Genomic DNA, 57,671 nt, shown 5'->3' with positions numbered 1-57,671 from the left:
CCTTATTGAGGATATTTGATTTGCTCAGTAATTTAATTAAAGTATCTAATTTTTCTTTAGTAGAAGATAATTCTTTCTTGGTAGAAAGAAGCTCCTCATAAATAGCTTGTGTTGCTGAAATGTTTAATGTAGTAAGACCATCGTAATCTACTGATCGCATGTCGTCTACTTCTTTTCCATAAACAAAAACCTTATTTTTAGAATCTAAAACTTCTTCTATTAAAAACGTATTAGAATCTATAACAGCTTTCACTTTTACCTCTTTGCTCCCTTCACTTTCTATTATAATCTTAACAAGATCTCCAACAGAAAAATTGTGAACCTTGTCTGTTTTAATAGCACTTCCTTCATTTGAAATGCTCATTGATTTAGCTAATTCATACACATTAGGGATAATACCTTTATTTATATCTATAACTTCTGGAACTATATTTTCTATTTGCTGAGCTATTACTTTTTTAAACGGTTTAACCCCGCTTTCTATACTGTCTATCATAGTATAATCTGTAATCTCTATATCTAAGAGCTTTTTTAAATCTTCTCTTCTATCTGAGATGCCCTTTATACTCTTTACACGTTTATCTGATGTAGCTACAAATTTTTCTTCTGTTAGAATACTCCCTTTAGAATGTAAAGAAATATTAGCTTTTGATCCACTTTTTATAGAAAAAGGATTAAAGTGGTCCTCGTAGGGTAAATCAAACATATTGTTTCCAAAATATATTCCAGATATATTCTGGGCACTATATTCCTCTAGAACAACTGTACCTCTTAAATATGTTTTCATAGTATTGTTATTTCCCAATACTACTGTATTAGACCCTTTGCCTTGAGCTTCACTCCCTATAACTATCTCATTATTACTTTTATCTGCTAACGCTTTAGCAAAAGCTCCTATAAAAATAGAATTATTTGATTCCGTGAGATTTGAATAATTTAATTGAGATCCAGCAACACATCCTATAGCTATATTTTTATCTCCTTTAACTATCCTATTTAAAGAATATGAACCTACCGAAACATTATTGGAGCCAGTAGTATTTTTTGTGAGAGAACTCGTGCCAACTGAAACATTACCTTCGCCAGTAGTATTTTCTGTGAGAGAACTCGTGCCAACTGAAACATTATTGTGGCCAATAGTGTTATGTCTGAGAGAACTCTGGCCAACTGAAACATTTTCTTTGCCAGTAGTATTTGTTGTGAGGGAACTCGTGCCAACAGAAGTATTATTCTTTCCCTCAGTATTATTTTCGAGAGAACCATAGCCAACTGAAGTATTATTAATTCCCCTAGTATTCTCTTTGAGAGAACTGAAGCCAACTGAAGTATTCCAGGAGCCTTGATTATTTTTGAGAGAACTGAAGCCAACTGAAGTATTACTCTCTCCTGAAATATTATTTTGGAGAGAACTATTGCCAACCGAAACATTTCCTATGCCAGTAGTGTTATTTTTGAGAGAATTCGTGCCAACTGAAGTGTTGTTATCTCCAGAGGTGACAGCTTTTAGGGATCGATAACCAACAGCTATGTTATCATTTGTACTAATTACTGCGTTACCAGATTCTATGCCTAAAAAAATATTTCTTTCACCAGTACCTCCACTAGTTCCATCACTACCCTTACCAGACCATTTAGTTATAATATTATTGCCAGTATCTGTTTTATAAGCGTATGTGCTTCTTTTATTTTTTTATCCAAAACCTTACCTTGCCTAGCTGATAAGGCACTTGTCGCATCATTAGAGATTAAATCATCTTTAATTTTATTTGGCCCTGGAGGACCTTGTTTTCCTTCTGCCCCTGGGGCTCCTTGGGGTCCTGTGTCACCTTTTGCTCCTGTTGGGCCTGGTTCACCTTTGTCACCAGGTATACCTGCCTCACCTCGCTCTCCTCTAGGGCCTGTTAGACCTTGTGGTCCTGGTAAACCTGGTTCACCTTTGTCACCTGGTTTGCCAGGTGGTCCTTGTTCTCCTTTTGGCCCTTCTGGGCCTATTTGACCAGGTATACCTGCCTCACCTCGCTCTCCTCTAGGGCCTGTTAGACCTTGTGGTCCTGGTAACCCTGGTTCACCATTCTTGCCATCTACACCATCTTTACCTGGATTACCTTGAGGACCTACTAGCCCTGTTAACCCTGTTGGTCCTGCTGCTCCTGCAGCACCATCTTTACCTGCTGGGCCTTCTGGGCCCATATCACCTCTGTCTCCTTTTTCCCCTTTAGGCCCTTGAATCCCTGGAGCACCATCTTCGCCCTTTTCGCCTTTGGCACCTTGATCACCTTTTGCTCCTGGCGTACCTGACTTACCTTCAAGCCCTTGAGGACCTACTGGCCCTGTGTCTCCTTTTTCCCCTCGAGGCCCTTGATCTCCTTGCGCTCCTGTTTCACCCTTTGCTCCTGCTGGTCCTATTGGACCTTGTAGTCCTTGCGCTCCATCTTTACCAGTAGGACCATCTGGCCCTGCTTCACCTTTTTCTCCTGCTGGACCTGTTAAGCCTCTTTCACCTTTTGGTCCTGCTGGACCTGCTGGGCCTTGCTCTCCTCTGTCTCCTTTTTCCCCTTTAAGCCCTGTTGGCCCTTGTATTCCAACTTCTCCTTGAAGGCCAGCAGGTCCTACTTCTCCTTTTTCACCTTTAGGCCCTGCTACACCTGCTGGCCCTTGAGACCCTGCTGGACCTGTTTCACCCCGAAGCCCTGTTGGCCCTGGTGGGCCTTGTTTTCCTTCTTTACCTGCTGCTCCATCTGCTCCATCTCTACCAGCAGGACCTTGTTTACCAGGATCACCTTTTTCACCTGGCGCCCCTTTTGGACCTGCTGCACCTGTTTCACCTCTTTCTCCTGTTGGACCCGCTGGTCCTTGTAACCCTTGTTCACCATCCTTGCCATTTACACCATCTTTACCTGCAGGCCCGACGGGTCCTTCTGCTCCTCTTTCACCTTGGTCTCCTTTAGCTCCAGGGGTTCCTGCTGGTCCTTGAAGACCTTGGATGCCGTCTTTCCCGTTAATGCCAGCTTTACCAGTAGGACCAGCAGGTCCAGCTGGTCCTACTGCCCCTGTAGCGCCCCGGGGGCCCGCCGGGCCGGTTTTCCCTGCTACTCCATCTCTACCTGGTGCTCCATCTTCACCTTTTAGCCCTTGAGGCCCTGTATTACCTTGAGCACCAGTGTCTCCTCTTGGTCCTGCTACCCCTGTGTCACCTTTGTCCCCTTTGTCCCCTTTAGGACCTGCTTCACCTGCTGGTCCTGGATCTCCCTTATCACCTGCTAGACCTGGCTTGCCATCTACACCATCTTTACCTGGGTTACCTTGAGGACCTACTGGCCCTGTGTCTCCTTTTTCCCCTCGAGGCCCTTGATCTCCTTGCGCTCCTGTTTCACCCTTTGCTCCTGCTGGTCCTATTGGACCTTGTAGTCCTTGCGCTCCATCTTTACCAGTAGGACCATCTGGCCCTGCTTCACCTTTTTCCCCTGCTGGACCTGTTAAGCCTCTTTCACCTTTTGGTCCTGCTAGATCTGCTGGGCCTTGCTCTCCTCTGTCTCCTTTTTCCCCTTTAAGCCCTGTTGGCCCTTGTATTCCAACTTCTCCTTGTGGTCCTGCTGGACCTATTTCTGCTTTTTTTTCTATCATCTTCTTAAGCTCATATCCTTGATGCGCTGATAAAACTTTTTTTTCATCATGAGCTGAAACGTCTAGTTCGTCTACAACTTCTAGTTTCCCATCCTCTAACGTTTTAATTTTTGTTTCATGGGTTCCTAATTTAGTGCCCTGTTCAGTTATCTTAGCCCCTAAAGTAGTCTTCTCTGTATCTATCTTATCTTCTAAAGCTGTCTTCTGATTTTCTATATCTTTTTTTAGCTCTTCCTTTTGATTTTCTATTTTTTCTGTTAGCTCTTTCTTCTGTTGAGTTAACTTTTTCTCTTGTTTGTCTATTTTTTCACTTTGAATCTTTACCCCCTCTTTCTGAGCGGTTAACTCCTTTTCCTGTTTTTCTATCTTGGTTTCAGATTTATTTACTCTTTCATAAAGTTCTTTCCCCTTATTAGCTGATAAAACTTCACCAACCTCTCCATGAAAATTATCAGCAATATTTATTTTATCTAATTTGTTCTCTTCTAAAACCCTTCCTTGATTAGCAGATAAAGCAGCTGATACAACTCTAGAACTCAAATTATCTATAACATTTGTTTTTGGGCTATTTGCAGCATAAAATGCGTAAGGAACACTAAGTATTTCACTCTTTTTTACAAGAGCTTTTTCATAATTGTTTCTGCCATCCAAATCAATCTCTGATTTGATGTAATAAGAGTTTTTTGACCATTCTAAATCAGATAATTTTGACACAACAAAATTTCCATATTTAATCCCTTCTCCTATATTTAGAGTAGCTAAGCCATTTTTATCTGTTTTAATGTTCCAATGAACTTCAGAATACGCAATACTCTCTCCTTTTTGTTTATCTAGGAGGTATAAAGAAATACGAATACTAACTGTAGATTCTTTTAAGAGTTTATTGTCCTTCCTAATTACTAACTGATAACTCAATTTATTAGGAAAGTTTTTAGAAATAGAATCTATACTCAGAAACAGCAGAAATATAAATGCAAAATAAAGGACGAGTCTTCTTTTCATATGATCTAAAAATATTGACATATAGCTAAATAACTATGGTAACAAAATTACAAAATCCTAACGCTTATACTAACAGTATAGTAGCTATAAATAATAGCAGTTTGAAGTAAAAAAATCAGATTGAGATATATTTGCTAAAAAATAAACGATTTAAGTGAGATAAGGTACTGATAAATCAGTCTTTTATATAAATAAGGTTCAAGACAACTTAAGGGGATTTTTTCTTATCCATTTTAACATACAAAAATACAAATTTTCATTTCGATAATTAAACCTCAATTCACACTCTTTTAGATGATAATAAAACTTGTGCTTATGGACTCCTCTAAACCTGGATAATCGAACTTTACATAGTCCCCAAAAATTCTCAATTCCATTAATGTGATTTGCTCCTTTAGCAAATTCATTTTCACTATGTTTTACTCTATAATGCCTCTTATAACCATAGTTTACCAAGCCGTCATAAGACTTAAACCCATCAGTATAAATTGTACTTTCTTTACTTGCTCTGCTCTCTATAATAGGCATTATTACTGATGATGAGCAGTTTTTTACAATTTGTGTATAAACTTTACCCTCTCTCTTTAACATATCAAATACTGGAACTTTTCCTCCTGATCCTCGTCCCCTTTTTCCCCTAACTCGTTTAGTTCCAAAATAACTCTCATCTAATTCTATCTCCCCTTGATTAAAGGGACTTTCTTCTTCGCATTTTTGAGCAATTAACAAACGTAATTTGTCAAAAATTTTGTTGATAGTATAACGACTTACATTAGTCAATTTACTAACTTTTTTCGCTTCAATATCTAGGCAAAATAACCGCAAAATAGACCTGAATTCTGCCTCAGAAATTCTTGAACGAATTATATACTTGTTTTTCATAGATAACATAAGGGGTTACACGCATGTAAATTTACCTTAAGTTGTCTTGAACCTAAATAATTATTGAGCTCGGATTAGCAAAAGATAGCTTAAAAAGCTTGTTTACTCTATAGTATTGTTGTCGGCTATTTAATTCTAGTGCTTAAATTATTTAAAATTTTTACCCGCTTTTTTTCTAGGACACTATCCTGAAAAGTGTGCAAATAACACATAACATATTTTTTTTGTTTTTATTCATAGTCGAACTCTTTTGTAAAAAATAGTTAAGAATTGATTCAAAATTATTCCTCAATTTCAGTATCAGTTGGGACTATTTTTTTGTAGCCTCACTCAGAGCTAAAAAACCTGAGTTCGATTAATAAACCGAATTAATACGGGCATTACCGACGGTTGGGCATTTAATAGAGGTTTTTTTTAGGCGAAAAGCTGTAAGCGATAAGTCCAGAAATAATATTGTTAGAAAATTAGCAAAACTTCTATGTCTAGAATGTTCTATCTGACAAATGTTTTTAAGCTGATCATTGATGGTTTCTATGATTGATCTCTTTCTGAGTAATAGTTTATCAATCATTGGCATGAGGGCATTTTTCATATTATTTTTAACTGAGGCAATCAATTCTACACCTTTTTCAAAGAGATTTTTTCTTAAATCTTTGCTTATGTACCCTTTGTCTCCAAAGAGTTTTCCAAATATTTTAGTCAAAAAAACGCTCATTTTTTAATGGCGTTCTATCATCTTCATTAGCTCTTGTGATGCAAAAATTTAGTATTTCTCCTCGGTCGTTTGTGACGATATGAAGTTTAAATCCATAAAACCATCCCATCGTTGATTTCCCTACATTAGCAATGCCTTAGAATACCTTATTTCTACTTATTCTTTTATGTTTACAAACACGAATTGGAGTGGAATCTATAAATGAAATTTCAGTACATTTTCCTAAACAGAATGTCTTTAAAAACAAGGTAAGAGGCAATAAATTTTGTTGCATTAATTCCACAAATCTGTTGTATGATACGGTTTTAGGGAATTCTTTAGTCATATGTTTTTGTAAATAATTCAAATAAAAATGCTTGAAATTTCTCATGCTACTGTGTTGAAGAATAATCATTATGGTTATTATTTCGCTAGAGCTCATTCTGCATGGGCGTTTTGATTTATTCCCCAAAAGGGCTTTATCAATAACTTGAGAATATTTTTTACAGAATTCATCAACTAAACAAAATATTTCTGTGATTTTGGAGCAAGTTATCATACCTGTTTTTTTAGAATTAAAACGTTGAATTTTAGAGCGTTAAATTAATCTAATTCCATTGTTTTTATTGACTATTTCACACCTAATTATTAATCGAACTCAGGTTTGGAAATCAGGAAAATTATTTACACGACCAACTTGATTGAAACCCTCAATGGAAAAATCAGGAAGTATACCAAAAACAAATTGTCATTCCCAACAGATGATGCTGTTATGAAATCTACTTTTTAGCTCTGAGGAAGGCTACAAAAAAATGGTCCAACCCCATGCCAAATTGGGGAATAATCCTGAATCAATTTTTAACTATTTTTGACGAAAGAGTTCGACTATGAATAAAAACAAAAAAATATGTCATTTTTTATTTACACACTTTAAGGGATAGTGTCAAAATATCTTATGCCGTTTGTCTTTTCATTTGGAAAATTCTTCAATTGAGGCAGAGGTATCTCCGTTAGAGCTATGAAATATTCTATTTCCACATACACTCTGTATTTTATTAGAGCTTCTTCGGAAGAATATTTTCTTAGTTTTTTGGTCTTTAATCTGTAGCGACCATCTATAGGGGAGATAGCGTTAAAGGCTGTTAAATCCATTAGAATACAGGTAATGGTTAAACACCGAAAAATGACAAAATTAAAAAAAAATATATCTCCAAGGTGATTTAACGTTATTTTTTGAGTTTCTTCTCTGTAGTGTTGTATAAATATTAATACCTTAGCTCCCTTGTTTCAAATCCCTACATACCATTGTAAAAGCTGATGAATAATCATAAAAGATGTAACTTATTAGAAGCATTTATTCCTTTAATAGTACTTATAGGTTCTCTATTTTACAATATCGTAGCTTATGATGGTGATATCTCTGGAGGGGCAAGTCAACTTTCACTACTCATGGCTACAGCTGTGGGGGTAGCTATAGGATTCAGACATGAGATAAGTTTGGATAAGATAATTTCAGATATAGAAAAAAGTATATCCTCTGTCTCTAGTACCATCATAATTTTATTTATCATAGGTTCTCTTTCTGCAACTTGGATGATAAGTGGAATAGTTCCTACTATGATTTATTACGGTCTAAAGATTATAAACACCCAATTGTTTTTGGTGACCTCTGTCATTATGTGTTCATTGGTATCGGTATTCGTAGGGAGTTCATGGACTACTGTTTCCACTATTGGGTTGGCTATGTTAGGAATAGGGAAAGTCCTAAATTTCCCAGAAGAAATAACCGCTGGAGCTATAGTATCTGGAGCTTATTTTGGCGATAAGATGTCTCCCTTTTCAGAGACTACAAATTTAGCTTCTGCTGTAACTAAGACAGACCTATTTTCTCATATAAGATATATGATGTATACATCTGTTCCCTCTATTGCGATTACTATTGTATTATTTTTGATAATCGGATATTGTTATGGTGATTACGTACCTGCAAATACACAAGACTTTATAGAGGCTTTAGATAGTGCATTTAACATATCGCCCATGTTACTCATAATACCTTTAATAATTTTGATTTTTTTAGTAAAAAAAGAGCACGCTATAAAAGCCTTATTTATAGGGATGATATTAGGGGTAATAGCTATGATTGTATTTCAAAGTGATGTAATAGAAAAAATTTCAGGTAAAAATATATTGACATTTGCTGATTACTATACAATTATAATAAATGTGATAACTAGCGAAACTGTTATAAATACCAATAATGAAGTATTAAACGAATTGCTTTCAACTAGCGGAATGAAGGGGATGTTAAATACAGTATGGTTAATAATAATGGCCATGTCATTTGGAGGAATGATGGAGAGCATAGGAGCATTGGATGCCATAACTAATGCTATCTTAAGAAGAATTAAAAATACTCCATCTCTTTTTGCAGCTACGACGGGGACTTGTCTTTTTTTAAATACCACAGTGTCAGATCAGTATTTATCTATATTGATATCTGGCAAGATGTATAACAATTCTTTCAGAGAAAGAGGATTAGCCCCTCAAAATTTGAGTCGTACCATAGAAGACAGTGCTACGGTTACCTCTCCACTCATCCCTTGGAATACTTGTGGAGTAACTCAGTCTTCTGTATTAGGAGTGAGCGCTATGGATTATCTGCCATATGCTTTTTTTAATTATATGAGTCCTATTCTAACATTGATATTTGGCTTTTTAGGGATCAAAATAAAAAGGATAAAAAATAAAATCTCTTCTACTAAGGGGTAATAGTATAACCATTTAATACAATTTTCATGTCATTATCAATACAAAATGATTTTATAAAAGTCACTACTAATTCATTGAGAAAGATGAAAGATGCTAAACAGAAAATATCTATGCTCACAGCCTATGATTACTCCATGGCAAAAATAGTAGATAGAGCAGGTGTGGATGTAATTTTAGTGGGTGATTCGGCATCTAATGTGATGGCTGGGCACGAAACTACATTGCCTATTACACTAGATCAGATGATATATCACGCTTGCTCTGTGGTGAGAGCCTGTAAAAGAGCCTTAATAGTGGTGGATTTACCTTTTGGATCTTATCAAGGAAATTCCAAAGAAGCCCTTAATTCAGCTATAAGAATTATGAAAGAGACAGGGGCACATTCCATAAAATTAGAAGGAGGTAAAGACATCTTAGAATCTGTAAATAGAATAGTAACCGCAGGGATTCCTGTGATGGGACACCTAGGTTTAACTCCTCAATCTATATATAAATTCGGAACATATAAAGTGAGGGCAAAAGAATTAGAGGAAGCTAAACAGCTCATAGAAGATGCTAAAGAACTCGAGAAAGTTGGATGTTTTGCAATAGTTTTAGAAAAAATTCCATCGGAACTGGCAAAAAAAGTAGCCGAGCAAATCAGTATTCCTGTAATAGGCATAGGAGCAGGCAAACACGTAGATGGTCAGGTTTTGGTAATCCACGATATGTTAGGAATAAACAATAAGTTCAATCCAAGATTTTTAAAAAAATACCTATCTCTATACGAAGAGATGAGCAATGCAATATCCACTTATGTAACAGAGGTAAAAGAAGGTGTTTTCCCAAGTGAAGAAGAATCTTACTGAACAATATTATCATTTTAGCCAATACTATCCCTTAAAGTGCGCAAATAAGGGATAGCATATTTTTTGTTAGTAATAATTGGGCTCTATTTCCAAAAATAATTAAAAACCTGAGTTCGATTAATAATTACTTAGGGTAGAGATGTGTCTGATATATTTTAAAAATTCATCTTTTAAAAAATCTTCTTTTTTCGTTTTCTGTATAAAGTTTTAACCCAGATTATTCATAGTTATATTAAAATAGATTAGACGTGATATTTTTTTTCTTAACTTTTTTGTTAATCGAAAATAATCCTTCTTCTTTGTCGTTTTTCTTGCACCATTTTTTAGCACGACAATGATCTTTTTTAGTGTTTTTACATGTTTTTTTAACGACAGAACGTAACTATCCCAAGGTTGTTCATTTCACAAATAAACAACCGCTACTGGGTAATAATTTCCCGAAATAAACCCTTGTAAACAAAAGATTTAGATAATTGGTAATAGATTCACCTTTTGGTAATTTTAATCGTTACTCCTACCTTCAAAAGATAAGTTCTAATTGAACTGATTAACCATTTTTTAGCTACTTCAAATCTTGTTTTCTTTATCTTTTGTTTGAGTAATAAAAACATTTCATAGGCAAGACTACTTATTATAAGTCAAAAAAAATTAGCAAAAAAAACTATGATTTGACAAACGATCAGAAAAACACATATTTTTAACTTCTTTAACCCGCATTATTCATAGTCATACTAAAATAGATTAGACGTGATATTTTTTCCTTAACTTTTTTACTAATCGAAGAGAACTCATCTTCTTTGTCGTTTTTTTGCACCTTTTTTTAGGATGACAATGCTCTTTTTTAGTGTTTTTACATGGTTTTTTAACGACAAGGCGTAACTATCCCAAGGTTGTTCATTTCACAAATAAACAACCGTTACNGGGTAATAATTTCCCGAAATAAACCCTTGTAAACAAAAGATTTAGATAGCTGATAATAGATTCGCCTTTTGGTAATTTTAATCGTTGCTCCTACCTTGAGAAGATAGGTTCTAATCGAACTGATTAACCATTTTTTTGCTACTTCAAATCTTGTTTTCTTTATCTTCTGTTTCAGTAATAAAAACATTTCATAGGCAAGACTACTCATCATAAGTCGAAAAAAATTAGCAAGAAAACTATGATTTGACAAACGATCAGAAAAACACATATTTTTAACTTCTTTTATTCTATTTTCACTTGAATCACCTCTTTTCACATAAAAGTCAAAGTAAATTTCTCTAGCATCCTTTTGGGGAAGATTACTANAAAAATGCCTTATGTTCATCCCTAATCCTGTACTCTCAACTTTAGAATATCACTGTTGAGGCTTGTGCCAACTCTTGGCTTTGTACGTAAAACTCATAAAATGTTGGTGCTTCTCTCCCTGATCTAAATACATTTTTTTTACAGCATTTTTTGACCAAGATACCTTTCTTTTTAAAACTTCATTGCTCGCTATGCCTGTCACATATAGTAAATCAAAATCATCTACTAATTGGTAAAAAGGAGCGCAACTAAAGCCGCTATCACTTCTAATAATTATTTCCATCTCTGGGTGACTCTCACGTATTTTGATAATTATTCGCTTTAAAATACTCACATACCATTTATTAGAATGACTATTTCCTGGGCGGAGTACAGGAAGGATAATCTGTTCTGTATTTCCATCATGAAAAAATAGTTCATTGTACATGAATTGACCATAATAACCGTTAAACATTGACAATTGTTGACTGCCATGAGTTGGATCATCAGTTGAATCTACGTCAATAACTATTCTCTTGCGATCAGATAAACTTNAAACATATTTGTATAACCACGCATNACAAAACTTAAAAACAGCTTGTTTGTNNAAGCTATTCTCAAATCTTGATATAGTGGGTTGAGAGGNCCAAATTACCNTGAAGAACATCTTNGAATAAAAGGATCATTCTGTAAATGATTAACATCATTGGCGTCTTGATAGCCTAACATGATCATATAAACCCTTTGCTTTAACTGATACCTTCTGCTATAAGTAATAAATCTAGAGTCTCGAGTATCAAGTAAAAACTTACTGTAATAATGAATCAATCTATGATCTGGTTCTAGTTTTTCAAGCATGATTAAAGATCCATCAGAACTAATTTCTGATGATGAAAAAGTTAATTCAACAGAAGTCTTCCCTCTATAAAATAATGTGTTTTTATTCCTCATTTTTGGGCCTTATATAAAGTCGTTGTTTTTTAGTTAACCCTACTAAAATTAACACTTTATACCCAATATTGAAATATAACCATGAATAATCCAGGTTAAGTAAGGGTAATCAAAAAGAAGTTGTAATCACAGCGGATATGATGTGGAATCCCAAAGTATTAGTTTTAGATGAACCGTTTGCTAATCTAGATCCTATTAACCTGAGTTTGATTAATAAAATCACTTGAATACTTTAAATTTATTGGGGTTTAAGAGGTTACTAACGTAGTTATTGGAATCCTTTTGTATACTTATGAGACGAATTAATGACATTTTGACACTTGTTTGCACAAAAACATTCAATTTATCACAAATATGAGTCTCTTTAATCCTAGTTAATTCAAGACTTTAAAGCGTTTTTAGCAAACAAATTATTAATCGAACTCAGGTTATTAGGGATAAAAATCTGGAGTGACTTTAGGTAGAAGCATAATTAGTCTGTAGTTCTAAATTTAGGATGCTGTGGCTGGTTTTCTTAGCCATCACTGAGCAGTAAATATGCTAGCTATATCTAGAGCTACATTTTACTTTCCTTTTAAAAGGGAGTTCCTTTTTATGCTACCTTTTTTCGAAGATTATGTGCAAAAGTATGTAATTCAACAAAAAAAAGCTGTCTCGGTTTTGAGACAGCTTCGACAAGGTTTTAAATAAGATTAAAAGGTTAAATTACTTGTTACCAATACCATTCTCTATCATTATCAGCACAACCAGCACAATCATCGTAATTACTAGAACTAAACTTATTCTTAAATATCAACTTATAGAACTTTTGGTTTTTTCCATTCTGAGCTACTACTTTAAAGATTATACCATTATCTATATGAGGCACTGGATTATATACCACAAATCCTCTATTATACGGATTTTTTGGACAGATTGATAGTCCATACAAAACATCGCAATTGGTTCCTATAAGGCCTTCAATACTAAAAAACGCCCCATCAGGGAGCGCAGCTCCATCAGCTATAAACACACAATCTGGCATTGTAAACTTTGGTTTTTCTCCAGTGTTCCCATCAGAATAATCAAGGGCGACATCCGCAATATCAAATGAGTTCTCAGGTTTACTGATAGTAGTCTTGGAGGAATCATAAGATGTATCTGCGTATCCACCAGTCAAAGTCCCTCCCTCAAAATGCATTTCTATAGCTTTTTCTTCTGAACTTCCATCATTTTCACCACTTACTGTTTTAGTAAGCAAAGGAGTAACAACTTTAGAAGTTTTACTTAAATTTTCACACGGTCCATGACCTGTTATGGCATTTTCACACACATAACTATTATTAGCAATAAAAATTTTCCCTAGCCTTTTACTTCTATATGGGTAATCTCTAGTAAAAGAAAGGTTGGTAATTGCTTTGCCTTGTTTTGTACTAGTAGGAAAAAGATCACAGTTAGATGATGCTGATGCTTGTGCATTTGCAGCGTACTTAAAATGAATAGAATACTCCTTTTCAATATCCTTAGTTCCTATTTTCTTAGGAAGTTTTTTTACTATACCTGCACTCATTTTTTCATGAGCAAACTCATTTGCTTCTATACTGATAGGTATATCCAAAGTAGTAGGACTAGTGCCTGGAGCACTAGTACAAGTAATTGTAGTAGTAAGGATACCAGGTTCATCTAAGTTTAACAATGTATTATATGGCATGTTTACTACATAAACACTATCTCCTTCAATAGTAATGGTTGAGTTAAGCGCTATTTGCTCTTCAGTATATGCTGATATTTCTCTCTGAGGAGTCTTTCTAATGAATAAGCTTTTAAAAAAGTCATTAACGTCTTCTTTGCCTTCAACAGTAACCTTGTTCTTATCTGTTAAGAAAGCTATACTTAGAGTCTCCGTTACTTTATTTTCATCATTCTCTTTTGGATTCTCTTTTGTACAAGAGAAAAGAATAAGACCTGATATTAGCATTGCTAACAAATTTCTAAACATTTTTTTTAGATTTAAAATTCAACAATAATTGAGATACTCGTCCGCTACATGAGTAGGCAGCTAAATTAATGTTATTTTTTAACCTGGATTATTCATAGTCATATTAAAATAGATTAGACGTGGTATTTTTTCCTTAACTTTTTTACTAATCGAACAGAATCCTTCTTCTTTGTCGTTTTTCTTGCACCATTTTTTAGCACGACAATGATCTTTTTTAGTGTTTTTACATGTTTTTTTAACGACAGAACGTAACTATCCCAAGGTTGTTCATTTCACAAATAAACAACCGCTACTGGGTAATAATTTCCCGAAATAAACCCTTGTAAACAAAAGATCTAGATAGCTGGTAATAGATTTGCTTTTTGGTAATTTTAATCGTTGCTCCTACCTTGAGAAGATATGTTCTAATTGAACTGATTAACCATTTTTTAGATACTTCAAAACTTGTTTTCTTTATTTTCTGTTTCAGTAATAAAAACATTTCATAACCTGAGATCAATTAATAAAGACACTTGAATCCTTTGATTTTATTCGAATTTAACCCGCATTATTCATAGTCATACTAAAATAGATTAGACGTGATATTTTTTCCTTAACTTTTTTACTAATCGAAGAGAACTCATCTTCTTTGTCGTTTTTTTGCACCTTTTTTTAGGATGACAATGCTCTTTTTTAGTGTTTTTACATGGTTTTTTAACGACAAGGCGTAACTATCCCCAAGGTTGTTCATTTCACAAATAAACAACCGTTACTGGGGTAATAATTTCCCGAAATAAACCCTTGTANNAAAAGATTTAGATAGCTGATAATAGATTCGCCTTTTGGTAATTTTAATCGTTGCTCCTACCTTGAGAAGATAGGTTCTAATCGAACTGATTAACCATTTTTTTGCTACTTCAAATCTTGTTTTCTTTATCTTCTGTTTCAGTAATAAAAACATTTCATAGGCAAGACTACTCATCATAAGTCGAAAAAAATTAGCAAGAAAACTATGATTTGACAAACGATCAGAAAAACACATATTTTTAACTTCTTTTATTCTATTTTCACTTGAATCACCTCTTTTCACATAAAAGTCAAAGTAAATTTCTCTAGCATCCTTTTGGGGAAGATTACTAGAAAAATGCCTTATGTTCATCCCTAATCCTGTACTCTCAACTTTAGAATAGCACTGTTGAGGCTTGTGCCAACTCTTGGCTTTGTACGTAAAACTCATAAAATGTTGGTGCTTCTCTCCCTGATCTAAATACATTTTTTTTACAGCATTTTTTGACCAAGATACCTTTCTTTTTAAAACTTCATTGCTCGCTATGCCTGTCACATATAGTAAATCAAAATCATCTACTAATTGGTAAAAAGGAGCGCAACTAAAGCCGCTATCACTTCTAATAATTATTTCCATCTCTGGGTGACTCTCACGTATTTTGATAATTATTCGCTTTAAAATACTCACATACCATTTATTAGAATGACTATTTCCTGGGCGGAGTACAGGAAGGATAATCTGTCCTGTTTTTCCATCATGAAAAAATAGTTCATTGTACATGAATTGACTATAATAACCGTTAAACATTGACAATTGTTGACTGCCATGAGTTGGATCATCAGTTGAATCTACGTCAATAACTATTCTCTTACGATCAGATAAACTTGAAACATATTTGTATAACCACGCATCACAAAACTTAAAAACAGCTTGTTTGTCAAAGCTATTCTCAAATCTTGATATAGTAGGTTGAGAAGCCAAATCACCTTGAAGAACATCTTTGAATAAAAGGATCGTTATGTAAATGATTAACATCATNGGCGTCTTCATAGCCTAACATGATCATATAAACCCTTTGTTTTAACTGTTGCTTTCTGGTATAAGTAATAAATCTAGAGTCTCGAGTATCAGGCAAAAGTTTACTGTAATAATGAATCAATCTATGATCTCTTTCTAGTTTTTCAAGCATGATTAAAGATCCATCAGAGCTAATTTCTGATGATGAAAAAGTTAACTCAACAGAAGTTTTCCCTCTATAAAATAATGTGTTTTTATTCCTCATTTTTGGGCTATATTAAAGTATGTTTCTTTGGACTTTAATGCCTTAAAATTAACACTTTATGCGCAATATTTAAAGGGTAACTATGAATAATCTGGGTTAAGTAAATACCCCTTACCTTTAGTTTTGGGGTCTTTTATGCTTATGAGGCGATTTAACTCAGATTATTCATGGATATATTTCAATTTTATAGGGTATTTAATAGCGATGGACAGAGCTGATATAGAATCTTTTTTAGTTCAATTTGAAGAATTATCTTAATGGGGAAGTTCTAGGTAGAAAAAAATATTTGAGAGATTTAAGTAAAGGTAATCAAAAGGAAGTTGGAATCACAGCGGATATGATGTGGAATCCCAAAGTATTAGTTTTAGATGAACCGTTTGCTAATCTAGATCCTATTAGGGATAAAAATCTGGAGCAACTTTAGGTAGAGGTACAATTAGTCTGTAGTTCTAAACTTAGGATGCTGTGGCTGGTTTTCTTAGCCATCACTGAGCCAGTAAATATGCTAGCTATATCTAGAGCTACAACAATTATCAAAGAAGAGATAAAATAGATTTTGTGGCCATCTCTCGGAATAAAAAAATGGATCACCAAATTTTGGTAATCCACCTTAATACAGTAGCGGGAGTAGGATTCGAACCTACGACCTTTGGGTTATGAGCCCAACGAGCTACCTCTGCTCCATCCCGCGATAACTTCTGTGCAAAGATAATACATTTTTTTACAAAAAAAGAAAATAATAAACTTATAAGTTACTTTTGTGGGCGTATTTCACATTTTAAAAAAGTAACCATGAAAAAATATCTTTTTTTGACATACCTCTTGTTATCAGGCATAATGGTTTTTGCCGATGAAAAGGAAAGCAAATTCCAAAGAGCTAACTCATTATATGATGAAAAAAAATACACGGAAGCTATAAAAATATATGAATCAATATTAGATGAAGACTTTATATCTGATGCTATATATTTCAATATGGGGAATAGTTATTATAAATTGGGAAACATAGGTAAGGCTATATTGTACTATGAAAGAGCTATAAAATTAAATAGAGATGATTCGGATATCCTATTCAATTTGAAATTATCAAAAAATAAGACCGTAGATAATATAGAAGAATTGCCGATACCTATCACTTCTAAATTATGGGATAGTCTCACGAGTGTGATGCAATATGAAGAGTGGGGATACATATCGGTAATATCTAGTTTTTTATTTGCTGTGCTTTTTTCTTTATTCTATCTAAGAAGTGAACCTAATATAAAAAAAACTGCTTTTATAATATCTATAATGAGTTTAGTTGTTATGGTATTGTCTGTTGCTATTAGTGATTATATAAAGAATAACATGCTTCTAAAAAAACAAGCTATAGTAATGGTGAATAACACTTATATAAAAGGAGCTCCTAGTTCACATGCTAAAGATGTTTTTATGTTACACGAAGGGGCTAAAGTATGTGTGTTGGATGAGATAATAGATTGGAAAAAAATCGAGTTACCAGATGGTAAAACAGGGTGGGCAACATCTAAAGACCTAGAAGATATTTAGAGTGTAAAGAGTGTGAAATTTTAATCCAGATTATTCATTGTTATATTTCAATTTGAACATAAAGTGTTATTTTTAAAGGGTTTCAACCAAAAATAACCATTTTAGATATTCCCCAAAAATGAGGAATAAAAATATACCATTTATAACTCTGAGTTCATCAATGACTATTTATAAATACTGGATAAAGCGATAGATTCTATCTGAAAAATTGATACGACTATGAATAATCCAGGTTAAATCATGTAAAAAAAAAATTGTATACTTGCAAGCTTAAAATTTTCATGTTTCTATACCCGCATCGGCGCATTTCGCATTCAAACATAAGTAGATAACTGGACGGCAAAAATTGTCTAATCTAAAATCCAAAGTTCTATGAAAAGAAATATTTTTTTTATATCATTTTGTTTACTCACAGTAGTTAGCGAATCATTATTCTCTAAGACTTTTCCCGATAGATTGAGTTATCAAATTCTAGTAAGAGATGATAAAGGTAATGTATTGAGGGATAGTTTTATCAAAATACGAATATCATTATTTATTAATGACGCTTCCCTTGGCGAGAAGACTGTATATAGCGAAATCCATAGAGTTAGGACTAGTAGTGACGGCGTAGCGTCTTTAAAGATAGGCGATGGAGATAGAACTCAAGATTATAACGCTCTCAAATTAACAGATTTAGATTGGGAAGTTCCTCATATGATTAAAACAGAATTAGATCTGAATAATAATGGACAATACGATATAAAGAAAAGTGGTGATTTGCTTAGTGTTCCATATGCTATATATGCTAATACTGCTAGAAAAATTATTGTTGTAAATAATCTAAGTTCTCATAGTAGTGCCATTCCTCTATCAGCTAATCAGGGCAGAATATTGTCTGAAAGGATACAAACTAAGATCCATAAGAATAAGATAGTAAATAATTTAAATAGCACTGATGCTACAGAGGTATTATCGGCAGCGCAAGGGAAGAAACTTAAGGTAGAAATAGACAATAAGTTAGATTCCAGTTTCAAAGTAGATGTGTTAGATGAATTAACGTCTACTGATGCGAGTAAAGCCTTATCAGCGAACCAGGGCAGAATATTGTCTGAAAGGATACAAACTAAGATTGATAAGAGTAAGATAGTAAATAATTTAAATAGCACTGATGCTACAGAGGTATTGTCGGCAGCACAAGGCAAAGTTCTTAAGGCAGAAATAGGTACTAAATTAAATATATCTGATATAGCAGATAATTTAACCACTAATAATGCCACTAGGGCCTTATCAGCAAATCAAGGGAAAGTTCTTAAGGCAGAAATAGGCACTAAATTAAATAGATCTGATGTGGTAAATAATTTAACCACTAATGATGCCACTAAGGCCTTATCAGCGGCACAGGGCAAAGTTCTTAAGTTAGAAATAGATACTAAATTAAATATATCTGATATAGCAGATAATTTAACCACTAATAATCCTAATAAGGCTTTATCAGCAGCACAAGGCAAAGTATTGTCAGATGGATTAAAAAACAAGATTGATAAGAGTAAGATAATAAATAATTTAAATAGCACTGATGTTACAGAGGTATTATCAGCAGCACAAGGCAAAGTTCTTAAGACAGAAATAGGCACTAAATTAAATATATCTGATGTAGTAAATAATTTAACCACTAATGATGCCACTAAGGCCTTATCAGCGGCACAAGGCAAAGTTCTTAAGACAGAACTAGGTACTAAATTAAATATATCTGATGTAGTAAATAATTTAACCACTAATGATGCCACTAAGGCCTTATCAGCGGCACAAGGCAAAGTTCTTAAGACAGAACTAGGTACTAAATTAAATATATTTGATATAGTAGATGATTTAGTTACTAATGATCCTGCTAAGGCCTTATCAGCAGCTCAGGGGAAGAAATTAGACGAAAAGATAAATAAAAACAAGATTCTTATAAAAGACCCAAGAGACAATATTATAACTAAATGGTCAGGAAAGGGCAGTAATGGAACTAGTGGAGGTACTGCTGGTACTGCTGCTTATACTGGTAGAGAAAATGTTTTTTTAGGTATAAGCTCTGGTAATGCCATAACCACTGGCTATCAGAATACGGCTTTTGGCTTTGAAAGTTTGAGAGATAATACTATAGGTTATAGAAATACTTCCATTGGCGCATATTCTCTCGCTTTTAACACTAGAGGTTACAGGAATACTTCTATTGGATATGCTTCTTTATACAACTTAGCAGATGGAGGAAAAAATATAGGAATAGGCTCACATCCTTTATATGAAATGACTACAGGGAATAAAAATATAGCTGTAGGGACATCTGCTTTATTTAATGTGACTACAGGTAATAGTAATATAGTTATAGGAAATGATGCTGGTTTTTATATTGCTAACGGATCAACAGTTCTCACTGAATCAACTAATTCTATTTTCATAGGAGATAATGTTAAAGCGCTAGCAGATAACAGTCTTAATGAGATAGTTATAGGTGATGACGCTACAGGAAAAGGAAATAATACGGTAGTCATAGGTAAGGAAGGTAGTATTACATCTACTCATTTAGGAGGTATATTGCACAGTGCAGGTTTTAACAAAAGAAGTAAAATGATGATAGGGTTTACTTATAATGTAGGTGATGTAGTTCTTTACGATTGGGTTTTTTATAAGAGAACTGGATCTTCTGTTACTATCACTAAAACCACCCCTAACCCACCTTCTGATCCTAATTGGGAAGATATTAGTTCTTATAACCTGCTAAAAGTAGGGACTAATAATCTCATAACTAAATGGTCAGGAAAGGGCAGTAATGGAACTAGTGGAGGTGTTGCTGGTGCTGTTTCCGGCACTGGTGAAAAAAATAGTTTTTTAGGTATAAAATCTGGTAATGCCATAACCACTGGCTATCAGAATACGGCTTTTGGCTTTGAAAGTTTGAGAGATAATACTATAGGTTATAGGAATACTTCTATTGGTGCATATTCTCTCGCTTTTAACACTAGTGGTGATCTGAATACTTCAATTGGATACGCTTCTTTATACCGATTAGTAGACGGAGAAAAAAACGTAGGAATAGGCTCACATCCTTTATATGAAATAACTAGAGGGAGTAAAAATATAGCTATAGGGTCATTTACTTTACATAAAATAACTACAGGGAGTGAAAACACAGCTATAGGAGCAAATGCTTTATATGGTGTAACTACAGGGAGTAAAAATATAGCTATAGGAAGTGACGCTGGTTTTTATATTGCTAATGGATCAACAGCTCTCCAGGCGTCAAATAATTCTATTTTTATAGGAGATAATGCTAAAGCGCTAGCAAATAACAGCCTTAATGAGATAGTTATAGGTAATGACGCTACAGGAAAAGGAAATAATACGGTAGTCATAGGTAAGGAAAATAGTATTATATCTACTCATTTAGGAGGTATATTGCACAGTGCAGGTTTTAACAAAAGAAGTAAAATGAGCGGGTTTACTTATAATGTAGGTGATGTAGTTCTTTACGATTGGGTTTTTTATAAGAGAACTGGATCTGCTATCACTATCACTAGCACCACGCCTACCCCACCTTCTGATCCTAATTGGGAAGATATTAGTTCTGATAACCTGCGAAAAGTAGGGACTAATAATCTCATAACTAAATGGTCAGGAAAGGGCAGTAATGGAACTAATGGAGGTACTCCTGGTACTATTACTGGGACTGGTGCTGTTACCGGTACTGGTAAAGAAAATAGTTTTTTAGGTATAAGCTCTGGTAATGCCATAACCTCTGGCGATTTTAATACGGCTTTTGGTTTTGAAAGTTTGAGAAATAATACTGCAGGTCATAGGAATACTTCTATTGGCGCATATTCTCTAGCTGATAACACTATAGGTGATAGGAATACTTCAATTGGATACTCTTCTTTATACAAATTAGCAGATGGAGGAAAAAATGTAGCAATAGGCTCACATCCTTTATATGAAATGACTACGGGGAATAATAATGTAGCTATAGGTCCATATGCTTTATATGAAATAACTACAGGTGATGATAATATAGCTATAGGAAGTGAAGCTGGTTATTATATTGATAACGGAGTAACACCTCTCCAGATATCAAATAAATCTACTTTCATAGGAAATGGTGTTAGAGCTAAAGCAAATAACAGCGTTAACGAAATAGTTATAGGGGCTGGTGCGATAGGAAAAGGGGATAATACTGTAACCATCGGTAATAATAGGATTACTCAAACACACTTAAAAGGAGCAGTTTTTGCAAATACTACACTAATCTCTTCTGATAAACGTCTCAAGAGCATAATAGGCATTTCAGATAAAGAATCAGACCTTAAAAAACTTTTAGATATAGAAATCACGGATTACAGTATGAGAGATACTAATAAACTAGGTAATCAGCATTTTAAGAAGGTAATAGCTCAGCAGATAGAAGGTATAGTTCCAAATATTGTACAAAAGAATAGTGGTGTTATTCCTAGCGTCTATGAATTTTCGAAATCGGTAAAAACTATTGATAATATGACATCAATTACTACAAAGAAATCTCACGGTTTTTCTAAGGGGGACATGGTAAGATTAGTTTTGGATGATGATCAAGATACTTCCGTTGAAGTAAAAGAGATAAAAAGCGATAATACTTTTGTGGTAGATTTAGGAGGTCATTCATCTTTAAATAAAGTATTTGTATATGGTAAGGAGGTAGATGATTTACGATCAGTAGATTACGATGGTCTCACTACATTGAATATCTCAGCCACACAAGCTGTTTACGATCGTATGGTAGAACTAGAAAAAGAGAATGATATTCTTAAGAGGGATAATAGTACTATTAAAGAGGAGCTTTCTACTACTAAAGAAAAAGTGGATGTTTTAATCAAAGCATTAAGTAAATCAGATATTCTCTCTGATGAAGATATTAAGGGTTTGATAGACAATATTTAGTAAAATCCATTTAGGCGGTTTGTTGTCAAACGCTCTGAATATGGTATTGTAGAAATAGGCTTAGAATTTTATATCGTAAGTTAGGCTCCGTATAATGAAAAAAAACATTAAAACTCGGTAGTAGGGGAGAGGTAGAATAAAACTTGATCTTACCTAAGATTATTCCTTAAAGTTTGTAAATGAAGTTGTCTCAAAACCGAGGCAGCTTTTTTTTGGGGTTTATCCATAGTCGAACTCTTTTGTCAAAAATAATTAAAAATTGATTCAGGATTATTTCCCAATTCAGTGTAGGCGTAGACCATTTTTTTTGTAGCCTCCCCAAGAGCTAAAAAAGTAGATTTTATAACAGCATCATCAGTTGGGAATGATAATTTGTTTTTGGTATGCTTTCTGATTTTCCCATTGATATTTTCAATCAAATTTGTGGTGTAAATAATTTTCCTTTAAAAGGAAAGTAAAATCTAGTGCTAAAGATCAAAAATTAAAAAAACTACCTTATTTCATTAATGAGACAGCTGCCTTTATATCTTTCACAGAGACCGACGCTAGTCAACTACTAAAATAGAAAATATTAGGATAAATTATATAAGGTTTATTTCTTACCCTTGTTTTTCTCCATTTCCTTGGAGATGTTTTCTATTCTGGTCTGCCATTTAGATTTTTTTAGAGGTTTCTTTTTATTTTCTTGCATTTTGGCATGTATAGCCTCTTCATCTATAAAAAATTTCTTTATTACAAAAATCTGTAATATGCTAATTACATTGGCAGTCAGATAGTAATAACTCAATCCAGAAGCATAATTGTTGAAAAATAAAATCATCATAAAAGGCATTACATATATCATAACTTTCATATTAGGCATGCCCGGTTGTGTAGGTTGCCCCATGCCTGCTGTACCAGACAGTTTAGTATATAAAAGAGTAGATATAGCCATTAGTATGGCAAACAGACTTATATGATCTCCATACAGAGGAATATAAAAACCAAAATCGAATATGCTGTCGTAAGAAGCTAAATCAGTTGCCCATAAAAAGGATTCGTGTCTGAGCTCAAAGGCTACCGGAAAAAACCTGAACATAGCAAATAATATAGGAATCTGTAATAACATGGGAAGACACCCAGCCATAGGATTCACACCTGCCTTGCGATATAAATTCATGGTTTCCTGTTGCCTTTTCATAGGATCTGCATCTTTGAATTTTCTATTTAATTCATCGATCTCTGGCCTGATGACACGCATCTTAGAACTAGATAAAAAGTTCTTATAACTAATAGGTGAGAGTAATAACTTGACTATTATAGTGAGAAACAAAATAGATAACCCAACACTAAAGCCCATATTTTTGAAAAATAGAAATACGGGATAGATCAACAAGCTATTTACCCAACCAAAAATTCCCCATCCAAGAGGTACTAACTCCCCTAAATGAGTATCGTATTTTTCTAAAACTTCTATTTTATTTGGCCCGAAATACCATTTCAATGATTTATTTATTTCACCATTTTCAGATGGCTTTATAGGCATTTGTGCAGAAAAGAGTTTGGTGTGTTTTAGATCGTCTTCTAATACCTCTGATTTCAGAGATGCCCTCTCAAATTTTTCATCATCTAAGAGTAAAACAGTACTGAAGAAATGTTGCTTAAAGGCTATCCAATTCACTTGGTTTTCTTTTATCTCATCTACACCTCTTGTGGATAGATAATCTATTTGATCATCCTCTTTTTTGTAATACATCTCTGTATGATCATTTTCATAGACTTTATCTTTTTCATGTACGATGGCCTTCATTTTCCAATCTAACTCTATTTCTTTTTGAGGCATTAATACTCTGCCTAGTCCTTTTGATTTGACACTTAAATCTATCGTATAATCATCGGGCTTTATATTGTATACATATTCTATGTATTCGGTTTCAGAGATATGAGATTTCATAAAAAGAGTGTTTTTCTTTAACTCTGGTTCGAAATACATATTCGAGGTTTTTATAATCTCGTTGTCCTTGTCAACAAGGGATATATCAAAATGGCTACTATTGTCTTTTATGAGAAATAGGGGAGTCTTATCGAAAGTGCTGTACTCTTTCATCCTAACTTCAACTATTTGACCTCCTTTGTTACTGACTTTTATCTCTAACAATTCGTTTTCTATAGTCGAAATAACTTCTTTTTTTTCTACTCTGCTATGCTCTTTTTTATTTGTCTGATCTGCAGAATCCCAAGAAACTCCCTTTTGTATTATTTTATTTTCTTGGGTAGAAGAGATGTTTGCTTGAGGTTGAGAGGTCTGTTCTACAGGTGGTTGATTATATATAAACCAAGCCATTATCAGCCCTATCAGTATAAATCCTATTAATGAATTGATATCTGTTTTTTGTTGTTGCATCTTTATAATTAGTTCGATGAATATTTTAAACAAGCCTCTACAAAGGATAAAAACAATTTGTGAGGTGTAGTAACTGTACTCTTGTATTCTGGGTGAAACTGTACGCCTATAAACCAAGGGTGTTGAGCCAACTCTATTATCTCCACTAGATTTGTATTTGGATTGACACCAGAGATTACCATGCCATTTTTAGTAAAATCATCTATATAAGAACTGTTGAATTCGTATCTGTGTCTATGTCTCTCTGATATTATATCACTTTTATATATTTCCATGGCTTTGGTGTTTTCTAAGATTTTGCAATCCCATGCCCCTAATCTCATGGTCCCCCCTTTGTTTTTTATGTTTTTCTGCCCTTCCATGAGGTTTACCACTGGATGCGGGGTGTCACTCATCATCTCTATAGAGTGAGCATCTTTGAGTTTTAAGACATTTCTAGCAAATTCTATCAAACATATTTGCATTCCTAAGCATATCCCAAATAAGGGAATGCCGTTTTCTCTAGAGTATTTAACAGCCTGTATTTTGCCTTCTATCCCTCTGTTTCCAAACCCAGGAGGAATCAAGACACCATTTACATCCGATAGATTTTCTTTTGCATTCTCTTGTGTTATGGTTTCAGATGAAATCCATTTTATAATCACTTTAGTTTCGGATTCAGCCCCAGCGTGTATAAAAGATTCTATTATAGATTTATAAGAATCTTTAACCTCTGTATATTTACCCACCAAAGCTATTACAACAGTGTTTTTGGGATTTTTGTATTTCTCTAAAAAAGAATTCCACCTTTGTAAATCGGGTTTTTTTTCTGTGGATAGAACAAAATGATCCAATACTTTTTCGTCTAATTTCTGCTTGGAGATCATCTTTGGAACATCGTATATAGTCTCTACATCTAGAGACTCTATTATGGCTTGTAATTCTACATTGCAAAATAGGGCTAACTTTTTCTTTGTCTCTAAGGGAAGAGGCCTCTCTGCTCTACAAACTAGAAAATCTGCTTGTATTCCGCTAGCCATAAGTGTCTTGATAGAGTGTTGAGTGGGTTTGGTCTTGTGTTCACTTACAATAGACAGATAAGGGATTAGAGTTAGGTGTATTACCATGCTGTTTTTCGCTCCTAACTCCCATCTGAGCTGCCTTACGCTTTCTATATAGGGTAGGGATTCTATATCTCCTATTGTTCCTCCTATCTCTGTTATTACAATGTCGTATTTGCCTGTATCTCCTAAGATTTTTATGGAACTCTTTATCTCATCGGTTATATGAGGTATAATTTGGACTGTCTTGCCTAAAAAATCTCCATTTCTCTCTTTTTGAATTACAGATTGATAGATTCTCCCTGTAGTTATATTATTCGCCTGAGAAGTATTTATATTTAAGAATCTCTCGTAGTGTCCTAAGTCTAAATCCGTTTCGGCACCATCTTGAGTTACGTAGCACTCTCCGTGTTCGTATGGGTTGAGAGTTCCAGGATCTATATTTATATAAGGATCCAATTTTTGTATAGTTACAGAATATCCTCTTGCTTGAAGCAAGAGAGCCAGTGAAGAAGAAATAATACCCTTGCCCAAGGAAGAGGTTACTCCGCCCGTGACGAAAATATACTTTGTGTTTTTAGACATTTTTCTTTTTAAACAAAAGGAGAGATTTTTTAAACGCCAAAGGTAATAATTTAATGGCTCTACTTTTTTATAAAAGATTAGATTACTACTCGGTCGCTAACGATACTGTTAATCCTATTTATTAAGTGATGAGCTAAGTCTACTTTGAATGTTTTTTTTCTGTATTTAGTTATGGGTTGTATGCCTATAATCACATTAGTTATAAACACTTCGTCACACCTTTGTAATTCGAAGGGAGATATAGATTCTTCTGTGACTTTATAACCTTCATCTAAAAGTAATTTTATCAGATTCATCCTCATGATTCCCTTTACGCAGCCCTCTTCTAAAGAGGGTGTCCTCACTTGGTTATTTTTAACTAAAAAAATATTCCCATTGTTAGCCTCTGCTAAATGCCTATCGCTATTGACTAAAATTGAATTATCTAGATCATTTTCTCTTTGAAATACTCCAGCTACCACGTGTATTAGCGAATTATTCGTCTTTATATTAGATAACAATCCCTTTGATTTATAATGATCTTTAAACACATCTACTTGATAATCTCCTTGGGGAATCAGGTATTTTACACTTTCGAGGGGCATGGCCTCTATTATGAAGTTCACATCGTCATTTTTAGGAGTGTATAATCCTCCTTCTTTCCTGTATACTGTCAACCTAACTCTGACCGCTCCGGATAATTTTCTTTTAGAAATTATTTTTAGAATTTCTCCTCTTAAATAGTCTGGAGAAAAAAAACTAGGAATCTCCATTCGAGATATTCTCATAGAGTACATAAGCCTGAAATAGTGGTCGTTGCCGAAAATTATCTTAGTACCTATCACCTTCATGGTTTCAAAGACAGAATCCCCGAATTTAAAAGCCCTATTGTCTATATCTAGGTATAAATCGTCTTTTGAAATAATCTCGCCGTTGTAGTTTATCAACATATAATCTCCGATTAATAGAATATTTTTTTGTACAAAACGTCTAGTATCTCCACTACAGATTCCAAATTAAAATAATTTTGATTTTCTTTAAGTCTTTGAAAATGGTAATCATCATTTTTTTTAATCAATTCTATAGAGAATCTATCGCTCTTATAAGAGACTTGTTCCCACCCTAAAAAAACTTGAAATCTCATATCTGTAAAAACGAAGTTTTCTCCTTTTTTGGAAACTATATACTGTCCTTTGGTTATTTTGTCTAATCTTTTAAACTGATTGTTTTCTAACAGATCTTCAGGCAAGATATCTCTATTGTGATCTACATATATAAAATCTATTTTTTTAGGGCTGAAAATAGAGTAGTGCCCCACCCAAAATCCCTTTTCACCTTGTGCTACTACACGCCACAAAAATGTGTTTAAAGGGCTAGGCAAGGTGATATAATCAAAGTATTTTTTATTTTGATTATTTAATTCATCTTCGAATACATTATTTATGTAAAGCTTTATGCTTAAGCTCCAAAACAAGTACAAAGTGCTCAAGATAATTCCTGTTTTTGCCAATGTTCTTCTATTGGGATTAGACTTTTTAAGAAAAAGCAAAGAAAAAACACATATAAAAAATGGCAAAGTATAAAATGGATCTACTACAAACACGCTGTTAAGCGCTACTCTATAATCAGAAAAAGGTGAAAATAGTTCTGTTCCGAAAGTGGTAAAACAATCTAAAATAGGATGGGTAACTGTAGAGAAAAAAACTAGAGTCATCCAAGTTGAAATTCCGTGATTGAGTTTTTTATAAAAAGAATTTAAGATCCATCCCAAGGGAAGTGTTATTAACACAGCAAATGCTATTGAGTGCGAAAATCCTCTATGAACTTGATAAAACTCTATTATGTTAGAGGTGGGAATATATACATCTAAATCAGGGATAGTTCCGCATACAGCGCCCCAAAGCAAAGCTCTATTGCCTATTTTGCGCCCCGAGGTGACCTCAGCTACTCCAGCCCCTAATACTATTTGTGTAAACGAATCCATCGTATCGATTTCACAGTTAAAAAAAATCAAAGCAAAAATATCAAAACTTTAGAGCTAAATCTCAAATAGCTTTTAACATGATTCCGCTGATATCTTGCAATAAAATGGGTGCTAAACGCGTCAAAAAAAAGAGTTTAATAAAGCATTTTGGTTTAACTGCAAAGAATAATATTTCTTTTTAGTTTTATATAAACTACTAATTTAGCATATTTATCAACTGAGACTAGAAAGCTTGAAGATTGTGCGTGATTTATCTATAAAATAGGCTTTTAGTTTGATTATTTTAAATATTATGAAATCAAAAATTTTACTATTTTCTGTAATTATTTTTCAAATTATCTCTTTTACTTCTTGTACAAAAGGAGTACAAAATAGTTCAGATATTGATTCTTTACTTTCTTTCAGTTTAAACTTTGAGCCCTTCAAGAATGAAGGTTTAAATAAGGAAGATATAAATATTAGTATTGACCCTGCCGATTCTACTAAGGTATCTGTTGTTTTAGCTTATAGGAAAAGAGAATTAATAACCAAGTTAGTTCCTACAGTACAATTTATAGGAAAAAAAATAACACCATCCCCTGATACAATTACAGATTTTTCTAAACCTGTAGATTTTACAATTACTCCTGAAAAAGGAGAAGCTAAAACTTATACCGTAACGGTATCTTTATCAGAACCAAGCTCTGAAAATAAAATATTGTCTTTCAAATTTGAGGCTGCTAAGAATACTGGTCTAAGTGAAGATATCCTTGGAATTATCAATCCTGCAGACTCTACTAAGATATCTGTTGTTTTACCTTCTGATAAAGAAAGTTTAATATCAAGTTTAATTCCTACAATAGAGTTTGTAGGAGAAACAATAGATCCGCTTTCTGGGGTAGCACAAAACTTTACAACCCCCGTAAATTATGTAGTTACTCCTGAAAAAGGAGAAGCTAAAACTTATGCCGTAACGGTTTCTATACCACAACTAGAATTAGAGATTAGCTCTGTAAAGTTTGAGAAGAGTAAAAATTTAACTAACGATAATATCTCTGAGTTCTACGAGAAGCTATTTATTACAAAAACTCCTTCTAGAGCTAAAGGAAAAGATATTGCTGAAGGTGATACCACTAACGGTTATCCAGCTGAGTTTACAATCCAAACTACAGATATAGTTGAAAACAATATTTATGTAAAACTTCCTTATAACTCACAGCATCAGCCTTTAACGGCAGACGCTACTGTTATAGTTACTCTTGGGTTTAAAACTGCTGTCGATGGGGTTTCCTCAGTTTTAGGAGATTCTGATACTTCTAAGACTGCTATTACAGGCAATACTGCAGATATTTCTTTTCAAATAAGTAAAGATGTTTTCACCAAAGAAAACTTATCAGTGCCTGCTACTACTGTTCCAACTCCTATCAAACAAGTTATTAAATTCTCTAAAGAGGGATTTGCTGATAAGGTATATACTATGCATTTTAAGTTTTCAGATGAAAAATCTACAGAGTGCACTATAGGAGAAGAGGATTTTAAATTTACAGTTGACCAAACTACTGGTATAAACACTGTTACTAATCTTACTCCAACTGGATCAGGGACTCCTGCTCCTGCTGCTCCTGCGGCTGGAGCCATAGTTAAAGCTCATTATATTACCTCTTCTAGTGATGAAAAAGGTACAGAGGCTAACCCATTTGAATTTCAGCTTAGAAAGAGCCCTTCTGACACCAGTAATCCTCCTGGAGAGCTTAAGGCTGATGGAGTTGATGCTAGTGCTTATTTCAAAGCAGATGCTTTAATTCTTCCAGATGGGGCTTATATTGAGGTTGGTAATACTGCTTGTACTACTCCTGATAGGAGTGGTGCTACCGTTTGTTGTGATGTCAATCCAATTACTGGAAATAGCAGCTCAAGTACTGATGGTCAGCAACTTAAAGGAGCTTCTGGTCAAGCAAAAGTCGAATATAAATTCACAGTAGTAGCTCAAGATGGAACAAGTAAGAAGTACTATAAATTAACTATTAATGCGGATGCGCCTACCGCTTCTGCTTCTGCTTCTGCTTCTGCTCCTGTTGCTGCTCCTGCTGCTGCTCCTGCTGCTGCTCCTGCTGCTGTTCCTGTTGTTGCTTCTCCTTCTCCTTCTGTAACTCCTCCTACTGGATAGAATTCAAAATCACAATTAATTATTTAGGCTGTTGCCTTTTTATCATTAATCATTATAAATTATGAAAACAAATATTTTATTTAAAAACACATTATCACTACTAACTCTTGGGGTGGTGGTTTTCTCATGTACTAAACCAACTGAAGGCCCTAAAACAAAGGAAGAATCTGAGGCAGGGGTAAGTGAAAAATCACTTGTTAGCATTAAAAGTTTTGTATTTACAAAGGCTGGAAATAGCACAGGAACCCCTGCTAGTACTGCTACTCCCTCTGAGGCTTATGCAGCTCTTTTTATAAAAAAGACTCCTGCTCTTGCGTATACTGATAAATCATATGAAAAATTTGAAGCAAGAATAGAAGCAGATGGTGTTATTAAAGTGCTTGTGCCATTTGATAAGACTTTAAATATAAGTGCTCCTGTAACACTAAAGGCTACTATTACTTTTAATGGGAAAATTGGACCAAATATTTATTTAGGTGATAGTACAACTCCACTTGATTCTACCATTACTTCCTTTGATTATGATATTACAACTGAATTAATTCACAGTAAGCTGATAAAATCTGAAGGAATTAGTCATAGTTTTAAACTCAGCAGAAAAGAAAAAGACTCTAACCCTATTGAAAAAGTATGTAAAGTCGTCTTCGTTCATGATAAACCATCAAAGGATTGTACTATAGGACCAGATGATTTTAAATTTACAGTTAATACGAGTAACATTAATACAGTTACTAACCTTACTCCAGTAGGATCAGGAAGCCCTACTGCTCCTACAGCTAACAGCACAATAAAAGCTCATTATGTTGCTAGTACTGATGCTAAATATGGTTTAGAGGCTGGTAAACCAGCTGAATTTCAACTTAGAAAGAGTGAAAGTAGTAAGCCTGCTGGCGAACTTAAGCAAGGTGGAGTTGATGCTAGTGCTTATTTCAAAGCAGATGCCTTAAAACTTCCCGATGGCGCTTATATTGAGGTTTCTACTGACACTAATGCTTGTCCTGGCAGTAGCACTCCTGCTACATGTGCCAATGTCAATCCAATTACTGGAGTTAGAACTGGCGGAACTGCTAGCGCCACTACTACAACAGATCTTAAAGGACATTCTACATCTGGAAATAAAATCGAATACAAATTTACAGTAGTAGCTCAAGATGGAACAAGTAAGAAATATTACAAATTAACTATTAATGCGGATGCTGCTCCTGCTGGATAGAATTCAAAATCACAATTAATTATTTAGGCTATTGCCCTTTTATTATTAATCATCAAAATTATGAAAATTAATTTTTTATTTAAAAACGCTTTGTCATTATTAAGTCTTGCTTTAGTGATTTTTTCGTGTACTAAACCAACTGAAGGGCCTAAGACAGAAGAAGATGCTAAAGGAGATATACAGAAAGCAATTGCAAATATTAAAAGTATAGCTTTTACAAAGGATAAAAATAGTGCGACAGGAAACACTTCTGCTACTGAGGCTTATGCAGCTCTTTTTATAAAAAAGACTCCAGCTCTTGCGTATACTGATAAATCATATGATAAATTTGAAGCAAGAATAGAAGCAGACGGTGTTATTAAAGTGTTTGTGCCATTTGATAAAACATTAAACATAACTGCTGCGACACTAAAGGCTACCATTACTTTTAATGGGAAAATAGGACCCAATATCTATTTAGGTGATAGTACAACTCCACTTGATTCTAATGCTGCTTCTTTTGATCATGATATTACCACTGAATTAATTCACAGTAAGTTAATAAAGGCTGAAGGAATTAGCCACAGTTTTAAACTCAGTAGAAAAGAAAAGGATTCTAACCCTATTGAAAAAGTATTTAAAATTGTTTTTGTCCATGATAAACCATCAGCTGATTGTACTATAGGACCAGATGATTTCAAATTTACAGTTAATGCGAGTAACATTAATACAGTTACTAACCTTACTCCGGTGGGAACAGGAGCTGTTACTCCTACATCTAACAGCACAATAAAAGCTCATTATGTTGCTCCTACTGCTAACGTTACCGATTATGGTTCAAGTACAAACCCAATTGAATTTCAGCTTAGAAAGAGTGAAAGTAGTAAGCCTGCTGGCGAACTTAAGGAAGGTGGAGTTGGCAATACCGATTATTTCAAAGCAGATGCTTTAATTCTTCCAGATGGAGCGTTTATTGAGGTCAGCACTACTGCTGGGGATGATATTAATCCAATCACTGGAATGAAAAAAACTGGAGCTACTACTACGGCTAATCAGACAGACCTTAAAGGAGGAGCAAACACAAGTACAGCTCAGGGTTATACATTCAGAGTTGTAGCTCAAGATGGGGAGACTAAGAAATATTATAAATTAACAATTAATGCGGATGCTCCTACTGCTGCTCCTACTGGATAGAATTCAAAATCACAATTAATTATTTAGGCTGTTGCCCTTTTATTATTAATCATTATAATATTATGAAGTCAAAAATCTTACTATTTTATTTATTTGTTTTTCAAATTATATCATTTACTTCTTGTACAAAAGGAGTAGAAAATGGTTCGGATATTGATTCTTTACTTTCTTTCAGTTTAAACTTTGAGCCCTTCAAGAATGAAGGATTAAGCCAAGAAGATATAAATATTAGTATTGATTCTGCGGATTCTACTAAGGTATCTGTTGTTTTAGCTTATAAAAAAAGAGGATTAATAACCAAGTTAGTTCCTACAGTACAATTTATAGGAAAAAAAATAACACCATCCCCTGATACAATTACAGATTTTTCTAAACCTGTAGATTTTACAATTACTCCTGAAAAAGGGGAAGCTAAAACTTATACCGTAACGGTATCTTTATCAGAACCAAGCTCTGAAAATAAAATATTGTCTTTCAAATTTGAGGCTGCTAAGAATACTGGTCTAAGTGAAGATATCCTTGGAGTTATCAATCCTGTCGATTCTACTAAGATATCTGTTGTTTTACCTGCTGATAAAGAAAGTTTAATATCAAGTTTAATTCCTACAATAGAGTTTGTAGGAGAAACAATAGATCCGCTTTCTCTAGTAGCACAAAACTTTACAACCCCAGTAAATTATGTAGTTACTCCTGAAAAAGGAGAAGCTAAAACTTATACCGTAACGGTATCTATACCACAACTAGAATTAGAGATTAGCTCTGTAAAGTTTGAGAAAAGTAAGAATCTAAATGGAGATGATATTTCGGAGTTTTATGAAAAGCTATTTATCACAAAAACTCCTGCTAGAGCTAAAGGAAAAGATATTGCTGAAGGTGATGCCACTAACGGTTATCCAGCTGAGTTTATGTTTACAATTCAAACTACAGATATAGTTGAAAATAATATTTATGTAAAACTTCCTTATAACTCGCAGTTAAAGCCTTTAACGTCAGAAGCTACTGTTACAGCTACTCTTGGGTTTAAATCTGATGTTGACGGTGTTTCCTTAGTTTTAGGAGATTCTGAGAATTCTAATACTTCTATTACAGGCAATACTACAGATATCACTTTTAAAGTAGCTACAACAGATCTTACAAAGGATAAATTAGAGTCTGCTACTCCTTTTAAACTGGCTTTTAAATTCTCCAAAGAAGGATTTGCTAATAAGGTATATACTATGCATTTTAAGTTTTCAGAAACTAGATCTGATCTAGGTACTATAGGACCAGATGATTTTAAATTTACAGTTGCTGCTACTGGCAGTATTAACACTGTTACTAACTTTACTCCAACTGGATCAGGAAGCCCTGTTGCTCCTTTGGCTGATACAATAGTAAAGGCTCATTATGTTACTAGTGCTGATGCTAACCCTGGCACGAGTACTAACCCAATTGAATTTCAGCTTAGGAAGAGTCCTTCGGACACCAGTAATCCTCCTGGAGAGCTTAAGACTGATGGGGTTGGAGCTGCTGATTATTTTAAAGCAGATGCTTTAAAACTTCCTGATGGGGCTTATATTGTATTAGAAAATGATGATGATGTTAATCCAATTACTGGAAATAGCAGCTCAGGTACTGATGGTCAGCAACTTAAAGGAGCTTCTGGTCAAGCAAAAGTCGAATATAAATTCACAGTAGTAGCTCAAGATGGAATAAGTAAGAAGTACTATAAATTAACTATTAATGCGGATGCGCCTACCGCTTCTGCTTCTGCTCCTGCTCCTGGTTCTACTGCTTCTACTGCTTCTGCTGCTCCTGTCGTTCCTGTTGCTCCTGCTACTCCTGCTCCTACCACTTCTACTTCTACTACTCCTTCTCGTGATGCTCCTGCTTCTACTGATCTTGCTGCTGCTGATCCTGATGGTTCTGCTGCTCCTCCTGCTATCAGTACTACTTCTGATCCTACTGCTGCTGCTACTGGTTCTGCTGGTACTTCTACTCCTACTGGTCTTGCTCCTGCTCCTGCCTCTCCTCCTGTTTCTACTGGATAGAATTCAAAATCACAATTAATTATTTAGGCTGTTGCTCTTTTATTATTAATCATTATAAATTATGAAAACAAATATTTTATTTAAACACACATTATCACTACTAACTCTTGGGTTGGTGGTTTTCTCATGTACTAGACCAACTGAAGGCCCTAAAACAAAGGAAGAATATGAGGCAGGGGCAAGTGAAAAATCATTTGTTAGCATTAAAAGTTTTGTGTTTACAAAGGCTGCAAATAGCACAGGAACCCCTGCTAGTGCTGCTACTCCCTCTGAGGCTTATAAAGCTCTTTTTATTAAAAGGACCCCAGCTCTTCCATATACCGATGATATATATAATAAATTTGAAGCAAGAATAGAATCAGATGGTATTATTAAGGTACTTGTCCCATTTGATAAGACTTTAAATATAAGTGCTCCTGTAACACTAAAGGCTATCATTACTCTTAGTGGAAAACTTGGACCAAATATCTATTTAGGTGATGAAAAAACTCCACTTGATTCTACCGTTACCTCCTTTGATTATGATATTACAACCGAATTAATTCACAGTAAGTTAATAAAGGCTGAAGGAATTAGTCACAGTTTTAAACTCAGCAGAAAAGAAAAAGGTTCTAACCCTATTGAAAAAGTATGTAAAGTTGTCTTCGTCCATGATAAACCATCAGCTGATTGTACTATAGGACAAGATGATTTCAAATTTATAGTTGCTGAGAGTGGAATTAATGCAATCGGTAATTTTAGAACTATTAATAGCACAGCTAGAGCAGCTAACTCAATAGTTAGAGCTCATTATGCTGCTGCTAATACTGCTAGCAGTGGTAGTGGTCCTAATGATGGTTCGGAAGCTAAACCATTTGAATTTCAGCTTAGAATAAAGAAAAGCACTGCTACTACTCCAGGTCCAGCTACTGATGCTACAGATGGTGAGCTTGAGCAAGGAGCAGATGCTAGTAAATATTTCAAAGCAGATGCATTAAAACTTCCAGATGGGGCTTTTATTGAGGTTGGTGATACCGCTTGTACTACTCCCAATGGAGGTGGAGGTGCTGCTACTGTTTGTTGTGATGTTAACCCAATTACTGGATTGAAAAAAACTGGTGGTGCTACTGGAGCTATAACAGATCTTAAAGGAACTTCTGGTCAAGCAAAAGTAGAATATAAATTCACAGTGGTAGCTCAGGATGGGAAGACTAAAAAACACTATAAGTTAACAATTAATGCGGAGGCTCCTACTGCTCCTGCTAGTAATTAGTATTATTCAAAATCACAATTAATTATTTAGGCTGTTGCCCTTTTATTATTAATCATTATAATATTATGAAGTCAAAAATTTTACTGTTTTATTTATTTGTTTTTCAAATTATATCATTTACTTCTTGTACAAAAGGAGTAGAAAATGGTTCGGATATTGATTCTTTACTTTCTTTCAGTTTAAACTTTGAGCCCTTCAAGAATGAAGGTTTAGATAAAGAAGACATAAATATTAGTATTGATTCTGCGGATTCTACTAAGATATCTGTTGTTTTAGCTTATAAAAAAAGAGAATTAATAACCAAGTTAGTTCCTACAATACAATTTATAGGAAAAAAAATAACTCCATCCCCTGATACAATTACAGATTTTTCTAAGCCTGTAGCTTTTACAATTACTCCTGAAAAAGGAGAAGCTAAAACTTATATCGTAACGGTATCTGTATCAGAACCAAGCTCAGAGAATAAAATATTGTCTTTCAAATTTGAGGCCGCTAAGAATACCAGTCTGAGTGAAGATATAAAAGGAGTTATTAATCCTGCGGATTCTACTAAGATATCTGTTGTTTTACCTGTTGATAAAGAAAGTTTAATATCAAGTTTAATTCCTACAATAGAGTTTGTAGGAGAAACAATAGATCCACTTTCTCTAGCAGCACAAAACTTTACAAACCCCGTAAATTATGTAGTTACTCCTGAAAAAGGAGAAGCAAAAACCTATACCGTAACGGTTTCTATACCACAACTAGAATTAGAGATCAGCTCTGTAGAGTTTGAGAAGAGTAATAATCTAACTGATGATAATATCTCTGAGTTTTACGAAAAACTCTTTATTGCTAAAACTCCTCCTAGAGCTAAAGGAAAAGATGTTGCTGTAGATGCTAGTTCTAACGGTTATCCAGCTGAGTTTACAATTCAAACTGCAGATATAGTTGAAAATGATGTTTACGTAAAACTTCCTTATAACTCACAGCATCAGCCTTTAACGGCAGACGCTACTGTTATAGTTACTCTTGGGTTTAAAACTGCTGTCGATGGGGTTTCCTCAGTTTTAGGAGATTCTGATACTTCTAAGACTGCTATTACAGGCAATACTGCAGATATTTCTTTTCAAATAAGTAAAGATGTTTTCACCAAAGAAAACTTATCAGTGCCTGCTACTACTGTTCCAACTCCTATCAAACAAGTTATTAAATTCTCTAAAGAGGGATTTGCTGATAAGGTATATACTATGCATTTTAAGTTTTTAGATCTTAAATCTACGGAGTGCACTATAGGACAAAATGATTTTAAATTTACAGTTAATGCCACTGGCAGTATTAACACTGTTACTAACCTTACTCCAGTGGGAACAGGAGCTGTTACTCCTACAGCTAACAGCACAATAAAAGCTCATTATGTTACTCCTTCTAGTGAAGAAGGTAAGGGTACAGAGGATAAGCCATTTGAATTTCAACTTAGAAAGAGTCCTTCTGACACCAGTAACCCTGCTGGTGAACTTAAGAGTAGTGGGGTTGATGCTAGTGCTTATTTCAAAGCAGATGCCTTAATTCTTCCTGATGGGGCTTATATTGAGGTTTCTACTGAGACTACTGCTTGCGGCAGTAATGATTGTAACAACGTCAATCCAATTACTGGAATTAAGACTGGTGGATCTGCTAACAGTAGCACTACAGATCTTAAAGGCCCTTCTACATCTGGACAAAAAATCGAATATAAATTCATAGTAGTAGCTCAAGATGGAACAAGTAAGAAATATTACAAATTAACTATTAATGCAGATGCGCCTCCTGCTGCTCCTGCTGGATAGAATTCAAAATCACAATTATAGGCTGTTGTTCTTTTATTATTAATCATTATAAATTATGAAAACAAATATTTTATTTAAAAATACATTATCACTACTAACTCTTGGGTTGGTGGTTTTCTCATGTACTAAACCAACTGAAGGGCCTAAGACAGAAGAAGATACTAAAGCAGATATACAGAAAGCAATTGCAAATATTAAAACTATAGCTTTTACAAAGGATAAAAATAGCGCGACAGGAAACACTTCTGCTACTGAGGCTTATGCAGCTCTATTTATCAAAAAAACTCCTGCTCTTGCGTATACTGATAAATCATATGATAAATTTGAGGCAAGAATAGAATCAAATGGTGTTATTAAAGTGTTTGTGCCATTTGATAAAACATTAAATATAACTGCTGCGACACTAAAGGCTACCATTACTTTTAATGGGAAAATTGGACCAAATATTTATTTAGGTGATAGTACAACTTCACTTGATTCTACCATTACTTCCTTTGATTATGATATTACAACTGAATTAATTCACAGTAAGCTGATAAAACCTGAAGGAATTAGCCACAGTTTTAAACTCAGCAGAAAAGAAAAAGACTCTAACCCTATTGAAAAAGTATGTAAAGTTGTCTTCGTTCATGATAAACCATCAAAGGATTGTACTATAGGACCAAATGATTTTAAGTTTACAGTTAATACCAGTAACATTAATACAGTTACTAACCTTACTCCAGTAGGATCAGGAAGCCCTACTGCTCCTACAGCTAACAGCACAATAAAAGCTCATTATGTTGCTAGTGTTGATACTGACTATGGTACAGAGGATAAGCCATTTGAATTTCAGCTTAGGAAGAGTGCTTCTGGCACCAGTAATCTTCCTGGAGAGCTTAAGACTGATGGAGTTGATGCTAGTGCTTATTTCAAAGCAGATGCCTTAAAACTTCCCGATGGGGCTTATATTGAGGTTTCTACTGAGACTACTGCTTGCGGCAGTAATGATTGTAACAACGTCAATCCAATTACTGGAATTAAGACTGGTGGATCTGCTAACAGTAGCACTACAGATCTTAAAGGCCCTTCTACATCTGGACAAAAAATCGAATATAAATTCATAGTAGTAGCTCAAGATGGAACAAGTAAGAAATATTACAAATTAACTATTAATGCAGATGCGCCTCCTGCTGCTCCTGCTGGATAGAATTCAAAATCACAATTATAGGCTGTTGTTCTTTTATTATTAATCATTATAAATTATGAAAACAAATATTTTATTTAAAAATACATTATCACTACTAACTCTTGGGTTGGTGGTTTTCTCATGTGCTAAACCAACTGAAGGGCCTAAGACAGAAGAAGATGCTAAAGCAGATATACAGAAAGCAATTGCAAATATTAAAAGTATAGCTTTTACAAAGTATAAAAATAGCGTGACAGGAAACACTTCTGCTACTGAGACTTATGCAGCTCTATTTATCAAAAAGACTCCTGCTCTTGCGTATACTGATAAATCATATGATAAGTTTGAAGCAAGAATAGAAGCAGATGGTGTTATTAAAGTGCTTGTACCATTTGATAAAACCTTAGATATAAGTACTGCTGCGACACTAAAGGCTACTATTACTTTTAATGGGAAAATTGGACCAAATATTTATTTAGGTGATAGTACAACTCCACTTGATTCTACCATTACTTCCTTTGATTATGATATTACAACTGAATTAATTCACAGTAAGCTGATAAAACCTGAAGGAATTAGCCACAGTTTTAAACTCAGTAGAAAAGAAAAAGACTCTAACCCTATTGAAAAAGTATTTAAAATTGTTTTTGTTCATGATAAACCATCAAAGGATTGTACTATAGGACCAGATGATTTTAAATTTACAGTTGCTGATACTGGAATTAATACTATTACCAACCTTACTCCAGTGGGAACAGGAGCTGTTACTCCTACATCTAACAGCACAATAAAAGCTCATTATGTTGCTCCTACTGAAAGTGATAAAAAAGACGGTACAGAGGCTAAACCATTTGAATTTCAACTTAGAAAGAGTACAAGTGGAAAAACTCCTGGAGAGCTTAAGGAAAATGGAGTTGTAGATACTGATTATTTCAAAGCAGATGCATTAAAACTTCCAAATGGTGCTTTTATTGAAGTTGATGCTACCACTACTGCTTGCAGCGGTACTGATTGCAATAATGTCAATCCAATTACTGGAATTAAAAGTGGCGGCACTGCTAGCACTACTACAACAGACCTTAAAGGAGCTTCTAGTAACGCAAAAATCGAATACAAATTCACTGTAGTAGCTCAAGATGGTGTTACTAAAAAACACTATAAGTTAACAATTAATGCTGAAGCTCCTGTGTCTTAATTTAGAATAATTCAGAAACTTATTTAGAATCAAAAGGGGTTTTTTAGCCTCTTTTTTTGTTTAGTTTTTTAGATAATAATCTGAGTTTGATTTATTGCAGCTATGATTGCATTTTCAATGGATTTATTTTCAAGGTATTTAAGTATGGTTATTAAGCGATTTAATAATCTAATCCACCTAAAAATAATATGATTTAAAGTTGCATTTTAGTGTAAGTCTTTACTAAATTTGTGTTTTTTAGAGCTAAAAAAGTAGAGTTTGAATAGGTTGTGATTTAAATAGTCTTTTTTTTAAGATTATTTTAATTACATTCGGGCTGTATTTTTGAAATTAACCTAAGTGAGCATTATAAATAATAGAATTAATCTGAGTGTCCAATGGCAAGAAAAAAGCAAGAGTCTTTAGAAAAAGTATTGTGGCTAACCGCTAATAGGTTAAAGAAAAATGTAGATGCAGCAGAGTATAAACACGTAGTATTAGGATTGGTATTTCTGCGTTATATATCATATGCATTTGACAATTTACATTCAAAATTAAAAGAAGGTAAAGGCGAATACGAAGGTGCAGATCCAGAGGATAAAGATGAGTATAAAGGGGAAAATATATTTTTTGTTCCCCAAAAAGCGCGTTGGAGTTTTATTCAAGACAATGCTAAAAACGTGGAGATAGGTAAGCTGATTGACTCGGCTATGGAAGATATTGAAAGAGAGAATTCAAGACTTAAAGGCGTATTACCTAAGGTATACGTAAAAGAAAACTTGGACACTTCAAGCTTGGGAATATTGATAGATATGATAGGCAATATAGACTTAGGTGATGCTACAGGTAGTAATTCAGACGTCTTGAGTTATGTGTTCAAATATTTATTGGGAGAGTTCGCATTGGCAGAGGGGAAAAAAGGCGGTCAGTTTTATACTCCTTCTAGTGTGGTGGAATTGTTAGTTCAAATGTTGGAGCCGTATAAAGGTCGTATTATGGATCCTTGCTGTGGTAGTGGTGGAATGTTTGTACAAAGTGAAAAATTTGTATTACAAAACCGAGGTAAGTTAAGTGATATCTCTGTCTATGGCCAAGAGAGCAATCAGACGACTTGGCGTTTAGCAAAAATGAACTTAGCCATTCGTGGTATAGATAGTTCTCAAGTCAAGTGGAATAATGAAGGTTCATTTTTAAGAGATGAACACAAAGATATAAAAGCAGATTATATTGTCGCTAACCCACCTTTTAATGACGATGATTGGAGCGATAGTTCGCTCAATAAAGATTGTAGATGGCAATATGGTGTTCCTCCTGCATCTAATGCTAATTACGCTTGGATACAACATTTTTTACATCACTTGTCACCATCTGGTCAAGCTGGCTTTGTATTATCTAAAAGTTCATTGACCACAAAAGCTTCAGGTGAAGATGACATTCGTAGAAATTTGGTAGAGGCAGGATTAGTAGATTGTATTGTAAATCTGCCTACAAAACTATTTTTGAACACTCAAATACCAGCTTGTATGTGGTTTATATCTCGTGATCGAGAAAATAATGGCAAGTTTAGAAATAGAAAAGATGAGATTTTATTTATAGACGCTCGCTATTTAGGAAACTTGATCAGCCGTAGGAATAGACAATTGAGTCGAGATGATATATCCTTAATATCAGACACCTATCACAACTGGCGTAATATAGATGGGAATTATTTAGATATCCCTGGTTTTTGCAAATCTGAAAACATAGAACGAGTAAAGGAGCTAGACTGTGTACTAATGCCAGGATGTTATGTGGGTTTAGCAAATAATGAAGAAAAAGAATTCGATTTTTCTGAACGTTTTATGAGTCTGAAAACCATATTGGAGATGCAGCTAAAAGACGAAGATAAGATTAACAAATCTATAATAACTAATCTTTCTAAGATTGATATGAATACTTAGCAATTTGAATGATGATGTATAATTTAGGAGAGGAGAATCTACAAAAAATCTACTTTATAAAAGGTGTGATACTGTGATCAATAATAGTGATAATAAGAGATGGGATAAAACAAAATTATCTCAAATAATACATATTGTTGGGGGAGGCACTCCAAAGACAGAGGTAAAAGATTATTGGAATGGCAACATACATTGGATTTCTATAAGAGATTTGAAACCTGGACGTAAATACATAGATATAACAGAAAAATGTATTACAGAGAGAGGATTAAACGAGAGTTCTGCTAAGATGTTGGAAAAAGGCGATATTGTTATTTCGGCTCGTGGTACAGTTGGATCTTTAGGTGTATTGAGTATACCTATGTCTTTTAATCAGTCTTGTTACGGTATAAAAGCTGACCCATTATTTTCGACTAATGATTATGTGTTTTATCTATTAAAACATAAACTGTCAGATTTATTACAAGTGTCTTATGGAGGTATATTCGACACTATAACCAGAAATACATTTGAAGGAATCTCAGTTGATCTCCCTCCGCTTAAAGAACAAAAAGCCATAGCAAATGTTTTAAATAGTTTGGATGATAAGATAGATTTATTACACAGGCAAAACACAACTTTAGAGGATTTATCAAAAGTATTATTTAGAAAGTTATTTACAGATACGCCTAACGATAGTTGGGGATTAGTCAAAATCAAGGACGTTCTAAAAATAGAGATAGGGGGGACCCCTGACACTTCTAATGAAGATTATTGGAATGGTAATATTCCTTGGATTAACTCAGGTGAGGTAAATAATTTTAGGATAACAAATGGGATTAAATTTATCACAGAATTAGGTTTGAAACAATCCAGCACTAAGTTGTTTCCCAAAGGAACTACTGTTATTGCCATAACAGGTGCTACTTTAGGTAAAGTCAGTCTATTAGAAATAGATACTTGTACAAATCAGTCTGTTGTGGGAATTATTCCAAATGAACAATATTCAAAAGAATTTATTTTTTTGTGGATAAACCATATAATAGGAAAAATTATTTCTAGCCAAACAGGCGTAGCTCAGTCACATATAAATAAAAGTGATATTGGACAAAACTACATAATCGTGCCCGATAAAGACTATTTAGAAAGGGGTATGAAATCTATATCAATCATGTTTGATAAAATCACAAATAATGTTTTTCAGATACAGGCATTGGAAAGGCTTAGAGATTTGCTCTTGCCAAAACTGATAAATGGAGAGGTGAGAGTAAAATTTTAAAAATCAAATTTAACTAATAGAGAAATAATTTATCACATGGGGATAAACTCAGAATTGTTGAATTAATAGTGGTTTAACATTATAATTCTCAAAAAAGGAGAATTTGAAAATATTTCTTGAGTCTTTTATGAGTTTTGACAGTTTTTATCTTATCAATAAGATATCCTTATAGAAGTGTTGATTATAAATTAGTAGAAAAAAAATTATTGTGTCAAATTAAATGAGTGAAAATAAGTTTTTTGAAAATAATATAGAACGACTTATAGTAGAAAAATTACAGAGTTTGGGCTATAACTATTTGTACGGTCAGCAAATATCAGCAGAGGGTGAATTTTCAGAGAGAAGGAGCTATAGTGATGTATTGTTACGTGAGCGTTTCAGGCGAGCTTTATCGCAGTTAAATCCTAATATTCCCGAAGAGGCCATACAAGATGCATTCAGTCAGGTTTCAAATATATCTGCATCAGAAGATCTGTTATCAGGTAATGAAGCATTTCATAAGATGCTCACTCAAGGCATTAGGGTGTCTTATTATAAAGATGGTACTACTCGTGGAGATTTAGTTCGGATCATAGATTTTGATAATATTAAAAAAAATGATTTTACAGTAGTAAATCAATTTACAGTAGTAGAGCATAACGATATAAAAAAACCAGATATTATACTATTTGTCAATGGGTTGCCATTGGTAGTTATAGAGCTAAAAAATTCCCTTTACAAAAAGGAGACTATAAAATCTGCATATAATCAGTTACAAGCATATATAAATTCCATACCAAAATTATTTATCTACAATAGTCTTTGCGTAATCTCAGATGGTATAGAAGCGAAATCGGGATCCTTATCAGCAGCTTTTTCTAGGTTTTTGAATTGGAAGACAAAAGATCGAAAAACCCTAGCTCCTAACTTAGACTCTTCTATTGAAATTCTAATTCAAGGGCAGTTAAATAAAGCTACCCTTACAGATATTATAAGACATTTCACATTATTTGATAAATCTAAAATAGAAGATCCTAAAAGAGGTATTACAACTATTAATATTGTTAAAAGAGTAGCCTCTTATCATCAGTACTATGGTGTTAACAAAGCAGTAGAGAGCAGTAAAATAGCCTCTTTGGAAAATGGAAATAGAAAAGCTGGAGTAATATGGCATACCCAAGGTTCTGGCAAATCTCTATCAATGGTTTTTTATGCTGGAAAGATAGTTAGAGAGCTAAATAACCCAACTGTTTTAGTAATAATAGATAAGAACGACTTTGGTGAATTATTTCACACCTTTACTTCTGCATCACAATTACTGAGGCAAACACCTGTAAAAGCAAATGATAAACAACACTTAAAAACACTTTTAAAAGTGACTTCTGGTGGTGTTATTTTTACGACTATACAAAAATTTCAAATAAAGGAAGGAAATGAGTATGAGAGATTAACCGATCGCAAAAATGTGATTGTAATAGCAAATGAAGCCGATAAAATACAATATGGTTTTAGGTCTAAAAAAACTGATGATATAGATGAGAATGGCAATGTTATAAAAGGTCAACCTATAGTGTATGGTTTTGCAAAATATATGCGTGATGCTTTGCCAAATGCTACTTATTTGGGGTTTACAGGAACTCCAATTGATTCTAAAGATATAAACACCTTTGGTGTTTTTGGCAATTACGTAGATACGTATGACATAGAACAATCAATAAATGATGGTTTAACATTACCAGTTTTTTATGAGAGTAGATTCGGTAAGGTAAACTTAAGTGAACAAGACAGAGAATTAGTAGGGCAATTAGATGAAAAATCAGTAAGTCAGGAATTAGTTGAAATCCAAAAACCGAGATCGAATTGGGCTAGGTTAGAGGCTTCGATAGGTAGTGAAAGTAGGATTAAAAACATAGCCAAAGATATAGTCGATCATTTTATTGAGAGGCAGAGTGTATTTGAAGGAAAGGCAATTGTAGTGGCCATGTCAAGAAGGATTGTCATGCAGTTGTACGATGAAATTATTGCTATAATGCCAGAGTGGCATGACAATGATGTATATAAAGGAGTTATTAAAGCGGTTGTGGCTATTTCACCTTCTGTGGGCTCATCTAATACGGAGAAGATTAAATATCACGCAAAAAAACAACAGCGTAGGACATTGGCATTGCGCATGAAAGATCCATACGATCAGCTAAAAATCGTGATTGTTACAAATATGTGGCTGACTGGATTCGATGTGCCTTCTATGCACACTCTCTACATATATAAGCCTTTGAAAGGTTATAAGCTAATGCAAGCAATAGCTAGAGTAAACAGAATTTATAAGGATAAACCAGGTGGTTTAGTCGTCGATTATTTAGGCTTAGCATCAGACTTTAAAAAGTCATTAGATTTTTATGGTAATAGTAGAGGCAAAGGCAATCCTGTTATTTTCGAAAAGGAAGCGGAAGATTTATTTTTAGAAAAGATAAAAGTGGTATCGCAAATGTTTTTGGAAAAACCAGAACTAGGAAATTTAAAATCATTGGAGCATGCCTTTGTGAATTATAAAGATTTTTTCTCTTCTAAAAAAAGTGAAAGACTAAAAATTATTTTGACAGCCCAAGAGCATATTCTCAGTTTGGACAATGGAAAGAAACGCTTTATAGATGAGGTTACCTCATTATCTAAACTATATGTGAATACTATGATGCATAGTAAGGTGATAGAATTAAAAGATGAGATTGCTTTGTTTCAGGCATTAAAAGTTAGATTGTCCAAATACATTTCCGAGATAGTTGATAAAACTGATTATGAATCAGAATCCCTAATACATATGTTGTCAAATGAGGATTTATTTTCAGAGGAAATTGTTGATGTTTTTGATGCAGCTGGGATTAAAAAACCTGAGGGATCTGTTCTTTCAGAGGAATTTTTGATTCAAATAAAACAAATGCAACATCAAAATACGGCCTTAGAAGTATTGAAAAAAATACTGAGAGAAGAAATAAAATACATAGCTAAAATAAATACAGTTCAAGGAGAGTCACTAAGGGAGATTTTAGAAAATACTGTTGATGAGTATAGAAATAAAACACTCACTAATACTGATGCTATTGAAAGACTAGCATCCTTAGCCAAACAGATAAAAGAATTATATGGCCCGCGTGATTTCTTAGGATTGACAGATTATGAATTGATATTTTATGATATAATTTCTCAAGGTCAAGGTGCAAAAGAAGTTTTGGGAGATGAGCAGCTAAGAGATTTGGCTGTGTATTTAGCCGATACGTTTAAAAATAATATATCTGTAGATTGGGTTGTAAAAGAAAGTGTAAGAGCTAAATTAAAGGTATTGCTAAAACGTGGACTTAGAAAATATGGATATCCAATAGATCAGCAAAAACTGATAACTAGAATTATTTTAAATCAGGCCAGGTTTTTGCCAGAATTATTGAGTTAATTAATTTATCATAAAAAGAATATGAGTTTCACATCCCTTTAGGGTAAGGCTATCAATATCTTTAAAAGCCTCTCTTGTTATTGGTCATTAATGAAGTGTAGTGCACTCTTTTAAAATATTAGATTTATTAGCATCTAGTTTTATAAAAATAAATAGTAATACGGTAAAACTAATAAGAGAAGACCCACCATAACTTATAAAGGGCAAAGGTATCCCTATAACTGGGATAAGATTCATACTCATAGAGATATTTATACAGAAGTGTATAAATAAAATGGATGCTACACAATAACCATATATTTTACTAAACATATTTTTCTGTAACTCAGAATTCATAACTATCCTTATCAGTAATAACAAATAAGCTACTATAAATACACTACTTCCAATAAAACCCCATTCTTCACCTATTGTAGAAAATATGAAATCTGTACTCTGCTTAGGTATAAATTTTCCAATAGTATGAGGACCTTTTAAATATCCTTTACCTGTCAGTCCTCCAGATACAATTGCAATTTTAGATTGATATACGTTATATCCTATTCCCCTAATATCTTCATCTATCCCTAATACCACATTTATCCTATCTATATGCCTTTTCCCAAAGGCGTTTTCAACTAGAAAATTAGTTGTCGGCAACAACAAAAAGGAATAAACTAAAATTAGCGTACTGATAAATCTATTTTTCCTATTAAAATATACATATATCGAATATATCAAAAGTAAAATTCCTATCAAAACATAGTTATTAATAACTATTGCCAAGATAAACACTATACCTGAATAAATTATAAAAGCAATAAGACGTGAAGCTATATTTTCTCTGTATAAGACTATAAAAAAGGATGAAAAAACTAGAGCAGAACCTGGGTCAGGTTGAATGAATATAATAGATGCAGGTAATAATATTATAAACATGAGATACAACTGCTCTCTAAGTCTATTAAAATTAATATGAGCAACACTCAAATATTTTGATACTAATAAAGCCGTAGCTACTTTAGCGAATTCAGAGGGTTGAATCGATATGTTTTGTATAGAATACCAAGAGGTTGCACCTCCCATTTTTTTTCCGAAGAAATACAAAAGAATAAGAGAAAGTACAGATACTATATATATCACTATTGATAAATTCTCTATGATCTTAATATTTGAAAATAAAATTATTGTAGATATCACAAGGCTAATACCTATCCATATGATCTGTTTACCATATTGTTTAGAAAAATCTAATATCTCGTTACTTACACCATAATTAGAACAGCTATAAATGTTCATCCATCCAAAAACTACAAACGATAGGTACAACAAAACTAATATCCAATCTATATCTAATGGATAATTATTGTTTCTGATCATTTTTGTTCTGGTTTTTTGGTTTTATTGTAAACATCTAGCAGACTACCTTTTATCATTCTATCTTCTAGATATGTTCTATTTACTTTATTATTTATGTATTTTTCTATCATAAGGCTAGCAATAGGGGAACCCCATCTAGATCCCCAATAACCGTTTTCCACTATTACACAAATGGCGATTTTAGGATTGTCTATTGGAGCAAAGGCTATACAAATAGAGTGATCTGGCATTCCATAATTTTGTGATGTCCCCGTTTTGGCTGCAATGTCTAAATCTTTCATAAACATATTATTTGCAGTCCCTCTGTCATTTTTTACCGTATTGTTCATGCCTTTTATAACAGTTTCAAAATGTTTAGAATTTATTGAGGTGTATTTCTTTTCTTCGTACTTATCATTTCTATTTCGGATTATATGTGGAGTGTAATAAAAACCTCTATTAGCTATTATTGCCGTCATATTAGCCAGTTGAATGGGAGTAGTCAAGATTTCTCCTTGACCTATGGCATTTGAAACATTAAAAAGAGCAGTCCATTTGTTATTCCCAAAACTTTTGTTGTAAAAATTAGCACTTGGAATAAAACCTTTTCTGCCCGTTGGCAAATCATTATTTAAATAAGACCCCAAGTTAAAACTATTGACGTGATTTTTCCATATTTCATAACCTTTTTCTGCAGATAAATATTTATGTATAGTTTCTATATATACGTTTAAGAAATAGTTATTGCAAGAGGTGTAAATGGCTTTATTTAAATCTACATATTGATAATAATTTCCACAATGACATTGTATGTGTAGATTTTTGTATCTAAATCCATTATTGCATTTGTACATTGAGTTTTCTGTTATGATTCCCTCTTGCAGACCTATGAGTGCTGTCACTATTTTAAATGTAGATCCTGGAGGGTATTCTGCCAATACGCTTTTGTCAAATAAGGGTTTTAATATGACATCCTTTTCTAAGTTACTGTAATTGTAGTTTCTATTATTCCCCACCAATAAATTTGGATCGTATGAAGGTGATGATACCAACGATAGTATTTCTCCTGTACTAGGTTCTATAGCTACTATACTTCCTTTTTTATTCGTCATTAAGAGTTCTCCATATTTTTGGAGTTCTATATCTAAAGTAGATGTTAGCTCTTTGCCATGCACAGGTGATATGTCAAAAGATCCATTTTCATATTTACGAAGAATTCTATCGAATTTATCTACTACTATATACTTAAGACCTCTTTTGCCTCTCAGTTGTTCTTCATATGATTTTTCTATTCCAGTTTTACCTATTATATCTCCACTTTCGTAATAAGTGTTTTTTTTGATGAAATTTTGAGATACTTCTCCTGTAAACCCTAACACATTAGGAGCTGCTTTGATGGGGTAGAAGCGTATAAATTTTTTTTCTAGAGAAAAGCCTTTGAAGTGAAACAATAATTCTCTTAGATAACTCGCTTTTTCATTGTCGATATGCTTTTTAAATACTGAAGGCTTATAACTGGAATAACTCTTAATATTCTTTATTTTTTTTATGAAATAATCTTTGTCGATATCTAAAATTTTACATAGGAGAGTAGTGTCTATATTTTTCATCTTATTTGGAATCACCATCAAATCGTATATAAACTGATTGCTCACTATGAGTTTTTGGTTCCTGTCGTATATATATCCTCTACTGGGATAATCCTGTACTTTTTTTAGATATATTTCTTTTGAAAGAGGTTTGAGTTTATCATCTATGATTTGAATGAAAAATAATCTAGATAGTATGATCAAGCATGTAATAGAAAAAAATGATATTACAATTTTATCTTTCAATTATATTCCTTTTAGTGTTGACTTTTCTAGTCAGAGATATAAATAAAATTAACAATAATGAGTTTAAAAAAGCTGAAACAACAGATGTATAGATTATGAATGATAAAGAATCAAATTCATTTGATTTCAAATAGGTTATTACAAAACAGTGAACTAATGACAAGATGAAAACAAATATATACATCTTGTAAAAAATCATACTAAAGAAATTATCGTGTTCTACTTCACTTGAACTCAAAAAATATTTGTACAGACCTTTTTTAACTAGTATAAGTGTAATGCATGCTAAGGAGTGTATCCCGCCTGTGTCTTGAATATTATCTATCATCTGTCCTATTACAAAAGATAGGATTAATTGTAAAGTAAAAGATATCCTAAGGGGATAGATTATTGAGTATATATATATAAATGGCACAGTGTAAATCAATACAGAATCTGTCTTTAATAAGACAACTTGCACTATTATTAGAAAAATAAATGACAATAAATATTTCAAAATCCTATTCATAATACTATAGATTCTTAAAATTCTCTCAACTGATAGAATATCGTCGACAAAGGGTTAAAGCTTTAATTTTTCTATTTCTTCTTTTAAATTATTTTTTATTACGTACACGTATTTTATTCTTCTAAAATCGTTTGATAGGGATATTTGTATCTCATACAGACCTGTTTTTTTATTCAGAGAATAATCCATAATTATACCTATAGGAATGTTCTTTGGAAAAATAAAAGAAAATCCATTAGTAGATATTGTATCTCCTATGTTTACAGATGCTTCTTTAGGAATATCATCAATTTGAGCTGTTTTATAATCATTGCCATTCCATGTGGTGATTCCAAAAAAATTATTACTACTTACTCCAGAGCTTATTTTTATATCTCTATTGAGAATAGACATAACTCTAGAATAATTCTTAGAAACAGCATTTATTATCCCAACTACTCCTTCTTGGGTGACTACTCCCATATACGGCTTTATACCATCTACATATCCTTTGTTTAGTACTAAGTAGTTGTTGTTGTTTTTATAAGTATTACTTATAATTTCCGCTCCGATATAATTGTATTGGCATTCTCGTTGATCTGTAGTATATTCCCGATGATGTATTTTTGATTTCAGATTAGAATTTTCTTCTAAAAGAAGTGTGTTATACTCGCTAGAATAATATATTTTTTTCAACGAGAAAAAAATATCCTTAATATAATTTCCAATATTATCTAAGCTGTTTCTAGATTTGGATATAGTGTATTGCTTTTTTACATCTATTAGATAAATAGATATGCACAGTAGAAATACAAAAAGTATGTAAAAAATATTTCTAAATAAAAAAGATATAATACTTCGCATTTATATGCAGATATAAACTTTCAATATTTTTATCTAGATGACCTTTTAATATTTTCATTTGACTAATGTCCAATTTATACGGAGATGTAAAATAATTCCTTAAGAAGAATTAAGACATTATAAACTTTAGTTTATCTATATTTTTTAAGGCTATTCCAGTTCCTCTAACAACCGTTCTCAAAGGATCTTCTGCTATGTGAACATCTAAACCAGTTTTTCTGACTATACGTTTGTCTAGTCCTCTCAAAAGAGCACCTCCTCCAGCTAAGTGTATGCCAGATAAATATATATCAGCAGATAGTTCAGGCGGAGTATTTGCAAGAGCGTCCATTATGGCATCTTCTATACGAAGAAGAGATTTTTCTAATGCGGTAACGGTCTCCTTATATGAGACGCATTTCTCTTTAGGTTTTCCAGTTATTAAGTCCCTTCCATATATATTCATGTCTTCTGGAGGATTATCTAAGTCCATTATGGCAGATCCCACAGTTTTTTTTATCCGTTCGGCAGTTCCCTCACCTACATATAAATTATGTATTTCTCTCATATAGTAGGCTATATCACCATTGAATATATCCCCAGCTATTTTTATAGACCTATTACAGACTATTCCTCCAAGAGCTATAATCGCTATTTCAGTGGTTCCTCCTCCAATGTCTATTACCATATTGCCCTTAGCCTCTTGTACGTCTATACCTACACCTATAGCCGCCGCCATAGGCTCATATATCAAATGTACTTGTTTTGCATTTACGTGCTCAGCTGAATCTCTTACAGCCCTTTTTTCTACCTCTGTAATCCCCGAAGGGATACAAATTAACATTCTTAAACTAGGAGGAAAAAATCTCTTTTTAAGGCCAGGAATTTGTCTTATCATTTCCCTTATCATAAACTCTGAAGCATTGAAATCAGCTATGACACCGTCTTTTAGAGGTCTTATGGTAGCTATGTTTTCATGAGTTTTCCCTTGCATTATATTAGCTTCTTCTCCTATTGCGATAACCTCATTAGTAGTTTTGTCTATAGCTACTATTGAGGGAGTGTCCAGCACTATTTTATCTTTATGAATTATAAGAGTATTAGCAGTGCCTAAATCTATGGCTATATCCTCTAATAAAAAGTTGAAAAGATTCATTTTTATATAATATTACATTTTCAGTGTTTAAAATGTCTTAATCCTGTAAAGACCATCGCCATATCATTTTTATTACAAAAGTCTATAGAGAGATTATCTCTTATGCTGCCTCCTGGTTGTATTATGGCACCGATACCAGATTCTTTAGCTATTTCCACACAATCTGGAAATGGAAAAAAAGCATCAGATGCCATTACAGCTCCATTTATATCTAATTTAAAATTATGAGCTTTTTCTATAGCTTGTTTTAAAGCATCTACCCTAGAGGTCTGACCAATGCCAGATGCCAATAATTTATTATCCTTAACTATAACTATAGCATTAGACTTCATGTGCTTACAAGCCTTAGAAGCGAATATCAAATCATCTAACTCTCCTTTTGAAGGTTCTTTTAAAGTTACACACTTTATTTTTTCTATATCATCTGTAATGTAGTCTACCTCTTGTTCTAAGACACCGTTTAATATGCTTCTAAATTGTTTTTTTGGAAGATGATCTACATCTAACATTCTTATCAAGATTAAATTCTTTTTAGATTTTAATATCTCCAAACTTTCAGAATCAAAATGAGGAGCTATGAGAATTTCACAGAAAATATTGACAATCTCTTTTGCAGTTTCTACATCTACAGAGGTATTTGATATTAAAACCCCACCAAAAGCAGATACTGGATCACTAGACAAAGCATTTATATAAGCTTCTTTTAAAGATTGTCTCGTAGCGATTCCACAAGCATTGTTGTGTTTTATTATAATGAACGTAGGAGGTTGATTTCTAAACTCTGAAATAATACTTACAGCGGAATCTAAATCCAATAGATTGTTATAAGATAGTTCTTTGCCTTGTAATTTTTCAATCACTTTGTTTAGATCTCCAAAAAACATACCCTTTTGGTGTGGATTTTCACCGTATTTTAAAGTATTATATTTTGTTTCGCTCTTTTTGAATGCTGATATCTCAGCTGTTCTATTGAAAAAATTAAATATTGCAGTATCGTAATGAGAAGTTATTTGAAAGGCTTTTGCAGCGAATATCTGTCTGTCTTCTAAAGAAGATAGGCCCTTATTTTCTTCCATAATATTTAAGAATTCAGCGTATTGGTCTTTGGAGGGAACTACTAATACATCTTCAAAATTTTTGGCTGCAGCTCTAATGAGAGACACTCCTCCTATATCTATATTCTCTATTATATCTTGATTATTTGCACCACAAGCCAATGTTTTTTCGAAAGGATATAAGTCTACTAGTAGTATATCGATCTCTGGAATTTTAAAATTATCTACATCTTTTAGATCTTCTTCTTCGTGCCTTCTGTGTAATATTCCCCCAAAAATTTTAGGGTGTAAGGTTTTTACTCTTCCCCCAAAAATAGAAGGATAAGAAGTCAACTCTTCTACTGGGATTGTATTTATACCTTGTTGTCTTATAAAGACTTCGGTTCCTCCTGTAGAATAAATAATAACACCTAGTTCATCTAATTTTTTTATTACAGGTATTAGGCCCTCTTTGTCAAATACAGAAACTAGAGCACTCTTAGCTTTTTTCATTTATATGCAGATATAAAAAGGTTAATTAGATTAGGTTTTGTCTATGACAAATACTTCCTCAGATTTTTGTTTGTTTAACAACAAAGTTTTTCTGTGTTTACCCAGCACAATATTAACTATATTTTGTTGTTTGTCTAGAAAGTTATTTAGAATACTTTGATGCACCTTAATTCGATCTATTTCTTCTAAAAACACTTCATTTACTGCAATATAACATGTGGTGGTTTCTGTTGTAGTTTCCCTCCCTATGTATTCAGATTCTTTTTTTTTGTCATTTATACCTATAGAGAAGCATGAATTTAAATATGTTGTGAATATTTCTTTTTCATTTTTTTGGCCTATCCCTAGGTTCAATCTAATATCTTCAGATGGAAAATACGCGTTCAAGGAATTTTCTAAATCGTCGGTAAAGACCTTTATAGAAACTTCTAAATATTTCAAGTCACTATCGTAATTTATGTCTGTTATGCTGACATAAAATTTGTGTTTGTAAAAACCCAAGCAAAACAAACATGACAATAGTATTATTGCCGATTTTAATTTTGTATTCATTATAAAAAACTGTCTATTGCCAATTCGTAAGATTTTAATCCAAATCCAGATATAGTACCTTTGCAAACTCCTGATAAATAAGATTTTTTTCTAAAATCTTCTCTGTTGTATACATTGGAAATATGCACTTCTACCACCAGAGTATTTATAGCTTTTATGGCATCAGATATAGCTATAGACGTATGTGTATAGGCCCCAGCATTGAGTATGATCCCGTCTTTAGAAAATCCTACTTTATGGATTTTATCTATTATTTCACCCTCGCTATTAGATTGAAAATAATCGATATCTACATTGGTGTATTTATTTCTTAACCTCTCTAGAAAATTATCGAAGTCTTCTGCGCCGTATATTTCGGGCTCCCTCTTACCCAAGAGATTTAAATTAGGACCGTTTATTATAGATATATTCATTCACCTTGTGAATAAAAAAATGGAAATATATATTTTTGGCAAAATAAGTAATTTAAAATGAAGTGGAAAACTATATTGATAGATTATAAATTATTTCTAGAATTGGAAAAAGGATTGTCTAAAAACACTGTGATCTCTTATATAAGTGATATAAAAAAGTTATCTAATTATATGATAGAAGACTTAGAAATACAAGATATAAGAGAAGTTTGTCGTGAAGATTTACAGTTATTTATAGAGCAGATGGTTTCAGATATAGGTTTGAATCCTAGAACTCAAGCTAGAATAATTTCCAGTATAAAAAGTTTTTTCAACTACGTGCTCTATGAAGGGCATTTAGAAACATCCCCTGCAGAATTATTGGAAACTCCAAAAATAAGTAGAACTCTGCCTAGTGTTCTAAGTGGAGAGGAAATAGATATACTTATAAACAATATAGAAATGACTGATGAGGGATATAGAAACAAAGCCATTTTAGAAACACTTTACGGATGTGGTCTCAGAGTTTCGGAATTGACAGAATTGAAAATATCAGATCTATTTATGGAAGAAGAGTTTTTGAAGATAGTAGGCAAGGGCAATAAACATAGGTTTGTGCCTGTAAATAGGCATGTGATAAAACTTATAAATATTTACTTAAACGATATCAGAGTCCATATAAGACCTAAAAAAGGAGATGAAGATATTTTATTTTTAAATAGAAGAGGAGGGAGGTTGAGCAGGGTCATGATTTTCAATATCATAAAGGACTTGGCGCAAAAATCCAACATAAAAAAAAATATAGGCCCACATACTTTTAGACATTCCTTTGCTACGGCTCTTTTAAATGGAGGAGCCGATATTAGCTCGATACAACAGATGTTAGGACATGAAAACATCACCACAACGGAAATATATATGCATCTAAATCGAGAAAAACTAAAAAAAACTATAGAGAAATATCACCCTCGTTCCAAACGATTTCTTTGATTTTCTAGGAGGTTAATATTTCTTCTATCTTTTCTAAGGTATTTCTAAAATGAGAATCTGTATCTTTTAAATTATTTACAGTCTTGAACGAATGGACCACAGTGGTGTGATTCCTATTCCCTACTTTTTCACCAATTGTGTGAAGAGATTGCTGAGTGTATTTTTTACATAAATACATAGATATCTGTCGACCTTGTACTATTTCTCGTCGTCTAGATTTAGATTTTATATCATCTATAGATATTCCTAAATGATTAGAAACAGTGTTTAGTATATGAACTATGGTGATTTTTTCGGAGTTGTTATTTATAAATGCAGATGTTATTTCTTTTGCTAAAGCAATACTTATCTCTTGTTTGTGTATTAGGGATTGTGCTATCAATGAGGTTAAAACACCTTCTATATCCCTTATATTTGTAGTAATTCTATGAGCTATGTATTCTATTACTTTATCTGATATAGACAACCCATCTCTATGAGCTTTGTTGTTCAAAATATTTATTCGTGTATTTATTCCTGGCTTTGTGATATTTATCAAAGCTCCCCATTGAAATCTAGATAAAAGTCTGCTTTCCACATCTTTTATATCAGAGGGTCGTCTGTCTGAAGCTAATATAATCTGCTTTTTCATCTGGTGAAGGTGATTGAATATTCCAAAAAATACTTCTACAGTTTTTGTTTTTCCCGAAAAAAATTGAATATCATCTACTATTAGAACATCTATCATCTGGTAGAAATAAATAAAGTTATTCACATCGTTATTTCTTATGGCTGAATCTATGTACTGGCGGGTGAATTGTTCTGCCGAGATGTAAAGTACGTTTTTTTCTGGGTTATTCTTCTTTACTTCAAGACCAATTGCATTTACTAGATGGGTTTTGCCCATGCCAACCCCGCCGTATATAAACAAAGGATTAAAAGGGTTATTCCCAGGTCTTTTAGACACAGTAATGCCAGCCATTCTAGCAGTAGAGTTGCATTCTCCTTCTACGAAATTATCAAACGTATAATTATCGTTCAATTGGGAATTTATAACTATTCTCTCTCTACCCTCTATAGGGTTAAAAGGGTCTTTCAGACTATTTTTAGTGTCGGTTTTTGTTTGATATCTATTGAGATTGTAAATCTCTAGAATATTAGGATTATCATAGATATCAGATTCTTCAGCTATATTATAACGTAAACTAGCCCCTGGGCCTAATTCTCTAGTTATAGCAGACTTTAATAATTTTATATAGTGTTCTTCTAACCATTCATAAAAAAACTTGCTAGGAACCTGTATTACCAGTACGTTATCGTACATGTCTATGGCTTTTATAGGCTTAAACCACGTCTCAAAACTCTGTTGAGATTGTAAGTTATCTCTTATAAAGGATAAACAGTTATTCCATATTGTTTCTTTGGTAATATCTTCTTTTTTTTTACCCAT

The 57,671-nt window shown here is 33.4% G+C and carries 39 protein-coding genes, 1 tRNA gene and 5 pseudogenes (1 of these 45 running past the window's edge); 18 read left to right on the top strand and 27 right to left on the bottom strand.

Features of this window, described 5'->3' with window-relative positions; genetic code table 11:
* The 5 genes and pseudogenes from JBKA6_RS00225 to JBKA6_RS00205 form a co-directional block, all read right to left on the bottom strand.
* Positions 1–787 carry the 5' portion of a tail fiber domain-containing protein gene (locus JBKA6_RS00225; protein ID WP_096684609.1) on the bottom strand. 29 nt of this gene lie to the left of the window's left edge, so 787 of the gene's 816 nt are visible here — the first part of the coding sequence; the start codon lies at positions 785–787; the stop codon falls past the left edge of the window.
* Positions 788–1,011: 224 nt separating this feature from the next.
* Positions 1,012–1,419 carry a hypothetical protein gene (locus JBKA6_RS00220; protein WP_157776840.1) on the bottom strand — a complete coding sequence of 136 codons (408 nt, stop codon included), beginning with the start codon at positions 1,417–1,419 and terminating at the stop codon, positions 1,012–1,014.
* Between the two features lie 216 nt (positions 1,420–1,635).
* The gene (locus JBKA6_RS00215) at positions 1,636–4,626 is read right to left on the bottom strand and encodes a hypothetical protein (protein ID WP_172843085.1); all 2,991 of its coding nucleotides are present in this window, start codon (positions 4,624–4,626) and stop codon (positions 1,636–1,638) included.
* Between the two features lie 198 nt (positions 4,627–4,824).
* Positions 4,825–5,517: an IS1595 family transposase gene (locus JBKA6_RS00210; protein ID WP_096684603.1), complete on the bottom strand. Its 693-nt coding sequence runs from the start codon at positions 5,515–5,517 to the stop codon at positions 4,825–4,827.
* A gap of 389 nt (positions 5,518–5,906) precedes the next feature.
* Positions 5,907–6,761: pseudogene (locus JBKA6_RS00205) on the bottom strand (IS982 family transposase).
* A gap of 108 nt (positions 6,762–6,869) precedes the next feature.
* Here JBKA6_RS00205 and JBKA6_RS08130 point away from each other — a divergent pair.
* Positions 6,870–7,093, top strand: a pseudogene (locus JBKA6_RS08130) (transposase); the annotation flags it as partial.
* A 60-nt stretch (positions 7,094–7,153) separates the two neighbouring features.
* On the opposite strand, the pseudogene JBKA6_RS00200 reads toward JBKA6_RS08130, so the two are convergent.
* A pseudogene (locus JBKA6_RS00200) lies at positions 7,154–7,354 on the bottom strand (adenylosuccinate lyase); the annotation flags it as partial.
* Positions 7,355–7,519: 165 nt separating this feature from the next.
* Between JBKA6_RS00200 and nhaC the strand changes: the two are divergent.
* Both nhaC and panB read left to right on the top strand, forming a co-directional pair.
* A complete protein-coding gene (gene nhaC, locus JBKA6_RS00195) occupies positions 7,520–8,974 on the top strand; it encodes a Na+/H+ antiporter NhaC (RefSeq protein ID WP_197703103.1) in 1,455 nt (484 codons plus the stop codon).
* Positions 8,975–9,000: 26 nt separating this feature from the next.
* Complete coding sequence (panB, locus tag JBKA6_RS00190; protein ID WP_096684599.1) at positions 9,001–9,822, top strand: 3-methyl-2-oxobutanoate hydroxymethyltransferase; 822 nt, start codon at positions 9,001–9,003, stop codon at positions 9,820–9,822.
* Between the two features lie 916 nt (positions 9,823–10,738).
* Here panB and JBKA6_RS08020 read toward each other — a convergent pair.
* From JBKA6_RS08020 to JBKA6_RS07870, 6 genes and pseudogenes are all read right to left on the bottom strand, one after another.
* Positions 10,739–11,755, bottom strand: a pseudogene (locus tag JBKA6_RS08020) (IS1380 family transposase).
* Positions 11,740–12,039 (bottom strand): transposase, encoded by a 300-nt coding sequence (locus JBKA6_RS07875; protein WP_096684593.1) that lies wholly within the window; start codon positions 12,037–12,039, stop codon positions 11,740–11,742. The pseudogene JBKA6_RS08020 and the gene JBKA6_RS07875 overlap by 16 nt, the downstream one beginning before the upstream one ends.
* A 712-nt stretch (positions 12,040–12,751) precedes the next feature.
* Positions 12,752–14,017, bottom strand: coding sequence for a hypothetical protein (locus JBKA6_RS00165; RefSeq protein WP_096684591.1), 1,266 nt, complete (start codon positions 14,015–14,017; stop codon positions 12,752–12,754).
* Positions 14,018–14,306: 289 nt separating this feature from the next.
* On the bottom strand, positions 14,307–14,498 hold the full coding sequence (locus tag JBKA6_RS00160) for a transposase (protein ID WP_096684589.1): 192 nt from the start codon (positions 14,496–14,498) through the stop codon (positions 14,307–14,309).
* Between the two features lie 267 nt (positions 14,499–14,765).
* On the bottom strand, positions 14,766–15,818 hold the full coding sequence (locus JBKA6_RS00155) for an IS1380 family transposase (protein WP_172843084.1): 1,053 nt from the start codon (positions 15,816–15,818) through the stop codon (positions 14,766–14,768).
* The gene (locus JBKA6_RS07870) at positions 15,766–15,972 is read right to left on the bottom strand and encodes a transposase (RefSeq protein WP_449404347.1); all 207 of its coding nucleotides are present in this window, start codon (positions 15,970–15,972) and stop codon (positions 15,766–15,768) included. Before JBKA6_RS07870 ends, JBKA6_RS00155 begins: the two co-directional genes overlap by 53 nt.
* 334 nt (positions 15,973–16,306) lie before the next feature.
* Between JBKA6_RS07870 and JBKA6_RS00145 the strand changes: the two genes are divergently transcribed.
* Positions 16,307–16,489 carry an ATP-binding cassette domain-containing protein gene (locus tag JBKA6_RS00145; RefSeq protein WP_317044159.1) on the top strand — a complete coding sequence of 61 codons (183 nt, stop codon included), beginning with the start codon at positions 16,307–16,309 and terminating at the stop codon, positions 16,487–16,489.
* 195 nt (positions 16,490–16,684) lie between these two features.
* Here the strand turns inward: JBKA6_RS00145 and JBKA6_RS00140 are convergent.
* Positions 16,685–16,756 (bottom strand) — tRNA-Met (locus tag JBKA6_RS00140).
* Between the two features lie 101 nt (positions 16,757–16,857).
* Here JBKA6_RS00140 and JBKA6_RS00135 point away from each other — a divergent pair.
* Both JBKA6_RS00135 and JBKA6_RS00130 read left to right on the top strand, forming a co-directional pair.
* Entirely contained in the window at positions 16,858–17,613 is a 756-nt protein-coding gene (locus JBKA6_RS00135; RefSeq protein ID WP_096684583.1) for a tetratricopeptide repeat protein, read from the top strand.
* A 372-nt stretch (positions 17,614–17,985) separates the two neighbouring features.
* Positions 17,986–22,548, top strand: a complete 4,563-nt coding sequence (locus tag JBKA6_RS00130) for a tail fiber domain-containing protein (protein WP_096684582.1) — start codon at positions 17,986–17,988, stop codon at positions 22,546–22,548.
* Positions 22,549–22,738: 190 nt separating this feature from the next.
* Here the strand turns inward: JBKA6_RS00130 and JBKA6_RS07395 are convergent.
* The 5 genes and pseudogenes from JBKA6_RS07395 to JBKA6_RS00110 form a co-directional block, all read right to left on the bottom strand.
* Positions 22,739–22,991, bottom strand: a pseudogene (locus JBKA6_RS07395) (transposase); the annotation flags it as partial.
* Between the two features lie 149 nt (positions 22,992–23,140).
* Positions 23,141–24,931 carry a membrane protein insertase YidC gene (yidC, locus tag JBKA6_RS00125; protein WP_157776838.1) on the bottom strand — a complete coding sequence of 597 codons (1,791 nt, stop codon included), beginning with the start codon at positions 24,929–24,931 and terminating at the stop codon, positions 23,141–23,143.
* A gap of 8 nt (positions 24,932–24,939) precedes the next feature.
* Complete coding sequence (locus JBKA6_RS00120; protein WP_096684579.1) at positions 24,940–26,556, bottom strand: CTP synthase; 1,617 nt, start codon at positions 26,554–26,556, stop codon at positions 24,940–24,942.
* A gap of 77 nt (positions 26,557–26,633) precedes the next feature.
* Positions 26,634–27,485, bottom strand: a complete 852-nt coding sequence (locus JBKA6_RS00115) for an aminotransferase class IV (RefSeq protein ID WP_394340179.1) — start codon at positions 27,483–27,485, stop codon at positions 26,634–26,636.
* 11 nt (positions 27,486–27,496) lie between these two features.
* Entirely contained in the window at positions 27,497–28,519 is a 1,023-nt protein-coding gene (locus JBKA6_RS00110) for a metal-dependent hydrolase (protein WP_096684577.1), read from the bottom strand.
* 292 nt (positions 28,520–28,811) lie between these two features.
* Between JBKA6_RS00110 and JBKA6_RS07715 the strand changes: the two genes are divergently transcribed.
* The 11 genes from JBKA6_RS07715 (at position 28,812) to JBKA6_RS00055 (ending at position 47,102) form a co-directional block, all read left to right on the top strand.
* The gene (locus JBKA6_RS07715) at positions 28,812–30,665 is read left to right on the top strand and encodes a DUF5018 domain-containing protein (RefSeq protein WP_096684575.1); all 1,854 of its coding nucleotides are present in this window, start codon (positions 28,812–28,814) and stop codon (positions 30,663–30,665) included.
* Positions 30,666–30,726: 61 nt separating this feature from the next.
* Complete coding sequence (locus tag JBKA6_RS00100) at positions 30,727–31,878, top strand: hypothetical protein (RefSeq protein ID WP_096684573.1); 1,152 nt, start codon at positions 30,727–30,729, stop codon at positions 31,876–31,878.
* Between the two features lie 60 nt (positions 31,879–31,938).
* Positions 31,939–33,051 carry a hypothetical protein gene (locus tag JBKA6_RS00095; protein WP_096684571.1) on the top strand — a complete coding sequence of 371 codons (1,113 nt, stop codon included), beginning with the start codon at positions 31,939–31,941 and terminating at the stop codon, positions 33,049–33,051.
* 62 nt (positions 33,052–33,113) lie between these two features.
* A complete protein-coding gene (locus JBKA6_RS07390) occupies positions 33,114–35,081 on the top strand; it encodes a hypothetical protein (RefSeq protein ID WP_157776837.1) in 1,968 nt (655 codons plus the stop codon).
* Between the two features lie 61 nt (positions 35,082–35,142).
* Positions 35,143–36,333, top strand: a complete 1,191-nt coding sequence (locus JBKA6_RS00085; RefSeq protein WP_096684569.1) for a hypothetical protein — start codon at positions 35,143–35,145, stop codon at positions 36,331–36,333.
* A 65-nt stretch (positions 36,334–36,398) separates the two neighbouring features.
* Positions 36,399–38,141 (top strand): DUF5018 domain-containing protein, encoded by a 1,743-nt coding sequence (locus tag JBKA6_RS00080; protein WP_096684567.1) that lies wholly within the window; start codon positions 36,399–36,401, stop codon positions 38,139–38,141.
* Between the two features lie 55 nt (positions 38,142–38,196).
* On the top strand, positions 38,197–39,330 hold the full coding sequence (locus JBKA6_RS00075) for a hypothetical protein (RefSeq protein ID WP_096684565.1): 1,134 nt from the start codon (positions 38,197–38,199) through the stop codon (positions 39,328–39,330).
* Positions 39,331–39,385: 55 nt separating this feature from the next.
* Complete coding sequence (locus JBKA6_RS00070) at positions 39,386–40,504, top strand: hypothetical protein (protein WP_096684563.1); 1,119 nt, start codon at positions 39,386–39,388, stop codon at positions 40,502–40,504.
* Between the two features lie 377 nt (positions 40,505–40,881).
* Entirely contained in the window at positions 40,882–42,423 is a 1,542-nt protein-coding gene (locus JBKA6_RS00065) for a type I restriction-modification system subunit M (protein ID WP_096684561.1), read from the top strand.
* A gap of 73 nt (positions 42,424–42,496) precedes the next feature.
* The gene (locus JBKA6_RS00060) at positions 42,497–43,681 is read left to right on the top strand and encodes a restriction endonuclease subunit S (RefSeq protein WP_096684559.1); all 1,185 of its coding nucleotides are present in this window, start codon (positions 42,497–42,499) and stop codon (positions 43,679–43,681) included.
* Between the two features lie 220 nt (positions 43,682–43,901).
* Positions 43,902–47,102 carry a type I restriction endonuclease subunit R gene (locus JBKA6_RS00055; protein ID WP_096684557.1) on the top strand — a complete coding sequence of 1,067 codons (3,201 nt, stop codon included), beginning with the start codon at positions 43,902–43,904 and terminating at the stop codon, positions 47,100–47,102.
* A gap of 87 nt (positions 47,103–47,189) precedes the next feature.
* Here the strand turns inward: JBKA6_RS00055 and rodA are convergent, their stop codons facing one another.
* From rodA to aroQ, 8 genes are all read right to left on the bottom strand, one after another.
* A complete protein-coding gene (rodA, locus tag JBKA6_RS00050; protein WP_096684555.1) occupies positions 47,190–48,461 on the bottom strand; it encodes a rod shape-determining protein RodA in 1,272 nt (423 codons plus the stop codon).
* On the bottom strand, positions 48,458–50,275 hold the full coding sequence (gene mrdA, locus JBKA6_RS00045; protein ID WP_096684553.1) for a penicillin-binding protein 2: 1,818 nt from the start codon (positions 50,273–50,275) through the stop codon (positions 48,458–48,460). The genes rodA and mrdA overlap by 4 nt, the downstream gene beginning before the upstream one ends.
* Positions 50,265–50,783, bottom strand: a complete 519-nt coding sequence (locus tag JBKA6_RS00040; protein ID WP_096684551.1) for a hypothetical protein — start codon at positions 50,781–50,783, stop codon at positions 50,265–50,267. The genes mrdA and JBKA6_RS00040 overlap by 11 nt, the downstream gene beginning before the upstream one ends.
* Positions 50,784–50,837: 54 nt before the next feature.
* On the bottom strand, positions 50,838–51,626 hold the full coding sequence (gene mreC, locus JBKA6_RS00035) for a rod shape-determining protein MreC (protein WP_096684549.1): 789 nt from the start codon (positions 51,624–51,626) through the stop codon (positions 50,838–50,840).
* A gap of 109 nt (positions 51,627–51,735) precedes the next feature.
* Positions 51,736–52,761, bottom strand: a complete 1,026-nt coding sequence (locus JBKA6_RS00030; protein ID WP_096684547.1) for a rod shape-determining protein — start codon at positions 52,759–52,761, stop codon at positions 51,736–51,738.
* A gap of 20 nt (positions 52,762–52,781) precedes the next feature.
* Positions 52,782–54,308 carry a bifunctional phosphoribosylaminoimidazolecarboxamide formyltransferase/IMP cyclohydrolase gene (purH, locus tag JBKA6_RS00025; RefSeq protein ID WP_096684545.1) on the bottom strand — a complete coding sequence of 509 codons (1,527 nt, stop codon included), beginning with the start codon at positions 54,306–54,308 and terminating at the stop codon, positions 52,782–52,784.
* 30 nt (positions 54,309–54,338) lie between these two features.
* Entirely contained in the window at positions 54,339–54,860 is a 522-nt protein-coding gene (locus JBKA6_RS00020) for a DUF6702 family protein (protein WP_096684543.1), read from the bottom strand.
* Positions 54,860–55,273, bottom strand: a complete 414-nt coding sequence (gene aroQ, locus JBKA6_RS00015) for a type II 3-dehydroquinate dehydratase (RefSeq protein WP_096684541.1) — start codon at positions 55,271–55,273, stop codon at positions 54,860–54,862. The genes JBKA6_RS00020 and aroQ overlap by 1 nt, the downstream gene beginning before the upstream one ends.
* A 57-nt stretch (positions 55,274–55,330) precedes the next feature.
* Between aroQ and xerA the strand changes: the two genes are divergently transcribed.
* A complete protein-coding gene (gene xerA / locus JBKA6_RS00010) occupies positions 55,331–56,242 on the top strand; it encodes a site-specific tyrosine recombinase/integron integrase (RefSeq protein ID WP_096684539.1) in 912 nt (303 codons plus the stop codon).
* Positions 56,243–56,246: 4 nt separating this feature from the next.
* Here xerA and dnaA read toward each other — a convergent pair whose 3' ends face one another.
* Positions 56,247–57,671, bottom strand: coding sequence for a chromosomal replication initiator protein DnaA (gene dnaA / locus JBKA6_RS00005; protein WP_096684536.1), 1,425 nt, complete (start codon positions 57,669–57,671; stop codon positions 56,247–56,249).

The sequence above is a fragment of the Ichthyobacterium seriolicida genome (genome assembly GCF_002369955.1).
GTDB classification, from domain to species: domain Bacteria; phylum Bacteroidota; class Bacteroidia; order Flavobacteriales; family Ichthyobacteriaceae; genus Ichthyobacterium; species Ichthyobacterium seriolicida.
The sequence above is the reverse complement of the archived record's forward strand: the minus strand, read 5'-3'. Positions and strand labels throughout refer to the sequence as shown.

Coding starts and splice junctions, on each gene's coding strand:
- JBKA6_RS00135 (WP_096684583.1), top strand. CDS start 16,858: ATGAAAAAATATCTTTTTTTGACATACCTCTTGTTATCAGGCATAATG.
- xerA (WP_096684539.1), top strand. CDS start 55,331: ATGAAGTGGAAAACTATATTGATAGATTATAAATTATTTCTAGAATTG.
- JBKA6_RS00075 (WP_096684565.1), top strand. CDS start 38,197: ATGAAAACAAATATTTTATTTAAAAATACATTATCACTACTAACTCTT.
- JBKA6_RS00030 (WP_096684547.1), bottom strand. CDS start 52,761: ATGAATCTTTTCAACTTTTTATTAGAGGATATAGCCATAGATTTAGGC.
- JBKA6_RS00130 (WP_096684582.1), top strand. CDS start 17,986: ATGAAAAGAAATATTTTTTTTATATCATTTTGTTTACTCACAGTAGTT.
- JBKA6_RS00215 (WP_172843085.1), bottom strand. CDS start 4,626: ATGAAAAGAAGACTCGTCCTTTATTTTGCATTTATATTTCTGCTGTTT.
- JBKA6_RS00065 (WP_096684561.1), top strand. CDS start 40,882: ATGGCAAGAAAAAAGCAAGAGTCTTTAGAAAAAGTATTGTGGCTAACC.
- JBKA6_RS07390 (WP_157776837.1), top strand. CDS start 33,114: ATGAAGTCAAAAATCTTACTATTTTATTTATTTGTTTTTCAAATTATA.
- JBKA6_RS00040 (WP_096684551.1), bottom strand. CDS start 50,783: ATGAATAGGATTTTGAAATATTTATTGTCATTTATTTTTCTAATAATA.
- mreC (WP_096684549.1), bottom strand. CDS start 51,626: ATGCGAAGTATTATATCTTTTTTATTTAGAAATATTTTTTACATACTT.
- JBKA6_RS00110 (WP_096684577.1), bottom strand. CDS start 28,519: ATGGATTCGTTTACACAAATAGTATTAGGGGCTGGAGTAGCTGAGGTC.
- JBKA6_RS07715 (WP_096684575.1), top strand. CDS start 28,812: ATGAAATCAAAAATTTTACTATTTTCTGTAATTATTTTTCAAATTATC.
- purH (WP_096684545.1), bottom strand. CDS start 54,308: ATGAAAAAAGCTAAGAGTGCTCTAGTTTCTGTATTTGACAAAGAGGGC.
- JBKA6_RS00165 (WP_096684591.1), bottom strand. CDS start 14,017: ATGTTTAGAAATTTGTTAGCAATGCTAATATCAGGTCTTATTCTTTTC.
- dnaA (WP_096684536.1), bottom strand. CDS start 57,671: ATGGGTAAAAAAAAAGAAGATATTACCAAAGAAACAATATGGAATAAC.
- JBKA6_RS00055 (WP_096684557.1), top strand. CDS start 43,902: ATGAGTGAAAATAAGTTTTTTGAAAATAATATAGAACGACTTATAGTA.
- JBKA6_RS00210 (WP_096684603.1), bottom strand. CDS start 5,517: ATGTTATCTATGAAAAACAAGTATATAATTCGTTCAAGAATTTCTGAG.
- nhaC (WP_197703103.1), top strand. CDS start 7,520: ATGAATAATCATAAAAGATGTAACTTATTAGAAGCATTTATTCCTTTA.
- JBKA6_RS00100 (WP_096684573.1), top strand. CDS start 30,727: ATGAAAACAAATATTTTATTTAAAAACACATTATCACTACTAACTCTT.
- JBKA6_RS00160 (WP_096684589.1), bottom strand. CDS start 14,498: ATGTTTTTATTACTGAAACAGAAAATAAAGAAAACAAGTTTTGAAGTA.
- JBKA6_RS00095 (WP_096684571.1), top strand. CDS start 31,939: ATGAAAATTAATTTTTTATTTAAAAACGCTTTGTCATTATTAAGTCTT.
- JBKA6_RS00020 (WP_096684543.1), bottom strand. CDS start 54,860: ATGAATACAAAATTAAAATCGGCAATAATACTATTGTCATGTTTGTTT.
- JBKA6_RS00085 (WP_096684569.1), top strand. CDS start 35,143: ATGAAAACAAATATTTTATTTAAACACACATTATCACTACTAACTCTT.
- rodA (WP_096684555.1), bottom strand. CDS start 48,461: ATGATCAGAAACAATAATTATCCATTAGATATAGATTGGATATTAGTT.
- JBKA6_RS00120 (WP_096684579.1), bottom strand. CDS start 26,556: ATGTCTAAAAACACAAAGTATATTTTCGTCACGGGCGGAGTAACCTCT.
- JBKA6_RS00070 (WP_096684563.1), top strand. CDS start 39,386: ATGAAAACAAATATTTTATTTAAAAATACATTATCACTACTAACTCTT.
- yidC (WP_157776838.1), bottom strand. CDS start 24,931: ATGCAACAACAAAAAACAGATATCAATTCATTAATAGGATTTATACTG.
- panB (WP_096684599.1), top strand. CDS start 9,001: ATGTCATTATCAATACAAAATGATTTTATAAAAGTCACTACTAATTCA.
- aroQ (WP_096684541.1), bottom strand. CDS start 55,273: ATGAATATATCTATAATAAACGGTCCTAATTTAAATCTCTTGGGTAAG.
- JBKA6_RS00115 (WP_394340179.1), bottom strand. CDS start 27,485: ATGTTGATAAACTACAACGGCGAGATTATTTCAAAAGACGATTTATAC.
- JBKA6_RS00080 (WP_096684567.1), top strand. CDS start 36,399: ATGAAGTCAAAAATTTTACTGTTTTATTTATTTGTTTTTCAAATTATA.